Raw genomic sequence first — 57,671 nt, 5'->3', positions numbered from 1 at the left:
TTTAAAGACTGGTTTTATGTCGAATTCATGGTTATTGACTTCTTCCTTGTAACCTGGACTCTGCTCCTGAATTAAAAAAATCTTCTCCCGGGTTTCAGAAAAGGCTTTTATAAAAAAAGAGAACCTTTTACCCGGGCTCTTTTGCTATTGATTTTATTTTTATTTTTATGTGTAAATCCTTTCCACGGTGACATTTCATGCCTGCAGCATTCCAACGTTTCATATACCAGATCAGGCATTTCATAACCGGGATTGAATAAGAAAAAGAACTCACAAAACTGAAATCAAATGACTGAGCCATATTATGGAATTCACAGTGGCTTACCTGTGTAAGCCCACATTACTGAACTAATTTATGTTTTCCACATTGCTGAATTACTTACACTTATCCAATCAAAAACGTAATTCCGGGGACTAATATGAGAATAGCTATACTTAACAAAGACAGGTGCCAGCCCAGAAGGTGCAGCAAGGAGTGCGAAAAGTACTGTCCCAGAGTCAGGACAGGAGATGAGACCATTGTTTTTGAGGCAGACGGAAAGCCGGTCATCTCCGAGGAACTCTGTGTGGGCTGCGGAATATGCGTCAACAAATGTCCTTTCGAAGCCATTATGATCATAGGGCTCCCTGAAGCCCTGCAGGAACCAACTCACAGGTACGGACCAAACGGTTTTGCCCTTTTCGGGCTTCCGGTACCCAGGACAGGAAAAGTAACCGGTATTCTGGGACCTAACGGTATAGGAAAAAGTACCTCGGTCCAGATCCTCTTAGGAGCCCTGGTCCCCAATTTCGGGAAGGGAAAAGGAGACTGGGACACTGTACTCGAGCATTATGCCGGAACTGCGCTTCACGATTATTTCAAGGACGTTGTGGATGGGAGGGTAAAGGTTTCCCAGAAGCCCCAGTATGTTGACCTCATTCCCAGAGCCTTCAAAGGAAAAACCTCTGAGCTGCTTGAGAAAACCGATGAAAGAGGCGTTCTGGACGAGCTTATCGACCATCTTGGCCTGAGAAGTGTTATAGGAAGAAATATTACCGAATTGAGCGGTGGAGAACTGCAGAGGGTTGCTATTGCTGCCTGTGCGGCAAGAGATGCTCAGTTCTATTTCTTTGACGAAATAAGCCCTTATCTTGATATTTACCAGAGGATCAACGCAGCTCGCCTTATCCAGGAAATTTCAAAGGACAGGGCAGTACTTGTGGTCGAGCACGACCTTGCACTTCTTGATATGCTTACAGATGTAATTCACATAGCTTACGGTGAACCCGCAGGCTTTGGTGTGGTTACTCTTCCGAAAAGTGTGCGTGTGGGGATTAACCAGTACCTTAAAGGCTACCTCCCTGAAGAAAACATAAGGATTCGCCCTGAATCCATCAAGTTTGAGATCCATCCTCCAAGGGAAGATGCCCAGTTCAGGTCCATGATTTCCTTTAACGGTTTCTCAAAGAAGTTTGGGGACGGATTCTCCCTCAAAGCCACAGGAGGAAACCTGCGTGAAGGCGAGGTGCTCGGGATAGTTGGTCCTAATGGGATAGGGAAATCAACTTTCGTAAAAGTTCTGGCGGGTGAAATAAAGCCCGACGAAGGAGACCCGGGAATCGAGGTAAAAATCTCCTACAAGCCCCAGTACATCAAAGCCGATATTCCTTTGAGTGTCCAGGACTTCTTAAGGGGCATTTCAAAGCAGTTCGGAAGCAGTTATTATGAGGTTGAGATCTCAAACCCTCTCCAGCTTGAGAAAATTTACGACAGCCTGCTTACAGACCTCAGTGGTGGGGAACTTCAGAGGGTAGCAGTTGCTGCCTGCCTTTCCCAGGAAGCAGACCTCTATATTCTTGACGAGCCGAGCGCCCACCTTGATGTTGAGCAGCGTTCCATGGTCACCAAAGTCATCAACCGTTTTGCCGAAAACAACCAGAAAACCGCCCTGGTGGTTGATCACGATATTTACATGATAGATATGCTCAGCCAGCGTCTCCTTGTTTTTGAAGGAGAACCCTCAGTTTACGGTGAAGCCCACGGTCCTTTCAGCATGGAAGGCGGCATGAACAGGTTCCTGAAAAACCTCGGCATAACCTTCCGAAGGGATGAAGAAACAAGGCGTCCCCGTGTAAACAACCTTGGCTCAAGGCTTGACCGGGAGCAGAAAGAAAGTGGAAACTATTATTATTCTGCTAAGGAGTGACCTCTTAAGAGCCAGTTTGCCAGGGACTGATCCTGCAAAAGCCTGCTGTTCCAGATTATGAAATGCTTTAAGGTTTACTCAATGAAAACCTCAACCTTTTCAGGGGAACAGCTCCGGCATTTGCACTGCGGTTTCAAAATAGTTTTATCTTATGTGTGAGTTTCTGATTTTCAATGAAGATAGAAAGCCTCGACCTGCCCGATGAAATAAAGCGTTTTTACGAAAACTCCGGGATTCTTGAACTTTATCCGCCACAGGCAGAAGCTGTTGAGAAAGGCCTGCTTGAAGGAAAAAACCTGCTTGCTGCAATTCCTACGGCTTCGGGAAAGACTCTTCTTGCCGAGCTTGCGATGTTGAAGTCTGTGCTCAATGGAGGAAAGGCACTCTATATCGTGCCCCTGAGAGCTCTTGCTTCCGAGAAATTCAGGCGGTTTCAGGAATTTTCCGTACTGGGCATGAGGGTCGGGATTTCAACAGGAGACTACGACAGGCGAGACGAAGGGCTCGGCATAAATGATATTATTGTTGCAACCTCTGAAAAAACAGATTCCCTGCTCAGGAACGAGACTGCCTGGATGCAGGAGATCTCTGTTGTTGTGGCAGATGAAGTTCACCTTATTGATTCTCCAGACAGGGGTCCGACGCTTGAAATCACCCTTTCAAAGCTCAGGCGAATGAACCCTTCCTGTCAGGTCCTTGCACTTTCGGCAACAGTAGGAAATGCCGATGAGCTTGCAGCCTGGCTTGATGCCGAACTTGTATTAAGCGAGTGGAGGCCCACCGACCTTATGGAAGGGGTGTTTTATAACGGGATTTTTTACTGCAAGGATAAGGAGAAGCCTGTTGGGCAGCCAACAAAAGATGAGGCAGTAAACCTGGTTCTCGATACTATAAAGGAAGGAGGACAGTGCCTTGTTTTCGAGAGCAGCAGGAAGAACTGCATGGGTTTTGCAAAAAAAGCAGTTTCTGCAGTAAAAAAGACTCTTTCTAATGAAGACCGTGAAACTCTTGCAGGCATTGCTGACGAGATCATTGAAAACAGTGAAACCGATGTTTCATCAGTTCTTGCCACCTGTGTCCGTTCAGGGACAGCATTCCACCACGCAGGCCTTACAACGCCTTTGAGGGAGCTTGTAGAAAACGGCTTTCGTGAAGGGCGTATAAAAATTATTTCAAGCACTCCTACCCTTGCAGCAGGGTTGAACCTTCCTGCCAGGCGTGTGATAATAAGGAGTTACCGGCGTTACTCTTCAGATTCGGGCATGCAGCCAATCCCGGTACTTGAATACAAGCAGATGGCAGGAAGGGCAGGGAGGCCGAGGCTTGACCCTTACGGAGAAGCTGTCCTGCTTGCAAAGTCTTACGAGGAGTTTGTCTTCCTTTTCGAAAAATACATCGAAGCCGGAGCTGAAGATATATGGTCCAAGCTGGGTACGGAAAATGCCCTCAGGACGCATATACTTTCTACGATCTCGAACGGGTTTGCCCGGACAAGGGAAGAACTCATGGATTTCCTCGAGGCAACATTTTTCGCTTTCCAGTACTCAAACTTCGGGCTCTCCGCGGTTGTGGACGAATGCCTGGACTTTTTGAGGCGGGAAGGTATGCTTGAAAAAGACCCCGATGCCCTTGTTTCCACGGTTTTCGGAAAACTCGTATCAAGGCTCTACATCGACCCTCTCTCTGCAGCTCTTATTGCAAAGGGCTTGAGGGAAGCAGGTACCCTTACCGAGCTTACCCTTCTGCACCTGATATGCAGCACTCCGGATATGCGTCTTATGTATATGCGGAGCCAGGACTACCAGGAAGTCAACGACTACGTAATGGCTCATGCAGACGAGTTCTCAAAGGTTCCGAATCCCTTCAATATCGCCGAGTACGAATGGTTCCTTGGTGAGGTAAAGACCTCTCTCCTTCTGATGGACTGGATACATGAGAAGCCCGAAAACGAGATCTGTCTGAAGTTCGGGATAGGGGAAGGAGATATCCATGCAACTGCAGATATTGCCGAATGGATAATGCATGTTACAGCCCAGCTTGCAGGGCTCCTCGACCTTAAAGGTGCAAAAGAAGCCTCAGAACTGGAAAAGAGAATCAGGTACGGAGCAGCCCCGGAACTTATGGACCTGCTTGATATCAGAAGTGTGGGGCGCGTGAGAGCAAGAAAACTTTATGAGGCAGGCTTTAAGTCCACAGCTGAGCTCGCAGCAGCTTCTCCTGAACATATAGCCGTACTTGTAGGACCAAAGATTGCTGAAAGGATTTTCAAGCAGATCGGTCGTAGAGAAGCGGTATCTGAATTTTCTGATATTGAGCCTCTGGAAAAAGGTTCTTCCGATGGGCAGAGGACAATCAGTGATTATTGATTCTGACTAATGATTACCGGTTACTTTGAGATTTCTTTCATGTTTTTTAATTTATTGCTTTTTGGGATTAATTGTTTTCTCTATCCCTGAGTTCCGAGAGAATTTTTAATTTTCGACAGTGTAACATAAGTTATGTAAAATCACAAATCTCAAGAAGTTATTGAGTAGAAAATTCCACATCAGAAGATCAATTTCCCGATAATACACAAAAACTTGACTTCAAATTTACAGCAAATTCGCGACACTGCCTAATTTTCTCTACCTGCCCTGCGCCGGGCCAACAGGATGACAGTCAGCAGATCTAAAAATAGGTTTGAACCGGTGCCGCAATTATATGAAAGAGAATGCTGAAGAAGTACACCCTGGCTTGAAGTAATATTTTTGCTATCTTTCTTTGTTCCCAAAATTGGATTTAAATTTCCAGCTAAATGTAGAAACTCATCAGTTTTTCTGGCGGTTCTTTCCAAAGGAAAAGGAAATAGGCCGCTCTCCTTCGTTGATCGGGACAAGAAAGGTTTAGTAAAGCGAATATGGCTGTACGGGTTATGGTGTTTACAGGTCTTTCTTATTGAATCAGCCCTTTTCTATAAAGCACTGCTTTCTTATTTCTCCGCTTTTTTGCTTGAATCCAGGGTAAAATATTAAATGAGATCAGAGATTTAATGAGAGCAGATTATATCAAATTCTAAATTAGTACCGAATTTATTCAATCCGATCAGGATCAATTATATTCAGTTTTATTGGGTAATCTCAGAGATGATTATAATGTTATTCAAAAAGTTGTCTGATGTTTCGGAAGCTGAAATGCAGAGGTTAATTTCCCGGGGGTCCGGGCTTGCAGATGTTGGAGAAACCGTATCAGCCGTACTTTCTGACGTGCGCATGAAAGGAGATGCTGCCCTCAGGGAGTATACAAAAAAGTTCGATAAAGTTGAACTTGCAAATTTTGAAGTAAGTGAAGAAGAGTTTGAAAAAGCTCTCTCCGAGATCGGGCCTGAACTGCTTGGACACCTTAAAATTGCAGCTGAAAATATTCGGGCTTTCCACAGGGCTCAGATGCCTGAAACTACCTGGTTTATGGAACTCCAGCCAGGGGTTGTCCTCGGGCAGAAGGCAACTCCTCTTGAAAGTGTAGGGGCTTATGCTCCCGGAGGGAGGGCTTCCTATCCATCGACTGTATTGATGACAGTAATCCCTGCCAGGGTTGCAGGAGTTGAGCAGGTTATTGTGTGTACTCCTCCCAGGGCTGACGGTTCCGTACACCCTCTTACCCTTGCTGCTGCAAAGGTTGCAGGTGCGGATAAGGTTTTCAAGCTCGGGGGAGTGCAGGCAATAGGGGCTATGGCTTACGGGACTGAAACCGTTCCCAGGGTGGACAAAATTGTCGGTCCAGGAAATGTTTTTGTGACCTCTGCCAAAATGCAGGTAAGGGATATTGCTGAGATTGATTTTCCGGCAGGTCCGAGTGAGGTCCTTATCATAGCAGACGAGTCTGCAGATGCTGCTATGGCTGCTTCGGATATTATAGCCCAGGCAGAACATGACCCGAATGCGGTTTCCGTGCTTGTGACGACTTCGGAAACTCTTGCAGAAGAAGTGGAGCAGGAAGTGCTCGCCCAGGCCGAAAGTACTGCAAGGAGTGAAATTGTGAAAATTTCTCTTGAAAATGCAGCAGTTCTGATTGCAGACTCTCTTGATCAGTGCATTGACTTTAGCAATAAATTTGCACCTGAGCACCTTGAAATTATGGTGGAAGATTCCGATTTTGTGCTTGACAGAATTAAAAATGCAGGATCGATATTTATAGGGAACTATGCTCCTGTTCCTGTCGGAGACTACGCTTCCGGTACCAATCATGTGCTTCCTACGGCAGGGTATGCGAAGATCTATTCCGGGCTGAACATAAATCACTTCCTCAAGTATTCCAGTATACAGAAAATCAGCAAGAGTGGGCTTGAAAGTTTGAAAGAAACTGTAATCGCATTAGCTGAGGAAGAAGGTTTGAAGGCACATGCTGACTCTATCAGGGCTCGTTTCGGATACAGACCCTCTAAATAATATTTCTGCTAATCGATACGTATATAAAATGTTAATGCGTAAACAAAATTTGATTTTTAAATAAATAAAAATTTAATTCGTAAATAATGAGTGGGGACTATAATATGAAAATCAGAGTGGTTAGTTCACGGGAGGAAATTCCTACCCTTAATCCGAATGAGAAGGTTATCCACCTTGCTTTCAGGCCGTCTAACAAGGATGTATTCATGCTTGCTGAAACATGTCCTAAAATTGAAGCCATACAGCTTCCTAAATCTTACAGGAGGACGGTTTCAAAGTCAATAGAGATGTTTCTGGAGATGCAGAAGATAAATCTCCTGGAGGGGGATGTCTGGGGCCACCGAAAGGATATAAATGAATACTATAATGTCTCTCAGAATGTCCTGGAGAAGATTCAGGAGTTAAAAGCCGATCGGTTTTCAAATGAAATGATTGCCGAGAAGCTGTCAAGAGAAAGCAAGCTGAATTCGGATATGATTCTCTATATCCTCAGCAGAAAAGGCGAACTGTCCTGATGCACGCGTTTTTGCCTTTTCACAGCTTTCAGGGAAAAAGACTTATTCTCTTCTAACCCGTAAAAAATGATTTGCTGAAAGGGCAGGCAACTTTTTAAGACCATGTCTTAAAAAGTTTTTTCTATTTTGGATATTTATTTTCCGGACTATTAACAGGCAAGGTTTCAGGGCTGGTATTTCTATCTTTGACCAGTTTTCTCCAATATTCTCTATGTTTTACTAGTTTTTTCCAATATTCTACATGTTTTATTAGTTTTTTCCAATACTCTCCATGTTTTTTTAACAGCAACAACAGGCCGCTTCCTGAATAAATTGCATAAATAAAGAAGTCCAGAGGATAAACAAATCCAGAGGATAAACAAATCCAGTAAAAATGAAACTCAGAATTTTAGGATAATAAAACGTGAACTATTTCTTCCTGAATTCTTCGTCTGGCGGCTCAGTTTTGAGGGAAATGACTTTTCGTTTTCCAAGTTAAATGCATATCTCTAATTATATGTAGATTAATATAAAATTCGGTTCAAATTAGAAATGCTTATCACACTGTAAACTTCTATGTAATAATTAATGGAGGCAGGCATGAGTAATCCTGTTGATGTTCTGGCCTGTGCAGTTACCTCATTGATTTGTTTTTTCATATTATATGCCGTACTTCAGACGGACATACTTATACTTGGAGTTGTATTGATAGGCTGCATCCTTTTTGGAAAGATGCTTTATTTATTCTAATATTTGGCATGAAAGTTCTCTCAAGTACTTTCATTTTTTTGGCATGTTATTCGAAGAATATCATGTGTGTTTTTTGTGAAATTCTATTCCTGAAAATGCTTCTCTCTGTAAGGACAAATATTTCAGGACAGGTCAGTCCTGTAAGGCATCCGGTAAGTTCCTGATTATAAGATTCGCCTTAATTTTGTGCATATAAACGGACTTATTTATTATTGTTCAATGCCACGTATTATCGTCAGTATTTCTCCCAAATTCAGGATCGGACCCCGAAGCAAGATTATTTAAGGTTTAATATTAATACTTTTAGCTAAAGGGGATAAAAGCCTTAAAAGGCAGAAAAGAACAGGAAACGAAAGAATTTGAAATAAAAGAAGTTCCTGTTTTACTTAATTGTTTTAGAAAATTATTGCTCCGTTTTTCATAATCCTATAGTCCCGCAGTTCTTAAATTATATTTAAGGAATGTGCGGGAGCTGTCGAAGGCAGGGATGTGAAGATTAACTGAAATAAATTATAGAAAAGCACTGAGCAATTATAAACATACAGGAAGTTTGGAGGTTAAGTTTCTGGACTACACACTTCGAGTAGGGGGAGAAGCCGGACAGGGGTTACAGACAATAGGAGGAGCCCTTGCAAAAATCTTTTCCAGAAAAGGGTATCACGTTTTCACGCACCAGGACTATATGTCCAGGATACGCGGCGGACATAACTTCTATCAACTCCGCTTTTCTGACCGGGAAGTAATGGCTTCTAAAGAGCTAGTTGATATTCTTCTGGCTCTCGACCTTAATACGATAGAAATCCATAAGAATAGTGTTAGAGAAGACGGATTTATTCTATATGACTCCGAGAGCATGAAAAAGAAATTTGAAGGTCCTCAGTTTATAGATATCCCTTTCAGAAAAATAGCTCTCGACGTCGGAAAGAAAAGTGTCATGGCAAATACCGTAGCAACGGGGGCAGTGCTGGGACTCCTTGACCTTGGGCTGGATCTTCTGAACGATATTTTGAGGGTGACTTTCGAAGACAAAGGGAAGGAAATTATAGAACAAAACATAGCCTGTGCAGAGGCGGGGTATAATTATGCCCATTCAAACTGCTCCCGTTGTGAAGCTTTCGGAATTCCCGAGCCTGAAGCAAAAAAACTCCTTCTAATAGACGGGGTTCAGGCAATAGGGATGGGAGCCCTCATGTCAGGCTGCACTTTCTACTCGGCATACCCGATGTCACCTTCAACAGGGATTCTGAACTATCTTGCTTCCAGGGCTGAAGAATACGGTCTTGTGATTGAGCAGGCTGAGGACGAAATCGCGGCAATCAACATGACAATAGGGGCTTCCTTTGCAGGCGCCAGAGCTATGACCGGCACTTCCGGAGGAGGTTTTTCCCTCATGTCGGAAGGCATTTCCCTTGCAGGGATTACCGAGACACCTCTCGTGCTCGCAGAAATGCAGCGTCCTGGACCGGCTACCGGGTTGCCCACACGTACAGAACAGGGAGACCTGCTTTTTGTCCTGAATGCAGGGCACGGAGAATTTCCAAGGGTGATCTTTGAGCCGGGAACCCCGGAACAGGCTTTTTACCTTACCAGTAAAGCCTTTGAACTTGCAGAAAAGTACCAGATCCCTGTTTTTATCCTTTCAGACCAGTATCTCGGAGAGTCTGAATGGACTTTTGAAAGCTTTGACCTCAAACGCCTTATATATAATGATTACAGGGTCAGGGAAAAAGATCTGGAGGGGGCAGAGGATTATAAACGCTACGGATACACGGACACTGGAATCTCTCCTCTCGCAGTCCCCGGAGAAGCAGGAAAGCATCTCGTTGTTGCAGATAGTGATGAGCATGACGAAGAAGGGCACATTATAGAGGACGCCGAAACGCGCATAAAAATGGTCCAGAAAAGGCTGCTGAAAAAACTGCCTCTAATAAAGGAAGAAATCGAAGCTCCGTTGCTGTACGGGGATTCCTCTCCGGAAATAGTGCTCGTAGGGCACGGCTCTACTTACGGTGTGATAAAAGAAATAGTGGACATATTTTCAAAGGATAAAAAAATTGCAATGATGCACTTCAGCCAGATTTATCCGTTTCCCGAAAGGGACAGGTTTGATTACATAGAATTCCTTAAGAATGCAAATCTTGTTATTTCTGTTGAAAACAACGCCACAGGGCAATTTGCAAAACTCATGCGAGCCGAAACAGGCTTCGAATTTGCCCGCCAGATCTTGAAATATGACGGAAGACCTTTTACCATAGAAAAACTGAAGGAGGAAATCGATGCCTGCCTCTGAAGATTATGAAGGCCAGGTCCCTGCCTGGTGTCCTGGATGTGGAAATTTCCAGATACTATCAACCATCAAACAGGCACTTGCCGAACTTGGCATCGAGCCCTGGGAAGTCCTGCTGGTCTCGGGAATAGGACAGGCAGGTAAACTGCCCCATTACATAAAGTGCCATACTTTCAACGGGCTGCATGGAAGGACTCTCCCTGTTGCCACTGCTGCAAAGCTTGCTAACCACTCCCTGCATGTAATTGCGGTTGCAGGAGACGGGGACTGTTATGCCGAAGGCGGAAACCACTTCCTTCATGCAATCCGCAGGAACCCGAATATCAGCCTTTTTGTTCACAACAACCAGATATACGGGCTGACCAAAGGGCAGGCATCTCCGACATCAGCTAAAGGGACACATACGCCAGCCCAGCCTTTCGGCTACCTTGCACACCCATTTAATCCGCTTGCCCTGGCAATTTCTCAGGACTGCAGTTTCGTAGCCAGGGGGTTTGCAGGAGACCAGGAGCACCTGAAAGAGCTTATTAAAGCCGCAATTACTCACAGGGGCTTTTCCCTGCTTGATATCCTCCAGCCCTGTGTAACGTTTAATAAAGTGAATACCTTCAAATGGTACCGTGAAAGGGTTTACAGTCTCGAGAGCGATTATGACCCTTACAACCAGACAAAAGCTTTCGAAAAAGCCCTTGAATGGGGAGATAAAATACCCAACGGCATATTTTACAAAAGCGACAAGGAAACCCTTGAAGAAATGATGCCGACACTTCATGAAATGCCTCTCGTGAGGAAAAAGTTCTCACCCGAAGACGTGAAGCACGAGATTGAGAAGTTTTATTGAAAACTTCACTAACTTCCTATTTCTTTTTCTATTTATTTATTTATTTATTTATTTATTTGTCTATTTATTTTGCTTTTAATCTGAAGACCTTTATTATTCTGATAAGGTCCAAAATCCCTGTTTTTCTTCAAAATACTCTGTCTGAAAATAATCTAATCTTTAATCATAACTTCTATAAATTAAATAAGCACTAATATAAAAACTTTATAATTTTCTAGCAAAAGTTAATAAATTAAGAGGGTGTAGTATCTGTTGTAAAATTATAAACCTGTATATGGAGAGTCGGTGATGGGAACCATAAGCATCAGCTCCTGAACATATATTCCCTATAGTAGATCAAAATTGAAAAAATAATATTAGGTGCTGGGGGGAATGGGGCCTTCTGATTTTTCTATATACCTTCATTCAAAAGAAATGATGGAGTGAAAACAGAATGAAAGGGATTTTTAGTATCTTTAGAAAAGACGATCGAGCCTTTACAGGGCTTGAATCCGCAATAGTGCTGACCGCCTTCGTAGTGGTGGCAGCAGTTTTCTCTTATGTCGTGCTCGGGGCTGGTTTTACAACCTCAGATACCGCCAAGAAGACCATTGACGAAGGCGTCAAACAGACTACTTCTTCTGTAGAGCTTGCAGGTGATGTGATTGCAATAGAAGGAAATGAAGACAATGAAACAGCTGACGCAGTAGAGAAAATTCTTGTCACTCTTCAGCTCACAGCAGGGCAATCCGCAGTAGATATAGGAAATACTCAGGACGATGGAATGCTGGTAGTTTCTTATTCAGACAGTTCAAAGTATAGCAATAATTTGACTTGGTCACAGAATTTTATCGGAGCCAATGATGGAGACAGTGTACTAGAACAACATGAGAGAGTGGAACTGACTATTTTCACTCCAGAAAGTTGTTTGATAAATAAGTCTTCACCGGAAAACGCAGAGTTCAGAATTGAAATAAAACCAAAGGTTGGAGCAATACTCCCATTTTCTAGAGTTACACCTCCACAGATTGATCCGGTTATGAACCTGAAGTAACCCCGTAAGTAAGGGGATACTTCCCCTTTTACTGCTATAAAAACGAAAATTTTTATTTTCGTTATCAGGTGGTAAGTATGGAACTTGATAAAAGAGTTGACGAAATAGAAACTGACCTTAAAATCATGAAAGGGGAGATCAAAGAATTACTTATTGACATAAGAGATCTTGTGAATAAAAATGAAAATCCGTTCTGCAGCATCCCATGCCCTGAAACATTAAAAAACCCGGCACCGGCTAAAGATGAAACTGAATGTAACCAGCCAAACGTGGCCGGGAATGAAGACGCAGAATGCAGGCCTTGTGAAGGAGTTTCGGAAACAGAGAATCAAACTATACAGAAGAACGAAGATTCCCTGCAATCAGTCATATCAGACCGGAAAAGTCCTGTACAAAATATCAGGAAACAGGAAGAACACAGACCTGAACCTGAGAGCTTCCGGAAAATCGATACGTTTATGCTTGTCGAACTTATGCGCTGGGTGGACTATGCTGTCAGGACAGTAGGTCACGAGAACCTCGAAGGACTTCTGAACCTCTATGCTCTTACGGGACATCTCCCTGAAGAGACAAAAAAGATTATCGAAAACATTGCAAACCTCTCAATTGAAGAGCCCGCTGAAGAAGACAGGGTCAGTATGAAAGATAACATAACTGTACTTTCGCAGTTGAGTGCAATCCTGAGCCCTGAAGGCTTCAGGAAGAATATCCAGCCATTTTATGAAACTCCGGGCTGGAGAGATAAAGAAAATGAGAAAAAAACAGGGCTTGTCTCAGTTGAATTTAAGCCTCAGAAAGCTGAGAGGTCAAAACGAGCCGCTTCCGGTAAATCTGATACCAGGCGGCGCATTTGACGCAGGTAGATACATCTTCGTAAATCAAATCAAACTTTCATAAACTAAAATCAAATCTTCGTAAATTAAGATTCTATAATTGAGAAATTGTCATCTTTATTAACGGTATCATCTGGCATTGCCCATTTAGCATTGTCCTGTTTGATACAGCTTCAAATCATACATTGGCCAGCCTGATAAACCGGCTGATCAAAATCAAAATCAAAATCAAAATCAATTTCTCCGGTCCAAAGATCGGTAAAGTAAAGCGGGGGTCGAAAATTGGGTGGGGAATCGATAAGCTCTGCAATTCTGACAATAGCATCCGTCATTTGTGCATTCGGGTTTGTTTCAGCTGTCTACCCCTCCGTCATCTCTGCCGGAGACCCTATAATGAGCCGAACGGACTCTATGGGAGACCAGATTATGACAGATATTGAAATCCTGCATGAAGCAAGAGGGGCTGAAGGTACGGAAATTCATGTATGGATAAAAAATGTGGGATGTAAGGAAATACCCTCATACACACTTCCCGATTCAGACCTCTTTTTCGGAGAGGTCGGGAACTTTGAGCATATCCCCTATGACGAAAACGGGAATCTGGCCCCAGGGTGGAGTTATCTTATCGAACAGGGGGGGGACAGTGACTGGGATAAAGGGGAAACTCTATGCGTAAAAATTAAACCTTCAGGTCTGCCTGTAAGCGGGAAAAAATATTTCATTAAGTTCAATACATACAACGGGGTTTCTGAAGAGGCCTATTTCACGGTTTAATAAGGGGTTCGAGTGATGGGGTTCGGGTCAATAATTGCAGCAATGATTTCGGTTGCAACCATCCTTCTAGCCTCTTACGTCTGCTCTAAAGGGGGGTTTTACATGGCAAACGGGCTCTCAAATTCGGTTATTGAAATGCAGGAAAACAGAAATGAAATTCTGAAGACCGAAATAGAGGTTAAAGGTGCTGAAAACGTCTCCACAGATGGAGTGGACATTCTTGTATCCCTGAAAAACACAGGCTCGACAAAAATCGGGGACTTCACTTATATGGACATAATAGTTGCCTATCAAAATGAATCGAACAGCATGGAGACGGTATGGATTCCCTATCAGGAAGAAGTCCTTTGTGAAAACAACTGGACAAAAATGGGAATCATTCCGGATCTCATAAACCCCGGAGTTTTTGACCCGGGAGAGGAGATGGAACTGATTGTCCGGCTGAACGCTTCAGACCTTTCCGGCTATTCCAGCATTAAATGGCTTCTTGTGACTGCCCCGAATGGAGTAAAAGCTTCATGGTATTTCAAAGGATGATCTTTCAAGTCGAGTAAACATTATTCAAATATACTAATATTTAGAGATAGTAATAATCCGAGATATTAATTTCAGAGATAGTAATAATCCGAGACATTAATTTCAGAAATCGTAATTTCAGAGATAGTAATAATCCGAGACATTAATTTCAGAAATCGTAATTTCAGAGATTGTAATTTCAAAGACAGTAATAATCAAAGATAGTAATATTTAGAGATAGTAATATTCTGCGAATAACTCACACAGGCAACAAACCTGTTCCTGTAAAGCTGGCTGTAAAGCCAGATGCGAGAAGCCAAGGGACTTTTAAGGGACCTCAGGGATTGACAGGTCTGAGAAGGGGGGAGAGACATGGAAATAAACAAAGGGGAAGTAGCAGTATTAGGAAAAGAATTTTTTTGTGAAGAGGAACCTGGCTGCCTGATAGAAGAGGAAGAGAAAGAGCTTCTGGAGTTTATATCCTCCGGAAATCTGGAAATAGACAGGAGACTGGAAGGGGGTATTCCTGCGGGTTCACTCTGCCTCCTTGAAGGTGCAAATGACAGTGGCAAATCTATTTTTCTGCAGCAGATAATATGGGGAGCCCTTAACCAGGATAAAACTGTGCTTTTTTTGACAACGGAAAAGACCTCAAAAGAAGTCCTTAACCAGATGGAGAGCTTAAAGCGCGGGATTTCGGACTATTTCATAATAGGGAGGTCAAAGATATTTGAAATCAATGCAGGTTATGTTGAAGAAAACCCGCGTTTAAGTGAGAGCCTGCTGCAGGTGCTTCTCGAATGCATACAGAGATGTGAAGAAGAACTGGTCCTTATAGATTCCCTTACAATTTTTGCAGTTAATGCCTCGGAAAATGCGGTGTTAAACTTCTTTACGGAATGTGTAAAACTTTGTGACAGGGGAAAAACCATTCTCATCAGCGTGCACGGGTACGCTTTTTCGCAGGCGGTACTCTACAGGCTGAGGTCAGTTTGCAGCGCCTGTCTGGAACTCAGGATAGAGCAGGTTGGGGACCAGTGGATAAAAACTATGGAAATCCAGAAACTGAGGGGTGCCAGGAAAACTACGGGAAATCTGCTTAGCTTTGATGTGGACAGTGAATTCGGGCTGAAAATAATTCCTGTTTCAAAGATTAAAGCCTGAAAAAATGAAAAAAGCGTCCGGAGAGATGGTTCCCGGAAAGAAAAACCCGAATGAGGAATCTAGATGGAAGCTCTGCCTTTTAACCCGTTGCCTGCACCGGAGAATGGGGGGCGTTCCAGAAAAGAGGTATATGCAATCCTTTCTCCGGAAATGCAGGAGTTCGTTGGCAGGGAAGAAAATCACCATGTCCTTGATTATATTTGCAGGCTTCCAGCGGAAGAAATAGGATTTCCGGAGTTCTACCCGAGAATTTCCAGGTCCATGAAAAGCATTAAACGCCCCAATCTGATTTATCCTGCCGGAAAAGGGCTTGCTGTTCATATATATCCGGATAAGGAAGATGTAAGGAATTACTACATTCCCATAGAGCCCTGCCTGTTCCAAAAACTGGACAGCATGCTTGAGGAAGTGGAAAAATTACTCATTGACGTGATACATGACCAGGAAATTAATACAAATGACCCTGAGGAAAAAAAGAAACTTCTCGTAAAGGCTCTTGAAAAGACCTGTGATGTAAAAGAGAATTTGAAGGAAAAACCCGGAAAATCAGAAGAAAAAGGCGGACAAAATCAAAAAGATACAGATCAGAAAAAAAATAAGGAAAAAGATTCCCTGAAAGAAGGAAAAAATGACGGAAAAACCGGATTTCTCGGAAACCTTAAGGGAGCCGGTAAATTATTCGGTTCAGGAAAACCGAAGAAAATTTCCGTAACTCCTCAGGAATTCAATGCAATCAAATATCGGATGGTCAGGGATAAGGTGGGGATGGGAGTGCTCGAACCTTTACTGCTTGACTCAAACATAGAAGATATAAGCTGCAGTGGGCTTGGAAGGATCTTTGTTGAGCATAAGGTATTTTCGTCCCTTAAAACAACAATCTCGTTTGAGGAAATTGAAGAACTCAATTCTTTTGTCATACAGATGTCCGAAAAAGTAGGAAAGCCGATCACCTACAGGGACCCTATAGTAGATACGGCTCTTCCGGACGGGTCAAGGATTAATATCGTATTCGGAGAAGATGTATCAAAACGTGGGAGCAATTTTACCATAAGGAAATTCATGGGAGTCCCAATTTCAATCCTCGAACTTGTAGAGTTCGGTACAATTGACTATACGATGGCTGCATACATGTGGATGATGCTCAGGGCAGGGATGAACTGCTTTGTTTCGGGAGAAACAGCTTCCGGGAAGACCACAATGATGAACGCTGTGACTACTTTCCTTTCCCCGGATTCAAAAATAGTCTCTATAGAAGACACACCGGAATTGCAGGTTCCCCACAAGAACTGGACCCGTGAGGTTACAAGGACTACGAGGGACGACAGCGGGTCTGATGTTTCCATGTTTGACCTCCTGAAGGCAGCCCTGCGACAGCGCCCGAATGAGATTATGATAGGAGAGATCCGCGGGGTTGAGGGAAGTATAGCATTTCAGGCGATGCAGACAGGGCACCCGGTAATGTCAACGTTCCATGCAGCATCGGTTGAAAAACTGATCCAGAGGCTTACCGGAGACCCCATAAATGTGCCCAAAAATTATGTGGATAACCTGAATGTGGTTATTATCCAGAGTGCTGTAAACGTCCCCGGGAAAGGGCTTGGGAGAAGGGTACTGAGCATAAACGAGATAGTTGGCTATGATGCTGTGAACCAGGCTTTTAATTTTATGGATATTTTCAAATGGGACCCTTCGACAGACACGTTCAAATTCACGGGAAAAAACAACTCCTACCTTCTGGAACATAAAATTGCCCCGCGAATGGGGATTCCCGAAACTCAGGTCAGGAAGATATACTCTGAGCTTGACAGGAGGTCAAAAATCCTGAGAAAAATCCACCAGGCAAATATTACGAATTTCTATGACCTGTTTACTACCCTGATCCAGCTTGAGGAAGCGGGGGTAATATCATGAATTATGCAGAGATGGCCCCGTACTTAAAAATAAATTCTGCAAAACAGGGAGTTGAAGGGTATTTCAGCCTTGCCCGAAAACTGAAGAGCACAAAAGTCGTTGAAAGGGTCAATGATGATATGTTCTTCCTGCTGACGTATATGGCAGCTATCTCAACCGCGGATATCGAAAGGGACAGGATATTTGATTATGCAGGGAGACAGAAGGAGTATGAAGCTTCAAAATATTTCTGGCAGATACATATCCTTGCTTCAAAATGGGGATATGAGTATGCAAAAGCATGCAAGTACATTTCCCAGAAATTAAAGGATGCTTATCTTTCAAAACTGTTCGGCAGGATGGCAAACATCCTTTCGTCAGGAGAGCCTGAGAAAAATTTCCTCAAACAGGAAAAGATCACAAGGGAAGAGATCTATTCCAACGCATACGAAAGGAGCATAGAATCCCTGAAAAAATGGACTGACGGGTATACTGCCCTGATGGTTTCAGTAACTCTTGTTGTCACCATAATCCTTGTTTCGGTCATGATCTACAATATAGAGAACATAGAAACCATTGCGTTCCTTATTGTATTGCTGACTCTCTTCATATGCGGGCTTGCCCTTTACATAATATATAAGGCGGCTCCGGCAGAAAAGAAATTACATGCCCTCAGCCGTAAGTCCAGGGAACAGGAACGGATAAAGCTTCTGAGCCGGGTCCTGCTTCCTCTGGGTGCATTTTCTCTTACTGTCCTGATTCTGCTCGGAACCAGAAAAGAGTATATCCTGCTTGGAGTTCCGTTCTTTACTCTTCCGATAGGCGTCCTTGCGGTGGCTGATGACAGAAAAATAGATGAAAGGGACAGCAGTTTTCCTGCATTTATAAAAACTCTGGGAACCCTTGCCGGGACAACAGGAATCACTATAAGGAGTGCTATGGAAAACCTCGACCGGGAAACTATAGGCTGTCTCAAGCCAGGAGTCGAAGAACTTCACAAAGGCCTTTCCATGGGGTTTAAGTCCAGGCTCTGCTGGGAAAAATTCATAGGCGAAACAGGATCAGAGCTGATAAACAGGTCCTCAAGGATCTTTAACGATGCGGTCGAGCTGGGAGGCGATCCCGCTGAAATAGGGAATATAGTTTCAGCTTCAAGCCTGGCAATCGTCCTGCTCAGGATGAAGAGGCAGCTTGTAAGTTCCGGATTCAAGGGTCTTGCCTTAACCCTTCATGCTGTTATGGTCGGGCTTCTTATTTTTGTAATGGAAATAATTTCAAGGTTTAGCGGGCTTGTCTCAAAGATGAGCGAGGCTTATATGTCCGCAGAAGGGAGTATGAACGGGATGTCCGGAATGGGCATGAGCATGTTTAATGTGGCAGAAAGCGTGCCCCTGCTTTACAAATTCACTTTTTCCGTGATAATTATCCTGACAATTTCAAATACGCTCGTGGTGAAGATTGTAGAAGGAGGAGGAAATTACAAACTTTTATTCTATGGGGGGCTGATGTCCGGAATTTCAGGGCTCTGCATGATCCTTATCCCTCCGGTAGTATCCAGGGTGTTCACATTCCAGATATGAACGGAGTTTTATTCAGAAAAATAAAAATGTGCCTGAAAAAAGTAGTTTATAAAAAAAGTAGTTTATGAAAAGGGAATTTATGAAAAAAAGTTTATGAAAAAAGAGTTTATGAAAAAAGGAGTTATGAAAAAAGGAGTTATGAAAAAGGAGTTTAAAGAGAATTAAAGAAAGCGGCAGAAAAGATTTTTGAAATCGGGATTAATCAGAATTGTTGGGGGGTAAAGAAATGGAAAGTTTAAAAAATATAAGCATAGGCGGGTTAAGGGAACTGAAGGAAAACGGATTCAAGGGGCTGAAAATCGGCGGCTTAAAGAATTTAATAGTTAAGCCGGAAAAGCCCGGAACTGAATGCACAGGCATTGCAGATCTTGAGGATCTGGTAAAAAAGAGAGAAGATATTAAAAAAGAAATAGAAAAACTGAACCGGGAGAAAAAGGGAATAGAAACCCGGATTCATCTTATCCGGAAAACAGGAAAAGAGAAATGTGAAGAAATAACAGAATATCCCTGGAGAGAAGAAATATTTCCCCCTCTTCCGAGAAAAGAATATGTAAAAATACCTGAAACAATAGCCGAAACTCCTGAAGTTCAGGGAGATTCTGCACCTGGGGAAGGTTTTGAAATTTCAGAGGCAAAAGACAAAGGGATGAAAATAAAAGCCGAAGAGGCAAATAAAAAATCTGAAGATAATATATCTGAAAATGATGCATCTGAAGATAATGTATCTGAAATTAACACACCTGAAGATAATGTATCTGAAATTAACACACCTGAGGATAAGACACCTGAAAGCAGTACACCTGAAGAAAAGGTCTCACAAGATATGGCATCTGATATTATCCAGGCTGTGACTGTAGATATTGAGGGAAAAGGAGACAGGATAAACGTAATCGGGAAAAAAGACGAAGATACGGTTTTTCCGCAGAAAGAAGATAAATCAAAAACCGTGTCCTCTTTCTCAGCAGTGAAATTAAGTGAAAATAAGATCCCGGATAGAGATTCCAGCACCAGTCCAGCTGAAATGAAAAATACTGAAAGTAAGAACAACCCTGCAGCATGCCTGCTTGGAGAAAATCTGATTGAAGAGCTATTGAGCAGTGATGACCTGTGCCCTGAAGAAGAGCAGGGTTTTGTTAAATACCTGCAGGAACCGGAAATAGGAGAGCTGGTTAAAGAGCTAAAGGACATAAAGTCTCTTCTAACCAGGGAAAAAATTGCATGTTAAACCCGGTGAAGAGCCGAAATTAATAAAAAAACAAAAGAGAAAAGATGACGGGAACAAACCCGGCACATAAATTTTAAAAATATGTTCTTTGCAGGTATTTAAATATCAAAGTTATTTGTGTTCATGGAGATGGAAAAGCCCTTCCCTTGCCTTGCCAAGGAGTTTGTTTGCTTCCTCCATTTTGTTAGCAGCCTCAAGAATTTCTTCTGAAGCTTCAAGAAAACCATCTTTTTTGGCTTTCTGGGCCCATTCTCTAAAACTCTGTATATGGCTGTCGTTATGTTCAATCCAGTGTTCAATCAAATGGGAAAGGTTATCGTGACTAAGTTCTTCAGTTATTGTTATTCCCTCCTGTTTAGAAATATGGAATTCATGGTATAAATTTTATCTGGATTTAAGATGAATTTTCATACTGTTACCACGGAAGAAAAAAGGAAATATAAATATAGAGTGGAAAAGCCGTTGATTTGTTTCTTATTTTTTTGGAGAACTTCCGGGCTAGCTGGTAAAATCCCTGGATATGGTAATCAAACCCGGATCTGAGACAAAAACCGGTTTCAGGAAGAATCGAGAGGGCAGCCGTGAAGACTGCCTTTCAGATTTTTCTTCTCTTAGATTTTTTCTTCTCTTAGATTTTTCTTCTCTTAGATTTTTTCTTCTCTTAGATTTTTTCTTCTCTTAGATTTTTTCTTCTCTTAGATCTTTTCTTCTTTTAGATCTTCCTCGGGTCAGTGATTTCGCCTGTAAGTGCAGAAGCTGCTGCGGTTGCGGGAGACGCAAGATAGATAAAGCCGTCTTTTCCCATCCTGCCTTTGAAGTTTCTGTTTGCGGTTGAAACACAGACTTCGCCTTCCCCGAGAACGCCCTGATGAGCGCCAAGGCAGGGCCCGCAGCCAGGGGTTGCAGGGGTCACACCGGCTTTCAGCAGGATTTCCATTGTCCCGTTCTCGATTGCTGCAAGTAGGGTTGAGCGGGATGCAGGGATTATGATTGTCCTGACTGCAACCTTTTTTCCTTTCAGGACTGATGCTGCTACTTCGAGGTCTTCAAGCCTTCCGTTGGTGCATGTCCCTATAAAGACCTGGTCCACGTGAGTCCCTTCAACCTCCCCTACTGGCTTTACGTTATCCACCTGGTGCGGGCAGGCGACCTGGGGTTCTATGTCTCCGGCATCATAAACAAACTCTTTAAGATAAGAAGCATCAGGGTCTGAATACACAGGTTCATAAGGAGCAACTGCCCTGTTTTTCAGGAAATCAAAGGTCTTTTCGTCGGGAGGGACTATTCCGGTCTTTGCTCCCATCTCGATTGCCATGTTGCAGAGCGTCATCCTGCCGGCAACAGAAAGTTCGCTGATTGCCTGCCCGTAAAACTCAACTGCTTTATAGGTTGCACCTGCAATCCCGGTTTTTCCTATCAGGTAAAGGGTGAGGTCTTTTGCGTAAACGTGTTTGTTAAGGCTTCCTTCAACTGTCATCCTGAAGCTTTCCGGCACCTTGAACCAGAGCTTTCCCGTAGCAAAGATTTCAGCCATATCGGTTGCCCCGACTCCAGTTGCAAAAGCCCCGAAAGCCCCGTATGTGCAGGAATGCGAGTCAGCCCCGACGAGCAGTTTTCCAGGAAGTGCAAAGCCGTTTTCAGGAAGAACCTGATGGCAGATCCCTTCTCCTATTTCATAGAAATTGGGTATGCTCTGTTCCCTTACCCATTCCCTTATCTCTTTTTGCAATGTAGCTGAGGTCTCGGTGTTTGCAGGTGCTATGTGGTCAAAGGGGATCACAATCTTTGAAGGATCCCAGACCTTTTCCATCTCCATTTCCTTAAAAGCATTTACCGCAAGTATTGATGTGCCGTCGTGCGCCATTGCGTAGTCCACATCTGCCAGCACAAAATCATTAGCCTTTGCCTCTTTTCCTGCTGCCCGGGAAAAGATTTTTTCGCTGATTGTTCCCAGAAGTAAGCCTCCTTTCCAATATTGAATGATAATTTACGATAGTGAAATGATAATTTACGATAGTGAAATGATAATTTACGATAGTGAAATGATAATTTACGATAGTGAAATGATAATTTACGATAGTGAAATGATAATTTACGATAGTGAAATGATAATTTCAGATAATCAAATAATAATGAATGGTATAGTGAAGAAATTAAGGCTTTAGAACTCATTATAACGAAATATATATACTTAATGGATTTGGGGATTTAGACGCTTCAAAAGAAATTTAAGTTATATTTCTCTTAATCTGCCCTGCGAAGTGTTCTGAGCGCCGGGATACTGTGGAGTAAAAAGTTTTATGCCTGCTCAAAACACTTATTATTGCAGCCTGGAGATTAGTAAGTCTCTTTTAATGGGGATCTTCTCGTGATAGTAATTCGGAAGCGGTCTGCTAATTGAAGTCCTCAAAAAGAGCACTGAAACAGGTTGTGAGAGGAGGTTTAATATGACGTCAAAATTGATGGACTACTTTAACAAACAGCCCAGAATTGGGGTTCTAAGCACATCGACTAAAGACGGAAAGGTAGATTCGGCTGTTTTCGGCTCACCCCATATGATTGATGAAAATACCGTTGTAATTGCAACAGGCAAGAACAGGACATTCTCAAACCTTCAGGAAAATCCTTACGCAATGTTCCTCATCATGGAACCAGGAGCTGAGATTATGGATTGGAAAGGGATCAGGGTTTATATGAAGATGAAGGAATCTGCGACTTCCGGAGAGATGCTTGACATGATCAAAGGTCAGATCGCAAAAATAGCCGGAGAAGAGGCGGCAAAGATAATATACGCAACTGCCACCTTCGAAATTATTGAGCTGAGGCCTCTCGTTGATATGGGGCAGGGCTGGGAGAACTCTATCTAAGTTTTCAAAAATTATATAGATAAAAATAACAAATCAAAGTTGTTGTGGCGCGCCCGGCTGCAAGTAACGGGTATCATGCGACCGTTCTGGTTATAGTGGCTATTAAAAATCAAGAATTTTTATATCCGATATTTTTCTTTTTTTCAATCCCTATCTTTTCCAAATATACAAGTTCAACTTTGCTGCCCAGCAGCTCCCGCCTGAACTCCTGTTACCCCAGTTTATGATGGAGGTGAAGATTTCTGATCTATTCGATCCTGTGAAGAGTTTAAATCGAGCTATATCCCGATAAATAAGTTCAACCTCTGTCATCAAATGCGTGCCTATCCCTTGATTCTGCCATTTCGGGTGCATAATGAGCCTTCCTATGTGGCAGGTATCACCCATAATACGAGTTCTTACACATCCTATGATTAAGTGCTCGCTGACGGCTTTGAGGAACAGATGAGTTTTGAACCCCTCTGGATCTCTTCTACGGTTTGAAGTAAAGGTGGAATGGTCCAATCATTATATATTTGAGCCTCACTCTGATATGCCAGTTTCTGAAGGTCTAAGATTTCGATAGCGTCTTAAAATGTCACCTGAAAAATTTTGATCTTTTCCAACATGGATCTCACTCCAAACTTTAAGGTTAACAAATTTAACGCAGATCTTAATATGCTATAAACCTGGGAAATAGTATAGTTGAATTATCTACAGGTTACATTTTTGCAGAAAAACAAAGTAAACTCAAAAATATACGGAGTGCAGAGAAAAAGCGGCACTTTTACTTTTCGTATTCAAATTCTCCCAGTTGCATACCCGGTGCCTCTCCCGGACGGACTGTAAAGCCGTGCTTCTCATAAAATTCGGCTTTTCCGGGTGCTGCAAACAACCAGACCCTTTTTATATTTGCTTCCTGACACTTTTTAGCCAGCTGTCTTAAGATTATACTTCCTACTCCTTTATTTTGATGGTCTGGCATTACAATTATATCGCAGACAAAAGCATACAGGACTCCGTCTGAAAGCAAACGACCACAGCCAACAATATTCTCATTTTGATATGCTGTTATCCAGTACCAGGTATTATCAAACACTTTTTTCAATTCATCTTCAGAAACTCTCAGAATTGGCATCCAGCCTGTGCTTGAGAATAATTGAAAATACTCCTCAAAGGTAGGAGGACTCGTTTTGTATTCAATACCTTTCATTCTTTACTCCTGCAACATTTACTTTAACAACTGGAACCACAATCAACATAAAAGAAATATATTCTTTTTGTCCATATTTGTAAATTTGTTTTTATTGAACGACTTTATCTTATCCTTCATGGATTTTGATCATATTTTCATCAATAGATCATCGAAGTCCTTCCTGGTATACAGATTAGCAGAGTAAAAAGTTTTAAGCATACTTAAGACGATTATTATTGCAGCCTGCAGATTAATTATGGTCCTTTTCATGACAATATTTTGTGACCAGACAGCTTCACAAACTCAACTCTTAAAGGAAAAAGAGCTAAAACAGGCTATTAGAAGAGGTTTAGATATGACATCAAAATTGATGGATTATTTTAATAAGCAGCCAAGAATTGGAGTTCTCAGTACAGCGAGTAAAGACGGAAAGGTAGATTCAGCTATTTTCGGCTCACCCAATATGATCGATGAAAAGACCGTTGTAGTTGCAACAGGTAAGAATCGCACGTTTTCAAACCTTCAGGAAAACCCTTACGCGATATACCTGATAATGGAACAAGATACGGAATGGAAAGGGATCAGGGTTTATATGAAGATGAAGGAATCTGCAACGTCAGGGGAAATGCTTGATACGATTAAAAGCCAGATCGCAAAAATGGCCGGGGAGGAGGCTGCACAGATGATGAATGCAACGGTTACCTTCGAGGTCATTGAGCTAAGGCCTCTCGTTGATATGGGACAGGGCTGGGAGAACTCGATCTGAGTTTTCAAAAGTGATGTGAATCAAAATAAAAGATTAAAAAATCGGAATAAAAAAATCGAAATAAAAAAAGTGACCGGTTCAACTTTAAATCAGGTTTTTAGATTATACCGGCCTTTTCAAGAAAACCTTCCAGAGGCACGGAATGAGTCTGGAAACCGCATACTTTGTAGGGGTCTGCTCCCATTGAGAGGGCTACGAACTGGGCAATATTCATGTGGACCATATCGTATTTTACCCCAAATTCTTTTTCAATCACAGGCTGGTAGCGGTCGTACTGGATATGGCAGTTCGGGCACATATGGAGCATTAATTCCACACCTGCTCTCTGGAGGCTGTCCAGTTTTGCTTTGGTAACCTGCAATGAGGTGTTTTTGTTAAGGTGGATCTGCGAAAAACCCATCCCGCAGGTAAGGGAGCGGTCTTCGTACCACCTGACAGGGGATGCCCCACAGGCGGCAGCCACTGTATCAATAAGCTGGGGGTTTTCCGGATTTCCGATCACATCAAGATATTTGACCTTATAGTAGTGGCAGGCGTGGTGGGCAGCTGTTTTAACCCCTGAGAAGTCGACTTTCTTTTCTTCCTTAATCTGACCAGCTTTACTCAGGAGGACCTCAACGGCATGATAGAAGTTAGCCCGCGGGTCCATATCGCCTTTTTCGTAAATAAGGTCGTCAAAGCCTTTTTCTTTAAATATGGAATTGACCTTATCCCGGACCTCGGCATTGTTGTTAAGGAGTTCACATGCTTCCTTGTTTACTGCATAACAGGTTGAACAGAGGCAGGTAATGTTCGGATAACCGCACTTCCTGGCGACTGCGAAGTTTCGGGCTGCAATTGCTGCTGTTGTGAGCCCTTCAAATACATCTGTGTAGTGCCCTATACCTGTGCAGCAGGACTGCTCGTCGTTTATGCAGTAATCCACCCCAAGCCTGTCAAACACGTAAGCTGTAGCGGTTTCTATTCCGGGATATTCCTGTCCGACCATGCAGCTTTTAAACAGTAATAGCTTCCTGTCCGGTATACTCTCTATCGCTTTCAAAGCAAAAGTCTCCGTTCTTTTTTTCTTTATCACTGCAGTCTGCCTTCAGGAACCCGTGAAGTTTTTTTTCCTGTATCCCTGCTTTAATCCACTTTTCCCTTTCAAAATAACCTGTGCTCTCAAGAATAGTCTGAACCTCTCCATGCGTGTCCCTAACATCCCTGGGGCTGAGCCCTAGCTCGGAACGGATTGGCTCAAGGTTTCTTTTAATCCCAATCCAGCGCTCTCCAAGGTCTCTTTCCATATTCTTTATGCCTGCACCCGGGACTTTGCTGGCTCCATTTTCTCCAAGGCATTCTCCTATCTCAAGGAAATAGGCAAGCTTCTCAATTCCGATACCCTCGTTGATGGCCATCTGGCGCAGTACCTGCACGATTGTGACAGGGCTGTTGTTCCTCGGGCAGCGCATATTGCAGGAATAGCAGTAAAAGCAGGACCAGATCATCTCTGATTCAAGTACACTGCGATCGTTTTCCAGCACTTTTTTTACTATTTGCCTCGGGCTGTAATCCGTAAACCGGGCTGCAGGGCAGGAGGCTGTGCAGGCTCCGCACTGGATACAGCGGTCAAGTCCCAGAGATTCAGGGGTTCTGATGCTCTTTTTTGCTGTCTCTGCAAGAGTACTGCAGTTAGGAGTATCATATTCGTTTACATATGGAATCATTTTATCATCTCTCCTTCCCGGGCAAGGCTGGTAAAAGTTCCTGCAAGCCCTTTGATATTCGGAACATACGCTTTTTTGAAATGGATCCTCTTTCCTGAATCTCCAAGTTCTTCTTTGAGTTTTTCGAAATGGCTGACAGTAAGAGGATATATCACTTCAGCTCTCGGGCTGTCAGGCGGGTCTTCCACAAAAAGAACAGAAGACGCCCCATGCCTGAATGCATGCAGCACCAGGTCTCTGTCAACTACCAGGCAGGTAGGAACCTTGATCAATTTAACACTTGAAGGATATGTGAGCACACTGTTGCCGATATTGTCACAGGTAAGGGAAGATATCCCGCTGTTCACAAAGCCAAGTACGTCCCCTTCTTCAAGAACGCCTTCTAGCTCGGCCTTTAGCTGGGATTTCGTAAAACCTGCAATCTGGACAGCCCCCTCCCTGCAGAGTTCGGTACAGTACCCGCAGCCTGTGCATATAAGCGGGTCAAGAACAACCCTTCCGTTTTCATTTATAGAAAGGGCATCAAACGGGCACTTAACACATTCCCCGCACCGGGTGCAGAGCAGCTGGTTTATGGTTGCAATTTCGTTATCCAGCACCTTCGGGCTGTCTGTAATGAAAGCCCTTGCTCTTACGGCTGCAAGTCCTGCCTGCGCAATTGTGTCAGTAACATCCTTGGGGCTCTGAGCAGTGCCGCAGACAAAAATCCCGTCAAGAGAACAGTCCACTGGCTTTAGTTTGGAGTGCCTCTCTTTGATGAACCCGCTTTCGTCCTGGCTGAGGTTCAATACACTGGCAATCTTCTTTGTCCCCGGAGATGGTACCATAGCTGCGGAAAGTACTACCATGTCAGCAGGGATTTCCTTTATTTTCTGGCTAAGGGTGTCTTCAACCCTTACAACAAGGCTCTTATCCGGTTTTTCAATGACTTCTGCAGGCCTTCCCCTCACAAAGTTAACCCCGGTCTCCTGGACTGCACGGTAGTAGTTTTCGTAAAAGCCAAAAGCCCTCATGTCAATATAGCAGATCGTGATTTCCGTTTTCGGATACCTTTTCTTTATCAGGCTTGCATGCTTCAGGGCTGCCATACAGCAGTACCTTGAGCAGTAGCGGTTTCCTCCTTCTTTTTCGTCCCTTGAACCAACACACTGGATCATGACTATCCTTTCTGGGGTTTCAACCTCAAAGGGGTGGTCAGACGAGCTTTCGCACCTTGAATCACATGTTGAAGGAGCAGGGTCGCTGGAAGCTTTGCTGAAATCGGAGATCCTGAGAAGTTCCCCTTTTGTAGGTCCATTGATGCCCAGGACTCTTGCAAGTTCCATCTGGGTAAGAACATTTTCAAAAATTCCATACCCGTACTGGGGTTTCTGGGAAACGTCATACTCTTCAAAGCCTGTTGCAACGATAACTGCACCCACATTCAGTTCTATGATTTCTTCTTTCTGGGAGAAATCGATCGCTCCTGTTTTGCAGGCTTCTGCACACTTTCCGCAGTTTTCCCCTTTTAACCGCAGGCAGCTGTCAGGGTCAATGAAGTAAACCTTTGGGACTGACTGAGAGAAACGAAGAGAAATTGCCTTTTTGTCCATATAGCCGCAGTTGAACTCGTCTTCAACAGAGACAGGACAGACCCTGCTGCACTTCCCACATGCTATACAGTTGTCTTTCACATATCTCGGTTTCTTTTTTAGCCTGACAGTAAAGTTTCCTGCACTTCCGCTAAGCTTTTCTACTTCCGTCCAGGTCAAAAGAGTAATCCTTGGGTGGGCTGCAACCTCATTCATAAGGGGGCTGAGCGAGCACATCGCACACTCTTCCGCAAGCTTATCAGGAGAAAAGATTTTCCCGATTTTAGCCATCTGCCCGCCTATGCTTGAGTCTTTCTCCACAAGGAAAGTGGGAACCCCGTTATCTGCAAGGTTAAGAGCAGCCGTGATCCCTGCAATCCCTCCGCCGATAACAAGAACCTGCTGGGCAATGTCTACTTTTATATCTTCCAGCGGCTCTATGTTTTCCAGGCGCTTCAGCTTGGCTTTAAGGAGGGAGAGAGCTTTTTCAGTAGCTCCTTCTCTGTCAGGGTGCACCCAGGCACACTGTTCCCTCAGGTTTGCAATCTCAAGCCCTGCCCTGTTCAATCCGGTTTCCTGTATGCACTTTTTGAAAAGAGTGCCGTGTTTGGAAGGAGTACATGAACCTATTACCACCCTGTCCACATGCCCTTCCGAAATTTTCTTTTTAATCAGAGCCTGTCCCTGGCTTGAACACAGGTATTCATAATCATAAACTGAAAAACCTTCTGCCTTTAGGGTCTTTTTCACTGTATTGATATCAACGTGTTCCGAGATATTCCCGCTGCAGTGGCAGATAAATACAGCAGCTTTGTTCAACCCGTCAGTAGTCCCGTCAGTCATTATACTAAATCTTTCAGGGATTTGTATATAAGACTTGCCAGAAAAGGTATACTGAATGTCTCAAAAAGGACAATTTTTTGATAGTTGTTGCAGAAACAGGGCAGTTTTGGCAAGAAAAGAGGAATTTTGATGTTTATGTACAGTGTTAATCTCAGGTCAACTTTCTTAATAAACATCTTAATTGAACAGCTATCCCGGGAAATATCTTAACCGGATAAGTATAAGATATTTGTTTTAATCCTATATATACCTGAACAAAGAACTGAAAAAGGTTCCGCTTAAAACCATTATTAATGACTATTCCTTAACCAGTTGATTACTAAAGCTTTTAAATTAATTTAGTGTTTCCCATTGTCAAAAAGTTATTATATACATATTATTATATATAGGGAGAGAGTATTATAATTATTTAAACCAACTGAGATGCCAGGTTTTTCAGGCACTGTCTCAGATTTTAAATTTAAAAATAGAAATATATTAAGCACAGAAACAAAAATAGTCATTTGAATTGCCGTTAAAAAATCACTGGCAATTTTTAAATGTCCGGTAAACCATAAAATTATTCGTTTAAAATAATATATTTCTATTTATCTGATGATACTGGATAAGATAAGATACCGGAATAGACTCAAGGAAATTACCGGTATAAACGGCAGATGATAGTTGTGGCAGATAATGGGCTAACATTAGAAGGCAATGATTTTAAAATGGGAGAGGTAGAGTACGAAATGGTCGAGCTTCTAAGGAGGCTCAATATAAACAGGCCTGTCGCCCTGACCCTTGCATGTCTCTCAAAAGGGGAAGAAATTTCTTCCCAGTGTATAGAAATGGTATCAGGTCTAAGGCAACCTGAAGTCAGCATTGCAATGCGTTACCTTCGTGAGAACGACTGGGTAGACATGAGGGAAGAAAAAAAGAACCACGGCAAAGGCAGACCTGTAAAGCTCTACAGGCTGACGGTCCAGATGGAAACGATTATCAACACAATTGAAGAAAGCGTCATTGCTGAGAGCAAAACTATTCTCCAGAACATAGAACGTCTCAAGCATCTATCCTGAAAAATCGGCGAAAAAGACAGGTTAAAGCAGTTTTTTCTTTAAAATCACATATGCAAAAAGTATATTCTTAAATCAAAAATACGATTATATCAATGGGAAATTCCTCTCCACACCCGAGAGGTTAATTAAAACCTTCTTATTCTTTTTTACCATCTCTTTTTTACTTCTGTGCTGTTTTGAGATACCAGAAAAATATTTGTCAACCACCCGGAGTTCCAGTAATCACCTGTGTTTTATTCCATTTTTATATATTTTTGATTTATTCCATTTTATACATTTTTTATCCATTCCATTTTATACATTTTTTATCCCGTTAAAACAGTTTAACGTTTCATTTACTCAAACCAGCTATTTAATAAAGTTTTTTCATTCAGTTGTCTATCTGCCATCTGTTTGTCTACCATTATGACTTCATTGTTAACATCATTAACTTCTTATCACTACTTCCAGGCCATATCAATAGCGCTAACTTCATAATCAATATTATTGCATTACTTCGGGATCACAAGTATTTAATCAAAAAAGTTTATGGTTTTCATCCACATTTTCATCTTTTAGAAGTTTCTTCAGAAAATTTATTTCTATGAAAGGTTCTGAAAATTCAGTTTTATTTTTATTTAATGTATTTAAAAGCAGCTTTTTAGAAAAACAGAGAAAAATATTCTTAAATGCAATTTTTAGTGAACTAAAACTGTTTTTTAAGGCAAATAAAGCTTTTTAATTACGCAAAAATATAAATTTTACGCATAGATATTTTCATATATGACTAAATTATATTAATAAGAATTAGGTTGAGGCACTTAAGTATATTTATTAAGAAGAATGCCCTGGAAAGGTTAACCTCTGTTAATTGAATAAAACATGATGAATAGCCTTATTCAAAGTAATGTTAACCGGAGTAACAGTATAAGATATAATTATAATTTAGAATATATTAAATTTAAAACATAAGTAGATATTTATATTAATTCACTCTATAATGGTTCTTCGGGTGATTTTAATGGTAGATGAAAGTGGTTCAGCTATAGAAACTACTGACATGACAAATGAAACCCCTATATGTATGGGGTCAAGCGAATACGAAATGATTGAATTGTTCAGAAAGATTAATGTCAGCAGGCCAATTGCTCTTACCCTAGTGTCTTAGCAACTTAATTATGGTGCATAATGCTTGGACATTTTCTCATCAGCAACTTTTCTCGTAAACTTCCAGTTGATCTTACTTTCATGTTCATTTCTTCTCTTTGTCCATGCACCCACTTCGTGGGTAAGTGTCTGCATATCTCCGATCCTTCTGTCTGTACATTCAATATCCATTACATTGATCTCTATTTCTGCAGCATTAAGCCAACTTGCATGTTTTGGTGTGTAATGGAATTCTATCTTGTCCAGAATCTTTTTTGCTTCCTCTTCGCTGAATGTTTCGTAGAATGACTTTTCTTTATGGATATTGAGATTATCCGTAACCAGTCGGATGACTTCAGCTTCAGAATATTTTTCAGTAAGGAGAATTTTCACGAATTGTGCAAAATCCTTCATAGTTCTTCTTTCGGTGACTTGAGTCACCCTTTTTCCTGCTTTAAATTCTACTGCCACGAATACATTTGCGGTTCCATTCCTGACATATTCGTAATCATATTTTTCTGGACTTCCAGGTTTCATTGGGATAGCTTTCCTCTTATCTCCAAGAAGTTGTTTTGGTTTCTCGTCAAGGCATATGAGAGGTTTTTTCGGGTCATATTTTTCTTCATAGAGGTTGAGAATGTTGTACATTCTTTCTCTATACTCGGCATTTATCTTTTGAATGCACCACATCCGTCTTAACCAAGGTTTAGTTTTGCTTTTTTTAGAATAAGCCGGATGCTCTCCTTGTTTATTGTTTCAAACCCTTCTCTCATCTTCAGTTCTTCAGTAAGCAGTACAAGTGTCCACTTTTTTCTTCCATCAGGAGGTTTGGTACATGCTTGCGCTATGATTTCAGCCGTGTGCTTTTCGGTGTATTTTATAGGCTGGCCAGTTCTTGTTTTATCTTCAAGAGCGCTTTGGAGACCTTCATCCAAGTACCTTTTCTTGATTCGCCCAACAGTATTCCTACTAACATTCAATATCTCTACGATCTCGGTGTTCTTTTTATTCTTGTTGGCAAGTAACAGGATTCGTGCTCTTGTTAGTTCTCGTGCACTTTTCTGTCCCTTTTTAACAAAGTCTATGAGGTACTGCACCTCATCTTCTTCAAGTTTTATTTTTGCCATGAATGAAGATACAGATGGGATTCAAAGTTTATAATAATGACTCAAAATTAAGTTGCCATGACACTAGCCTGTCTTGCAAAGGGAAGGGAAATCTCTTCCCAGAGCATTGAAATGGTGTCTGGCCTGAGACAGCCGGAAGTCAGTGTTGCAATGCGCTACCTCCGCGAAAACAACTGGATTGATATCCGGGAAGAAAAGAAATCAAAAGGTAAGGGCAGACCGATCAAGCTGTATAGACTTACAGTCCCTATGGACCGCATTGTCAGCAAGATCGAAGAAGAAATCATAGCCGAAAGCAAACTTGTGCTGAGGAACATAGAACGCCTGAAGCACATAGCCTGAAATTTATGAAAGGGAACGGAATGGGGTCAGAGTCGGGTGCAAGCTCCCATACAGCAAATTGCGTTAACCACTTTATCTGAAAGCCATTCTGAATTAAGGGGACTACCCCTACCCTAACTTTTTTATTAAGGGCAATTTTCTTGCAACAACTTTTCTTCATAATGTTTCTACATCAATCGTTTTTCACAACGTTTCTACATCAATTTTCTCAGTAACTTTTCTACATTAGTTTCTATATTGCCAAGGTTATTGATTCAAAATTATGGCCAGCAATAGATTTTCAATCCCGATACTTTCTGAGTCAAAGCCAGCAGAAGGGTATTCTAAAATACCTGTAATGATGCAAAAGAAAATAATAAATTTACAGGATCAGGATAACAAATTTAGACCAGGGTAGAAAATTTAGACCAGGATAGAAAATTTAGACCAGGATAGAAAATTTAGACCAGGATAGAAAATTTAGACCAGGATAGAAAATTTACAGGGAATCGGGATTAAATATAGTAAAAAAGTATATGGGCCCGCTGCGATTCGAACGCAGGACCTCACGGTTATCAGCCGTGCGCTCCACCAGGCTAAGCTACGGGCCCGAAAGGAATACATATATAATTTAATACCCTGAACTCTCCGAAAAGAGGTCATTGAATTGTGGTGGGCCCGCTGCGATTCGAACGCAGGACCTCACGGTTATCAGCCGTGCGCTCCACCAGGCTAAGCTACGGGCCCAGATGTCAGGTTATTTCGAATTATCAGAGTTGAAAGGCTTTTTTAGGGAAAGCGTCCCAATCCGACAACACTTCTAATACTCGATTTACTACTTATAACTTTTGCTCGAATATTTGGGATTCTGCATATCCTAAATTTTATTTACAGGAAGCTGAGCCCCTATGGCGACAGTTTTATATACGATATTGAGTGTATGAGGAGTGCTGACAAAGCAAAAGCACAACATGGGCCGGTAGATCAGGGGAAGATCGCTACCTTGGCATGGTAGAGGCCTCGGGTTCAATTCCCGACCGGTCCACTTAAAAATATTTATATTCGATTTCTCTTTTTAAATTGTTATTAAAATTTGATCTCTCTTTTTAAATTGTTATTAAAATTCGATTTCTTTTTTGAATTATTATTAAAATTGACTCAGTTCCAAAATCTAGTGATTTTTGATTTTTATGGTTATCACTAGATTTTGGCATTGTGTCTTAAAATTCGTTTTTAGATTATTATTAAAGATTATCTCCCTGGGAATTGTTTTACTATAGTTTGCAGTGATTACAGAATGATTCACTTTATAGCTGTCAATTCCGGAAGAATACCTTTTTTAACAAAAAAGTATGAAAAATGAAACGCAGTGAAACGTTTCATTTTACTTTTCGCCTTATCATTTTGGAATCGTTTTATAAATCAATATACATATCAGGCTTAATAAGAGAATGCCTGCTATGCTGTATACAGGAGAAGCATCAGGGAATTTCATTTTTTCTTTCTGTCCCGAATTCAGCCCGGCATTCGGTCCCGCAGTTCCATCATCTTCTCCCTGCAGAGCCCGCGTTTCCAGCCCGTTTTCCTCTCTGGAAATATTCCCTGCACTACCTGCCGCCTCACCTGTTATCACAAAAAAGGAGAAGCCAGGGACATGGGCTATGAAATACAGAAATTTATCATCTTCCTCTGAGAGTTTAGCTTCAAGTTTCGACCATTTTTTATCGCTGTACCTGTTCAGTACAATCGAGTCCGGGTCAATGTTTTTATCCCGAATCCAGGATTTTTCAACTTTGAAACAGATAACCGGATTTTCAATATTCTTTGAGCTTGCAAACCCGCTGTTTCCCACCCACACGTTAAATGATTTGTAAGTCTCTCCTCCAGGTATTTTAGAAACAAGTGTGGATTTGCTTTTTAATTCTTCTACGATTGTTGTGGTCTTTCCTGCATTCTTCTTGGGGTCAAATCCCACATATACTACACAAGTAGCATTCTTTGTGAAATCAAACTTTACAGCCTTGCCGTTTTGAATGAAAGTCTGTGAAATTTCTTTTGTTTTAACGTTTCTTGCGGGTTCGGGAGATCCACCACCACCGCCTCCGCCACTGCTGCTTCCGCTGCTGCTCCCTCCACTGCTGCTCCCTCCACTGCTGCTCCCACTACTGCTGCTTCCTCCACTACTGCTTCCTCCCTCATTGCTCCCATCGTTGCTGCTTCCTCCTGAATTGGTCGCTTCCAGCACAATTATTGTAGCAGTCTTTGAAGCTGTCCCATTGGAATTGCTTACTGTCAGATTCGAGGTGTAAGTTCCTGCAGTATTATACACATAAACAAAACTTGCTTCACCTGAGTCTTTTATTCCGTCACCGTTAGCGTCCCAGCTTCTTGAAGCTGCATTTTGTGAAAGGTCTGTGAATAAAACAGACAGGGGAGGATAACCGGTGGTGGTATTGGCGTTGAAATTTGCTGCAGGGAGGATAGGAGCTTCTTTTTTCAGCACGGTTATTACAGCGGTTTTTGTAGAAGTCCCGTTTTCATTGATTACTGTCAGGTTGACAGTAAAGTCTGCGGGGTATCCATACACAAAAACCGGATTCTGTTCTACAGAGTCATATTTCCCATTGTCGTTAAAGTCCCATCTCCAGGAAACCGCATTTTTCGAAAGGTCTGTAAACGCGACAGTAAGAGGGACACTCCCATACGTTGTATTTGCCCTGAAATCTGCTTCAGGAAGTACAGGCTCAGTCTCCGTCCCTGGGGTTACCAGGGGCAGATAATCAATCTCTTTTTCATCAATATAATATGGTTGCTCGGCTATGCCATCTCCATTTAAATCGTAATGCGTCTGGGAAAAGCCTTTGCCATCAGGTTTTGCCCAGTAATTTCCTGCAATATAAGGGCCACCTACAATATTATTCTCTGCGGTTCTGGTAGTATTCCACATGTCTGGAAAATCATGATACTCCCCGAAAATTATATTGTTAGAGTTATAAAAATTATTATTGTAAATCGTACTACCACCGTGTCCGTTATGGAAAATTCCAGACTCTTTATTGGACGTGATAGTGTTCCCCACAATTGTGGCACCGCCTTCGTACATCAGGGCTATACCCTGACCATTTTCCGCAATTATATTGCTCTCAATTTGTGGATACCCTAAATCTCCCACAGTGATGCCTGTGCCACATTTTGAAACCCTGTTGTTGTTGATAATAGCGTTGAAATAACATTCGCCGACATAAATTCCAGTCCCACAACTTGAGATATCATTATCATTTATTGTAAAGGTGGAATATATATTCGTGTCAATGCCGGTGCCGTGGTCCAGTATTATATTATTTTCAATTATACTGTCAGCGTATTCTTCAAGTGCTATGGCGTAAGAACTGCCAGTGCCCTTCAGAGTGAAACCTTTAATGGCTATTCTCTGTGCGTTTTGCGTAAGATAAAAGCCATTTCCCTGAATTACCGTGTCCTCAGGATTTTCTGATTGAGACTGAATTCTTAAACTGGATGTATCGAGGGTAATATCCCCCTCGTAAGTACCGGGATTTACAATTATAGTATCCCCGTTAACTGCGGCGTTTACCGCAGACTGGATAGTCGTATAGTTTCCTGTTCCGTCGTCATCAACATAAAGCGTCATAGCTGCCGTACTGCCAGTAATAACCTGAAATGCAAGAACCAGCGTGAATAAGATAGATAATTCTCTTTTCATCTTCCACACGAGAAAAACCCCTGAAAACTTCTTAGCACATGAACTGCAGTGGTAACTCAAATCCCATTTCCAGCCGAATAAGTACCAGCATGGTTACGATTTTTAATTTGAAGGGTAAAAATACCTGAAACATACTTTTTAAGTTTCAGAAATAATTTATTTTACGAAATTGGCAATAAGATATAAAATTAACTAATTTTATCTGTGTGACCGGAAAATTAAGGTAAGGAGCTCTTCCGGCTTGATGTGCAGCACAGAATTACCAGTCATGGCAGCCATCCTGTGAGAGCTGCCGGATTTGAAGCACGCTACATTTTAAATATTTAAAAAATATAACTGGCATATATGCGGAAAGTTACTGCAGCGATAATAGGACTGGTTCTTTTTTCTTTTATTCTTTCAATCTATTTTTATCCTCACGTCCCTGACCAGATGGCTACTCACTGGGACTCTCAGGGAGAGGTAAACGGCTATATGTCAAAGTTCTGGGGGTCCTTTTTCATGCCCCTCCTGATTACGGGGCTTGTAATTTTGTTCCTGGTAATTCCGAAAATTGACCCGAGAAAAGAAAACATAGAAATGTTCAGGAAACACTATGAAGGATTCAGGCTAGTACTGATCATTTTCCTGGTCCTGGTCCATCTCCATATACTTCTCTGGAACACAGGAACTCAGATAAGTCCCAATGCCGTGATTCCGCTCGGTATGGGGCTTCTATTCTATTATGCAGGGGTTCTTACGGAAAATGCAGAGCAAAACTGGTTTATAGGCATCAGGACGCCCTGGACTCTTAGCAGTGAGAATGTATGGAAAAGGACAAACTGTCTTGGAGGGAAATTATTCAGGATAGCAGGAATAACCGCATTCTCAGGAGTTTTTTTCCCTGAATATGCAATCTACTTCATCCTTGTTCCTGCAGTCATTGTAGTCGTGATTACTGTTGTTTACTCATATCTCGAATATAAAAAAGAACTTAAAGAAAAATAAGCAGAGTTAAAAAACAGCCAGTAGAGAAGATGGATAAGAATCCAAATCCTGAGCCGAACTCCATAAAGTACGATTTAAAGATTTCCGTAATTTTTATTTACTGAAGTCCTATTTTAACCGTTTTCCAGCGCCTCTTTTATCAGTACGTTTATGTAACATGCTTTCGTTTTGTCATATTGATTGTTATGACTGAGGATATAATTGAAAATTCGAATAAAGTAGTCGAAAAAGGAGATGCTGTATCCGTCCATTATGTAGGTAAACTTGATGACGGAACGGTATTCGACACATCGGAAAAAGAAGAAGCCATGGAGGCAGGCATATACAACGAAATGAGGGACTATGAACCTCTGAAATTCACCGTCGGAGCCGGACAGATGATCAAAGGCTTTGACGAAGGTGTGGTCGGAATGAAAGCGGGGGAAGAAAAAATCCTTAAAATCCCTCCAGAGGAAGCATATGGGGAATACGTGGAAGAATATGCAAGGGAACTTCCGCGTGATGCTGTGGATTTCGTTCCGGAAGTAGGGATGCAGCTGGCTACGGAAACCGGGCTCAGAGGCACTGTGACAGAAGTAGGCGAGGAAAATTTTGTTATTGATTTCAACCATGCACTTGCAGGCAAGACCCTTACATTCAAAGTAAAGGTCATTTCAGTGGAGGCATGAAAAAAATGAGGGTCGGGAAGAGCACAATATATTTCCTGACAATACTGCTTCTGGCAAGTATGGTTTTAGGGAGCGGATGCACGGATAACGGCAGCGGAGACGGTAGGGCTGTAAAAGCAGGAGATACGGTCCAGGTAGATTATGTGGGAAAATTTGAGAACGGCACCGTTTTTGATACTTCTATAGAAGAAGAAGCACAGGAAGCAGGCATATACAATGCACAGAGAGAGTATGTACCCCTGAACCTTACTGCTGGTTCCGGCCAGGTAATTGAGGGCTTTGATGAAGGGCTGATAGGAATGAAGGAGGGCGAAGAGAAAACCCTGACTATTCCTCCTGAGAAAGCCTATGGGGAATACAATGAAAGCTGGGTTCAGGCAGTTCCTCTTGAAGAGCTCAATATGTCAGAAAAGCCTGAAGTAGGGCAGGTATACAGCAGCATATACGGAGGCCAGTTCAAAGTCATTGCCGTAAATGAGACGCACGTTACTTTTGACCCTAACCATGAACTCGCAGGCGAGACTCTTGTTTTCGATGTAAAGCTCGTATCAATCGAGTGAAGTTAAGTTAATTGAACCGGTCCAGAACCGGTTTATATTTCTTTAATTAGATTCATCTGTCCGGCATTCCGGAATTTTTCATGGCTGCCGGAAAAGCTTCAGAGAAAAAAAATAACAGGAGAAGGGAGAATGGAGAACCCCCGGACTGTAAAAAAGGGAGATTATGTCCTTATTGATTACACTGGAAAATTTGAAAATGGAACGGTATTTGACACCACTCTAAAAGAGAAAGCTCTTGAGGCTGGGATATATGGTGAAGAAAAGGACTACAGGCCTTTCTTTTTCAGGACAGATACCCGGCAGGTGATAAAAGGCATTGATGAAGGCGTCCTTGGGATGCGGGAAGGAGAAGAAAAAACCCTTAAAATACCTCCCGCAGAAGCCTACGGAGAACATAAAGATTATCTCGTCCAGAAAATCCCTCTTCTCCGGCTTGAACTGAAGGAGCCTCCGGAGCCGGGAAAGACAATCATAACCCCCGGAGGACGGATAGTTAAGGTGCTTAACTCCACGGAAACTTACGCAATCCTTGACTTTAACCATGAGCTTGCAGGCAAAACCCTGATCCTTGAAATAAAGCTCGTCTCCATCGTGAACAGGCCTGAAATGTGAGCCGATCCCTGAATAAAACGTAAAGCGGTTCCGGGATACAGAGTCCGAAATGTATAACCTGCATGAAATATAAAGATGCGAAATTCTACTCATCCTGAGGTCTAATCTGGTTCTTGAAATAGATTTATCTTCATTAAAATTCAATATAAGTTAATTCAGGAACCAAGACTGGACAGTGATGAAAGATGGAAAAGGAAGAGAAAGTCGTGGTGGTGCTGCTTATTATGGCACTGTCGTCTCTTTCGACAGCATACGTATTTTTCGGTTCGGAACTTGCAGGTGCGGGACAATCAGAAGGAAGAGCCCTTCAATACACCCACGAATCAGGTGTTGGGGAAAAAGTAACTCTTGACGCTGAGGTTTTAAGCAAGAGGTTTACATACACCGGAGAGCACCTCCTTTTAGATGTGGATTTCGACTCGGAAGTCCTGAGCGTTTTTATCCCGAAGAACGCAGGAGCTGAAGCCCTGAACAGCATGATCCATGAAGGGGACCTAATAAGCATAACAGGTACTGTCTCAGAATATAAGGGGAAAAAAGAGATAAATGTGGAAAAGAAAGAAGATATCACGCTGAAGTAATACCTTGCTATGAAAACCGACATTTTATCATTAAATTTTACGGTATCACCCTCTCTCTGGAATAACCGTTATCAATAAACTTTAAAATAGAACAATATATCGTTAACAATATATCCATAGAACAACATTGGGAAAAATATGAAAGCATGTATCATGTGCGGAGGTGCAGGGACAAGGCTCAGACCACTGACCTTCAAACACCCTAAACCCAGCATACCGATTCTCAATAAACCGTCAGTAAGGCACCTGATAGAGCACCTTTCAAGAGAAGGGTTCAATGAAATAGTTATGACCCTGGGATATATGGGAGAGCGCATAGAAGAACAGCTCGGGGACGGGCACATATTCGGGGTACATATTGATTATGTGTATGAAAAGGAGAAGATGGGCACTGCAGGCGGGGTTAAAAATGCAGAGGAGTATCTGAAAAATGAGCCTTTTATCGTGCTTGGGGGCGACCACGTACTTAACCTTGACCTGAGGGAGATGTACCGTTTTCACGAGACCAATGACGCAATAGTGACCATAGGGCTACTTTCAATTGATGACCCGAGAGAATTCGGGATTGCGGATATGGATATAAATAACAGGATCCACCGCTTCCTCGAAAAACCCAAGTCCGGGCAAATTTTTAGCAACCTTGCAAGTACAGGCATTTACATCTGTGACCCTGAAATCTTCGACTGGATACCCGAAAATAAAAAGTATGATTTTGCAAAAGACCTTTTCCCTTCCCTGCTTGCAGCAGATGAAAAAATTAACGGCATGCTTGTCCGGGGGAAATGGACTGATGTAGGGAGTTCGGCAGCTTACAGGCAGGCCCAGCGCTGGATGCTTGACGCTCTTCCCGGGACCACTATAGAAGGAAACTTTACGACAAGAAACGCAAGAATACGCGGGCCTTTATCCATAGGAAACAACGTTTGCATAGGTTCGAATTCTTCCCTTGTAGGACCGATTGTTATAGGGGAAAACACTGTAATAGGTGACAACGTCCTTGTGGGGCCTTACAGCGTAATAGGCTCGAACTGCACTATTGACGACAATGCAAAAATTCTTTCATCCTATCTTTTTGATTATGTCTCTATAGGAAAAGGCTCCAATATCTCAGGGTCAGTGGTTGCCGATGAAACAGCTGTAGGGGAAAAATGCAGCCTTGAAAACGGGACAGTGATCGGGCACAGAGTGACCATAGGAGATAACTCCACCATATATTCGGGAGTTAAAATATGGCCTGAAGTGATAATTGATAATGGTTCCAGTATAGAGGAAACAATTGTTAACCTCAATTATGATACCTCACAGGAAGGGTCGTGAACAGGGCTTAAGAGCCGGGTGTCCAGGATCAGGTGCATATTTCCGGTAAAATGTGTTTTCATAGTTGTTTCGGGTTTAAAAAGGAGAACTTTTAATAAATGTTTTAATAAAAATATAATAAAGGGATTTTATCCTGAAGCAGTTCCGTCCTGTTATTCTTCATCCAGGACGGGCTATGATCATTTCCTTATTTTTTTCCTGTGTTACTGTTTCAGGAAGGTCTATGATCGTTTTCTTATTTTTTCCTGTGTCCCTGTTTCAGGAAGGTCTATGATCGTTTTCTTATTTTTTCCTGTATCCCTGTGTCGTTCAGTATATATTGTAAAAAGTAGTTTCTATTGTAAAAAGTAGTTTCCTTATACAGGATTATAGCTACTAAAAAATAATATAAGAGATTTCAATGGGCAGGTATAAAAAATGGTTTATAGGGTCGCTGCTTATCAGCGCAATATCAATTGCCCTGGTTACGTGCCTGACTTATAATTCGGAAACAATAGAAGCTCTGAGAGAGATTAGGCTGGAATATATCCTCGGAGCCGTGCTCCTCCATGCCTTCTCTTACCTTATATGGGGGCTTCGGATCCGGGCTCTGTGCAAAGCCCTTGGGCACAGGATAGGCATCCTCAAAGTTACTGAAATAGTTATTTCGAGCACCTTTGTGGCTGGAATTACTCCTTCTTCCGCAGGCGGAGAGTTCCTCAGAGTCCACAGTCTGAACAGGAACAGAATTCCCACTGGCAGAGCTACAGCAATCGTCGTAGGGGAACGTCTCCTTGATGCGATTTTCATCTTTTCCAGTCTGCCTTTTGCGTTTTACATTTTTGGAGACGTCCTTTCGGATTATAAGTTCGATGCAGTTTTCTTAACAGCAAACCTGCTTGTGTTCATAATTTTTGTACTGGTTATTTACGGCGTCTGGAAACCCCAGAAAATGAAGCATATAACTCGCAGGATATCAGGGAAACTTGCCCCTTTTTTCGGGAAAAAAACCGATACAGCCATTTCACACCTTATGGAGCAGATAGACAGGGAAATAGATCATTTTCATGACAGTGTCAGAATCTTTTTCTCGGAAGGAAAAAAAGGGCTTCTCTGGGGAATTTTCTATACTTTTATCTTCTGGACCCTGGAGTTTACACTGCTCGTCCTGGTTCTCATGGGCCTTTCAAATACTCCTTCAATTCTAACCGCCTTTGCAGCCCAGGTTCTTCTGGCAATCATAATGATAATACCTGCAACCCCAGGGGCAAGTGGAGTTGCCGAACTGGGAGCGGCTTCTATCTTTTCTGTTTTTGTGGATTCATCAGTGCTGGGGATTACGGTACTCGCATGGAGAGCCCTGACATACCACATGAACCTTTTTATCGGAGGGATAATTAGCCTGAAAATGATTAAAGACGCTGACCTGATAAGTAAAATAAATGGAGACTGCCTGACCCGGAACAGTGAATAAGAGAACATATCCGTATTGCATAGAAACCGTTGTCAGCAGAGAGAACTCCTGCATCCAGACCAGTACAAATTTATATTTTATTCTCACAAAATTTATGTTATGCTGTCCAGAGAACTCGTCTTTGAAATTCTGAGAAAAAGTGTTCATCTGGTCTCCATTTTTATAGTCCTTATTTACGAGTTTTTGGGGAAAGACGCAATTCTCTGGGTGCTGATGGTCTTTCTTGTAACTGTCCTTTTCCTTGAATATCTCCGCCTTGAAAAAGGCATGAGGATTCCTTTTTTTTATATGATGTACAGGGAAGAGGAAGCAAACCGCCCTGGGGGTCACATCTATTTTGCCCTGGGAGCAATTGCAGTGATATCCCTCTTCAGCAGGGAAATTGCCTATGCCGCAGTCCTTATGACTACATTCGGAGACCTTGTTGCAGCCCTTATAGGAAAGTCTTACGGAAAAAGAAGGATTTTCAGAGAAACTTTTAAAAACGACAAATCCCTTGAAGGCTCAGTTTCCGAGTTTATCACAGATCTGCTGGTCGGGCTCGTTATAACTGGAAACCCAATTGTATCTCTTGTTATGGCTTTTATTGCAACCCTAACGGAAACCGCAGTAAACAGGATAGACGATAACCTTGTAATTCCAGTATTCTCCGGTTTTTCAGGGCAGATGATCCTGTTTCTGCTGGCGTATTTATAACTCAAATGTAGTGAAAAACAGCTCTTCTGGCTTGCCCACAGCCCGTTTTTTAAAAGAAGAATGAAACAGAAGAAAACAGGTTAAAAAAAAGTAAAGTAATAAAAAACACACATGATATTCTTCGAATAACATGCCCAAAAAATGAAAGTACTTGAGAGCATTTTCATGCCAAATGAAAGTACTTGAGAGCACTTTCATGCCAAAGTAAGGGGAGAAGGAGGGGTTATGCTGCTTTTTCCTCCGTTCCTTCTCCCTGTGCCTGCGTAAGCCTTCTCATTTCCTTTATGCGCCTGGCTATTACTTCTGAAAGGTAAAGGATGAGAGCTGCAAGAAGCACGTGCATTTTCAGGCTAACCGGCTCATTTGACTCTTTTTGCGAGTTCTGCCTCGCGTCTTTCAGAAGAGAGGCTCTTGCTTCCTTTTCAGTATAGATCTTGCCCCCTGTTGCAACAATATAGGATTCAATATCCTTATTGTGCCCGACCTCGAGGTACTCAAGAGCATAATTTACTGCAAGGGGGTAGCCGGAGATGTCATGAATACCGATATTTACAGGGTTGACACTTGTTTCATATGTATTCCTGCCTGTGAGGGCGAGGTCAAGCTGGGCTCCGTTCAGTTTGAGCTGCGGGATTCCCTCATCGTACATAATAAGGGTAAGGTCGGAAGGGGTGCCGAGCCAGGTATCAGGGGCATCGACAACAGCGCCCACTTCTGCCTGTGGGTTTCCTATGGCCCAGTTAGCCGTGCCTGAAATAAGTTTGCTGTTTGACCCGTTGTACAGAACCGAAGACCATCGAACACCTCCTCCTTCCCCGTTATCCGTGGTAAAGGCTGCAACGCGCCCGAGCCCGAAACGCCATGTTGTAAGCACAGGCTGCCCTGTAACCGTGATAACAAGGCGTTCAGCTCCGGCTTTAGGGGTAACCTGGTTATATCCTGTAATACTCGCATTGGTGAGGTTCACACTTCTGGTAATAAAGTGGTCAGGGGAATATTCAAGAAGTGGATAGGTCCCGTTATATTCGGGTTCCTCTTCCTCAGTTTCGTCAGGAGCTTCTGCAGGCTCTTCAAATACGATGTTTGCCCTCTCGCCCATCTCTATATGTTGATAATTGCCTTCAAGCCCGATTTTCTGCATCAACATTTCAGCATAGTAGTTCCGGGTCCTGTCAGCCTGTGATGGAGCAGAAGAGCGGATATGGATAAAATAAAGATTCACACCCATGTCCTTGAGCTCCTGTGCAATCTGAACGCTCTGGCCATAGGACTCCTCAATTCCTCCGTCAGAGATCACAATAGCATCAAGCTCGCCATCTTCACTTTCAAACATCTGTTTTGCAATGCCAAGCCCCTGGTCAAGAGAGGTCTGGGTTTCGTTAGTTGGAGTCAGCTTCGAGACTTTCTCTTTCAGAATTGCAACGTTATGAGGCAGCCCCATAAACACAAATCCGCCGGAAACATCATAAGCTGCATTGCCGAATGCTATAACTGCAACATTTGCATCCTTCAGGTTGTCTTCCTCAAGGATCCTGACAGCATTTGAAAGAATATCTCCCTGAGTCTTGTGGGCAACTGTACTTGGAGATACATCAAGGAGAAGGATAAGATTTCTACCTCCCTTAAACTCGGAAGGCTTTGAAATCACAGGCAGGACTTCTTCAAGGGAAGAGTTAAGGTAGTTTCCATAGTTGTAAGCCCGGTCTCCTCCGACGATGATAAGTCCGCCTCCGTTGCTGACGTAATTTTTGATCTCCTTTATCTCAGCGTCGGAAAAAGAGTTTATATACTGGTTATCAAGAACCAGAACCTTACTATCTGTAATATTCCCTGCTCCGGGATAGCCGTTTGCAACCGAGACTTCATAAAGATTGCTCAGGACTTTAGCCAGGGGGGAACCTGTCTCATTTGTGACAAGAGTGATTTCAGGTTTTGGTATCACATAAATGGACTTGAAGAATTCATTATTAATTTCTTTTAAATCCCCTCCGGATATATCACTGATCTTTACACTCATATTATGGGCGCCAAGAGTGGTAAAAGCCTGGTTAATCGGGATGGTATTATTCCTTGTATCCTGAGTGAATTGTCTGCTCTGGGAAATCTTTCCATCCACAAAAACTTCAAGGAAATAACTGACACTCTGTTCTGAAGCCTGGCGGACAACTATCTCAAACTCGTTCTGGTTGTCCACAACCACTTTCTTATCCCCGAGTATCTCAACACTGAGGTCATTTGTTTCAAGCTCGGGCTGGACAAGGTAAACCGTGGTATTGGTGTCTTTTGCAAACTCCAGGGCTTCGGTCAGGTCCTTTCCTGAGTTGCTGTTCCCGTCGGTAACAAGAACTATCTGGTTTCCAAGGCCGGAATACTGGGTCACAGCATCCCCGAGAGTGGTCTTTTCCCCGGTAAGCTGCACAAGAGCGGTTGGGGTTTTTGCCGTCAGGGATTCATACAGGTCAGTACCTGCTCCTTCAGGGAAAATCCCCATGCTTGCAGTCTGGTCCTGAACAAGCACAATCGAAGGATCTTCTTCACTGACAGTCCTGGTAACCGTTGTATAGGGCGAAGCCAGGGCAAGGATAAGGAGAAGGGAAACAAGTACTCTCCATTCCACAAGTTTTGTTTTCGTTTTCCGCAGTAGATAAAAGCCTGCAATAATGACCGGAATTATAAGCAGAAGCATCTCAGGGCTTTCAAGGGCTATGTTCACAGTTCACCCCTCCCGCGGACGATAAGGATTTCAAGCAACATAAGCAGGAACAGGATTCCTATAAGATAATTGGTAATCTCGTTTCTTGCAGTATAGGTCTCGGACTTCATGGTTTTGGGCTCATCATTTTCAAGTGAACGGCTGATAAGTTCCGAGGAGTCCACTGTGGTATTTGATTCCCTGTCATCATACATATTGACTGCAATCCTCTTGCCTGATACTTCGTATATCCCCACTTCGTCGTAAAGCAAACTGTTTGCTGTCAGGGTTTTTGAGGGAGTACGGATTTCCTCGGTTTTTGAAAGGGAAGTGACCGTACCTGCTTCAAGGTTGTACTCTGAGATGTCACCAATTCCTCCGAGCCATTCAACAAGCTTTATCCAGAAAACCGGGTATTCAGGCAGGTTATGGAAGTTGTTCCAGGCACCGTCTCCGAGCTCGTCATTGAGACCCATATAAAATACGGTCCCCTTACCTGTCTGCCAGTAGCTCAGTAGAGGTATGCCGCTTTCCGTGGCTACGAGGGTTGTGGAACCTGTCCTTTCCGTTGCGTTCATATATCTGCGTACTGAGATTTCTTCACTTTTCATATCTTCCGTGATGCTGCTTTTGAGAGTTTCTTTAACTTTAAGCCCGTTTTCTGCTTCTTCTACTCCAAGAGGCTTTACAGGCAGGAGTTTAACAAGGCCGACCTCGGTTTTCTCAGGGGAAAGGGCTTCGCTTGCAATAAAGACCGCATTTCCTCCGTTCCTCACGTAAGTTTCTATTTTATCCACAGAGCTGTTGGCAATGGGGTTCTGTTTCTGGGCAAGCACAACAAGTGTATAGCTGTCAAGGGCAGAAGGCAGAGACTTCCGAATTTCAAGATCAATATTCGGGACCAGGGAAAGTGCTGTTTTTGAAGGCAGCTTCCCATTATCCGTGACATAGAGGATATGCTGTCCGGAAGTGTCCGGAATGGAGATATAGGCTTTGTTGTCAACGTCCAGGCTATCATCAACATTCAGGCTGATTGTGGTGGTGCCGGGACCCAGGTTTGCAAGTTTGAACTGGTTTGTGCCGCCTGCAGGGACGTCAAGGGTAAAGGACTTTGAAGCATTTCCAGAAGTCCCTCTTCCGGTCATGATTTCAACGGTTTTACTTTCGCTCCTGTAGTTTTTAACTACGCCCGTATAACCGTATTCTCCGTCAACGGCTTCAATCCACCCATTAATGATCCCTATATTTTCCGCGGGCTTTCCGACCTTTATGAAATTAACCTTAAGTCCGTAGGACTCAGCCAGGTTTTTGGAGGCTACAGGGTCATCCCCTACCCAGTTAGTAAAGTCTGAAATGACAATAATCCTGCCCCCTTCTTCAGAGAGGAGGCGCATACCTGTAGTAACGGCTGCAGACAAATCGGCAGTACCGGCTCCGGGTTTGACCTTATTGAAAATGTCTTCAGCAGCTGAAGCGCTTCCGCCTTCAAGGGCAAGCTGGGGGATGTTGGAAGCAAGGATTATGCTGTTTTTTTTGCTAACATAGCCGTCGGCAATTCGAACAGCATCTTCAAAACGGGAATCTACCTGCATGCTTGCCGAAGTGTCAAGTACAAGTACGGTATGCTCTCCGCTAAGAGGCTCTTCTGAAGTATAATAGTAACCAGCCGCTCCAATGGAAAGTAGGATCAGCATAAGGAGCTGGATCAGGAAAAGTGGGTCACGAACGACTTTTGTAAGAGAAGCATAAACCCGTTTTCGTTCCCTATCAAGCTTGAGGACAAACATCAACGAGGGAATAGAAAGCACTGCTGGCTTTGGGCGGAGCATGTAAATAATTATAAGCGGGATGACACTCAGGAGAGCGGCAAGAGCAAGGGGGTTTTGAAAAGGCATTTTTAGCGTCTCCTTCTCCTGATAGTATTGTAGAAAGCATTAAAAACAGGAGTGTCGGTTGTAAAGGTATAGAACTCGGCTCCGACCTTCATGCAGGTCTTTTTTATTCTTGCACTGTGGTCGTCAAGCTTTCTGGTGTAGCGTTCCTTGAAATTATCACTGATATAAGTCCTTATTTCCTCTCCGGTCTCAAGGTCTACAAGCTTGCTGTTTCCCTGAAGAGGGAGCACTTTTTCCGTGGGGTCAAGAACCTGGATAACGATAAGGTCGTGGTCGGAAAGCCTGTGAAGAGCTGTTTCTATTGCCTCAGGTTCCTGCATGAAGTCCGAGATAAGGATCACAAGCGACCTGGACTTGATTTCCCGGCTGTACTTTGTAACTGCTTCCCCGATAGAAGTCATTCCGGACAGTTCAAGTTCGCTCAGTCGGTCAATTGCCCGCATAAGGTTTTTTCTGCCCCTGCTGGGTTTATTTATCTCAATCTCATCCGTAAAAGTGGATATGGCAAACCTGTCATTGTATTTGGTCACCATATAAGCAAAACCCGCAGCAAGCATGGCAGAATATTCAAATTTTGAAGTCCCCTTCTCAGGATAGTCCATACTTTTGCTGGCGTCCAGAAGGATATGGGTTGTAAGGGTTTTTTCTTCCTCAAACTGCCTTACATAGAGCTTCTCAGTCCTCGCATAAGCCTTCCAGTCTATATCTTTCAAAGCGTCGCTTGAGTCGTATTCCCTGAACCCGATAGTATCTATGCCGTGTCCGCTTCGGGTTGACGGACGGTTTCCGGCATAGACCGTGGATACCCTCTTCCGCACCGAAAAGGTAAAGCGGTCAAGCTGCTTGAAAAAGTCCGTTTCGATTTTTTGTTTTGTGCGAGTCATTCTGGATCGTCAGCCGAAAAGCCCGGTTCTGCCGGACCTGGAAAACCTTTCTGGTTTTTATTTTTTTCCTGCATCCTGTACGGTTGTATTTTAAGAACCTGCTCAATTACAGTCCTCTCAGACTCCGATATCCCGGAAAATTCCATTCATCTAATTTCTTTGCCTGTTTTATTTAACCTTCTTAATAATTTCTTCGATAGCCTGGTCAGGTGTCATCCCGCTTCTTTCTGCTTCAAAAGTCAGGATCAGCCTGTGGCGGAGGACAGGGTAAGCCATGTAGTCAATATCCTCTTTGCTCACGAAGTTCCTGCCCTGTATAAGGGCTCTTGCTTTTGCTGCAAGAATGAGTCCAATGGATGCACGCGGAGAAGCCCCGTACTCAATGTGTTCCTTATCTTTGCGGGTCATTGACACAATAGAAAGGACGCGCTGCTTGAGTTCTTCTGAAATGGGGACCTGCCGGGTAAGTTTTTGCAAATCGAGAAGTGTGGATTTGTCAAGGCCCTTGGTGATCTTCGGGGTTTCGGATTTCGTATATCGGTTTATGATCTCCATTTCTTCTTCAAAGGATGGATAGTCTACAAGGATCTTCAAGAGGAAACGGTCTAACTGGGCTTCGGGAAGGGGATAGGTCCCCTCCATTTCTATGGGGTTCTGGGTAGCAAGGATAAAGAAGGGGCGGTCAAGCAGGAATGTATCGTTTCCGACAGTTACCTGTTTTTCCTGCATGGCTTCAAGAAGGGCAGACTGAGTTTTGGGAGAAGCACGGTTAATCTCGTCTGCAAGCACGATATTTGCAAAGACAGGCCCGGGTTCAAACCTGAACTCCTTTTTATTATCTGTCTCCTGAATCATGTTGGTACCTGTAATGTCAGAAGGCATCAGGTCAGGGGTACACTGGATCCTGCTGAATTTCAGGTTCATTGCTTTTGAGATGGTGGAAATCATCAGGGTTTTTCCAAGCCCCGGGTTGCTTTCTACCAGGGCATGCCCTTCACAGAGGATGGAGATTATGATCTCTTCCACAACCCTGTTCTGACCCACTATTACATTTCCTATCTCTTCAAAAAAACTTTTAAAAATCCTGCCTGCGTTCTGGTAGGTCGTAGCGGCCTGCCCCGAATCGGTATTAATCTCATTCATGTCTGCTTCACCCTTAGAGTTGCTGTTTTTGCGGGACCCGAGCCCGCTCCTGCTGAACCTTATCCGTTAACGTAACAAAATACTTTCAAAAACAGTCTGACTGTTACTCCAGATACAGCTGTTAATTTATACAGTTTGTTATTCAAAAACTGTTTTCCGATAATTTTCGATTAAATTGAGGGGTAAGTCTGTCTTCAGTTAAGTTCAACTTCAACCAAGTCCGGATTCAATTATAACCAGCTTGGGACGATTTTTATATCATTCTTCTGCTAGTTGTTCAAAATAACTCTGGATAACACTTCTGTACCCTTCGGGAAGGTTCTCATAATAAGACTGAGAAGCGATGGCTTCAGGGTTATAGATATCCGACTGGATGAATGATTCGTTATTCTGTTCTCCTTCCTCCTGGCTAGTGAAGCCCTGACCTGCACCAGGAGGGATCTTCAGGTCTACATCCTTGCCCTCGACCACGATAACAGCCGGCTCTCCAAAAAGTTCACTGTTGTCCTGCGGGTCCGAGGAGGTCCCGCCGTTTTCCTCCACAGAAACCAGATCCGAATTCGATCCCGAGAAAGGAAGATTTTCAATCACTTCACTGAAGTCGGTAGGGCTGAAAGTTGTCTGGTATCCTGTCTGGGCAACATATGCCAGAACCACAACAGCAAATACGGTTACCAGAACATCCTTTGCAAGTTTTTTTCTGTTGAGGAAGACAGAGGAGTTCACAGGCCTGGAATCAATTATGACGCCGCCTATAAGGTCACGGACAATGATGTTATCTGTATTCCGGTTATCATAGGCTGTCCTCATTCTCTCTTTAAGTACAGGATATTTTTCTTCGATAAAGGAAATCGCGTCTTTCTTTTCAGCCCTGAGATGCCTGATTGCTGTCAGTATGAGGGAAAGGATAAAGCCGGTAATAATCAGCCCCAGAGTCTCAAAGACAATTTCGGAACCAAGGATGCTGTATTTTGCACCTGTATAGGGTTCGAAGGTGGGGAACATTAAGAAAATATCCCTCATGTTAAGGAGCACAAAAAGGGCGTAGAGAACCAGAAACGTTGCAAGAAGGTCTGCGAAAACATAGAGTCCTCTATATTTTTTCAGAGCCGATTCATGTTTGTTTACAATTTTTTCAATCTCCAGAGCCATTTTGCTCCCTTCTGCAACCGGATATTCCGGTATTATTACACTTAAAAGTGTTATCTATAATTAGATAGAGACATACAAAGATACTATTGAAAGATATTAAGGAAAGATACTATATAAAGGTACTATATAAAGATAAGGTACGCTTTTCAGACGCAGATCCCTTCCGTGATTGTCTTCCGTACTGTATCAATATTAGATTTCTTTTCGGATATGAAACCTTTGCGCAACCGACTGCTCTTTTATAATGTCGAGGGATTTTGATTATTCAGAATTCCTGAAAGCCGGATAGGATCCGAGCACTTTTAACGTACTGGATTTTGTGCCGGCTTTTGATTTTATATCTTCCAGGGCATCTTTTATAATTGCATCGCCCGTATTACCTTCAAAATCTATGTAAAAATAATAATCCCCCAGCTCTTTTTTCGAAGGTCTTGATTCTATTTTTGTAAGGTTGATCCCTCTTTTTGCAAAAAATCCCAGAAGCTCGTATAAAGCACCTGGCCTGTCTTTTTCCAGATATACTATAAGAGATGTTTTGAATGCAGAAGAACTGGAATTTTCTGTTCCGCTTTCCGTTTCAGAACCTAACTTATGCTCTGCATTCCTGCCGAGAACTGTGTTCAATTTTTCACCGGAATCTGCTTTTCCCTTAATTTTCCCGGATAAAACTTTTTCTCCGCCCCTGACTACAATAAAACGTGTATGGTTTTCTTTCCTGTCCTGAACATTTGAGAGCAGGATTTTGAGCCCGTAACGTTCCGCAGCTTCAGGAGAGGCAATTGCTGCCATTTCCTCAAACTCTCCTGCCAGCCGGGCTGCGTGGGAAGTGCTGCCCGTACTCCTGAGTTCAGCTTCAGGAAAATGTTTCTTCAGGAAATGCCTGCACTGGGCAAGCCCCTGGGGGTGGGAAAGAATAACCCTGATCTTCTCAGGCTCGCCTTTAGAAAGGAGGCAGTGTTCGATTTTGACGACTATTTCTCCAATAATGACAGCCTCGCTTTCAAGAAGGAGGTCAAGAGTGACTCCTACGGAACCTTCGATGGAGTTTTCTACAGGGACTACTGAGACATCTGTTTTCCCTCCCACTGCAGCCAGAAAAGCATCTTCTATATCTGCGAAGTAGTGAAACTCTGAGCCCCTCAGCCCATTTTTCCGAGCCCATAATTTTGCAGCCCTTTCCGAATAAGAGCCTTCCGGCCCCATGACGCCTATATTCATCCGAAGGTTAATTGGGGGGATGGTAATAATAATTTTTGATAGCACCCGAATTGCGCCTCGGGAGTATGCGGTCCGTTTCACTCGCTTCGCTCGCTCAAGCAGACTAATTGATGGGTTATGAAAGTGAGCTTAGCTCAAAAGGACGAATTTGTGAGTAATTAAAGTTAATTTTTCCCCGGATTCTGTTTATCTTCCAGTTCTTCCTGAAGGTCAAGTTTCTTGCCGGCGTTCCAGAGAAGTTCGAACTCTTCTTTCAGGTTTTTTGCAAGACCGCTGTCCCGGACTTTTACGACTGAAAGTACCCTGTCACGGTCTGTGGGATGGGGCTGGAAAAGAACAACTATGCTATCGTCAACGATTCCGAAGCAGGAATTGGAGTTCTGGACCAGCCTGATATCAAGGCCTTTTTTCAATTTTTCGAGAATCTCTCCCTCCTGATGGGAAAGCATGGAGGCAAGGGCCATAAAACGCGGGGAAATCATCAATTTGATCTGGACTCCCCTGTCAATAGCCTTTGTGATTTCCGGAAGCAGGTAGAAGACGATGGAAATTCCGAAAACGGGAGGGAGGACACAGACCGATTTTTTTACTTCACTGTAAATAGAAACGGCAAATTTTTTAATTTCGGACTCGGTGATAGCTGTTGTCCAGAAGAATTCATCTTTTCTTTTTTGAGTGGGGACAGCTTTCAGAGCTTCTTTTGCCTCTTCTACAGAGTTTTTTAATAATGCCATTTCTCTTTCGACTTCGGCTTTTTTCCTCTCAAAAAAAGTATCAAGAGCAAGTTCAGGGTCTACAGCCCTGAACTTTTTGGGCCTTGAAGCCTGAACTTCCACAAAGCCTTTGCCGACCAGGGACTCAAGCACAGAGTAGATTTTTCCGTAGGGCACCTCAGAATCCCTGTAGATGTCACTTGCTTCGGAAACACCTAGCTTCAACAGAGAAAGGTAGGCAGCCGCTTCATAAGCATTAAGACCAACTTCCTGCAGGAGCTGTTCATTCTGCATATTGGAATCTGGGATTTAATATCTTAAAACAGTTTCGAAAAAAGATACGCATAAGATGCAGAAATGCTGATTCTTATGCAAAAAACGTTTTTTCGGTCGGAAATTTCCGGAAAAATGTTCAGGTCTGAAGCGGCTTTAGTTTATGCTTTTAGTTTTATTCCTATTTTATTTGAGTAATTTCAATGCGTCTCTGCAGGCAGCTACGGCAGGGGCTCCCGAGGTTATGAATATAACATCCATAACTTCCATTATTTCCTCTTTGGTAGCACCGTTCTTGAGGGCGCTCTGCATCTGTACAACGGTACATCTTTCACACTGCTTGGATGCAACTACTGCAAGCGCTATTAGAATCTTGACTTTTGCGGGCAGGGCGCCATCTGACAGCAGTTTTTTGTTGCATCTGTTATATTTTTTCAGGGAATCGCTGTCAAGGCATCCAAGTATCTCAAGAATGTGCGGAGTAAAACCCAGTTTCTCACTCATACTTTCCAGTAATTCTTCATGTTCAAGGTCTCTGTGCTCTTCCATATTTGTTAACCCCCAGTTTGATGTTACATTAAAATCTATATGCTTATTATTTATCTATTCCTGAAGCTCTGAAATTAGAACTTACAAAAAAGCAGGCAGCAGGAGAATAAACATAACCGGATATCCGAAAGAAGCCGGGTTTCAAATTACTGGAAAATGGTGGGGAAAATATGAGGCCAACAGACGATCTGAGAGAAGAACACAGGGCTGTCGAACTGATGCTGGAAATACTTGACAGCGTATGCACGAATATAAAGTCAGGAAAAAGTGTTGAACAGGAGCATCTTGAGAAACTCGTGGAGTTCATGAGAATATTCGTTGATAAATGCCATCACACAAAGGAAGAGGCTCATCTTTTTCCTGAAATGGTAAAGAGAGAAATTCCAGGTACAGGAGAATTAATTGATTCCCTTTTGAAGGAACATAACCAGGCAAGGGAATATGTCGGCAGGATAGAAAAAGCGGTTTCCGGAAAGGAATGGAATAAAAAAGGCTCTGGAATAGTTGAGAACTCAAGGGCATATATTCAACTTCTGGCGCAGCATATCGAGAAAGAGAATAATGGCCTTTTCCCAAAAGCTGCCGCATACCTTGATTCGGGAGTGCAGAAAGAGTTACTTGACTCTTTTGAACGTGTAGAGGATGAAGAAATAGGTGCAGGCAAGCATGAAGAATTCCACCTGCTCCTGCACGAGCTCAAAGATATATATTTAAAGTCCGCGTGAAATCTCGCCCGATTCCCGTCTCGCCCGATTCTCGTCTCGCCCGATTCTCGTCTCGCCCGATTCCCGTCTCGGGAGTACGGTGTCCTTTTCGCTCGCTTTGCTCGCTCAAGAGGACTAATTGAAATATTTATGAATCAGCCGTGAATCAAACGTGGAAGGCAACGAGTACAAACCCATATGCTCTCCATCCCGAGTTCCTTCTCGGGAGTACGGTGTCCTTTTCGCTCGCTTTGCTCGCTCAAGAGGACTAATTTTGAAAGATGCTTAACCGATCAGCCGTGAATCAAACGTGGAAGGCATCGAGTACAAACCCATATGCTCTCCATATTGTGTCTGAGGGGCATGAGGTAATGGGTATCTTCTCCTGCGCCGCACTGGAAGCAGCGGATTGAGAGGTCCTGTTTTTTTGGCTGGGACTCGGCTTTTTCCCTGTTAAATTCGACTGTATGTCTTTCTTCGATAGAAAGGGCTCCTTCGGGACAGATGCCGATGCAGTAGCCCATACCATCGCAGAGTTCTTCGGATACGACTTTTGCTTTTCCGTTGATTATCTGGATAGCGCCTTCTGCACAGGGTGCAACGCATTTTCCGCATCCTGTGCATTTTTCCTCATCAATTTTAATAATCATTCGTTTTACCATGAAAATTAACCCCCTTGGTGTTTATGCATTTAAGGAAAAATTATTTGAGAATGGAGCAGTTCAGGTATATGTCATCAGGCGTCTGTTAGGAATAGCTGCCGTTTGAAATCCGGCAAATAGCCTTCCCTGTACAGGACATTTTTGTAATCGTCTATTAATTTGCTCATTTTACAGGTATATTTTATGAAGTCTGCGCCCACATCTCCTTTGAACAATATTCTTTCTGCTTTCTCCAGAAGCTCCGGATAAATGAATACCAGTTCTTCTTTAGTGTGCAAAAAGAGGGCAGAAAAATCCCTGTGAATGCCCATGCTCCTTTTTAAGAGTTCTGTATTTAATATATCTTCTGAAATATAGTGCTTAAATTTCAGATACGCATTAAAGTTAGCTATATTCTGATTTAGAGAGTTCAGGATCAAATATAGCATGCTGTCGGTTTTAGGAAGGGGAAGGTCCTGGAGTTCGGGGTCTGTGCCTTCATAGATTTCTTCTTCTCCCGAATTGCTGCCCCTATCCTGTGATGTATTATTGTCCATTTTATCACCCGGTATACACTTAACTCGGATTCTTGTCCTGAAACTTGCATTTTCAGTTTATTGTCCCAAATATTATTTTTGAAAAAAATAACTTTGAATATTATTTTTTCAATCAGAAAGCGGTTTTTGCCGGTCAGAACTGATTTTTCAGGCAGTTTTTTGATAATGACATTTTTAGTGGTGCATTCCTTTTAATGGTGCATTCCTTTTAATGGTGAGTTCCTTCAACCACTTTTATGCCTGCATCCTGAATTGTCTTTCTGATGGTATCTATATTTGGACATCTGGGATAGCTATCCTCCATTAACATGCAGGAACTCAGGTGCACCACATCAGGGTTATGTTTTTTTAGAGCTTTTAGAAGGCGGTAAACCCTCCTGCCAGAGCAGCCTCCACATGTGAAGAAAGCAATCATCTGAGCTTTTTCGTCATATTCCTTGAAGTATGACTTTTTCTCATTGAAGGCTTTGAAGCATCCCACTCCGGGGCAGGCTTCCGAGACGATATCACAGCGTATGACTGCGATTTTTATTGGCTTTGTCTCCTCAGTCACTTTTTGACAGCCCTTTGATGAACTTAAATCTCGAATTTCATAGCAGGCGAGTGGACTCAGTTTGCCTCGGTGCTTTTACCACAAGTACCCTGAAGATTCCGTCCCCGGGGTTCAGGAGGCGGTGGGGAATTTTTGCAGGGCTTTCAATCAGCATGTCTCTGCTTACTTCTTCCTGTTCATCCCCTATCTCAACCACGCCTTTTCCTTCGAGAATATAGAAGAAAACATCGACTGGTGTGATATGCTTTTTTAAGGCTTCCCCTGGCTTGAGTTCGATATGTACTGCCTGGGCATTTTCCCTATCATAGAGCATCCTTACGCTCACATTGTGAGGATTGGGTTTTTCCGGCGAAGATTTCATCTCAATAACATTCATATGACTCTCCCCTTGACCATTTATGTTTGTTTTTCTGCTGTATTTTTCAGAGTGCCCTTATTTTTTAGCCGGGCACCGATTTATCCAGTATATACATACTGGCATCCGTTTCATATATGCCTGACCACTACAAACTTGTTGAACAGGTCTGCAGACCGGATTTTTCATTGGAATTCAGCTCTGGCAGGAGACCTGAGGATTTTGACCTCAAGCCCCGTTTTCTTTTAGGGGCTTGAGATTATGGAGGAAACAAATTACACAGTTGCCAGCGGCCAAACAATGATATCAGAGCCCTGCACTCCACTTCAAATCAAATGATTTGCCAGTAAGTTACAGCCCAACCTGCTTTTTGAACTCGTCCAGACCCATATCTTCAATAAACCTTCCAAGCCTCTTTTTTGTGCCGGAATTTTTATAGAAATTAAGGATCCTGTCCACGATTTCAAGGGCATCGTCTTCGGAAAGGTCTTTTGCTACGACCTGGGCAAGCCTGGGGACTGCAGCAGCAGAGCCGCCCACCATCAGGTTGTATCCCTTCGCAGTGCCCATCAACCCTATGTCCTTAATAGCAGGTTCTGCGCATGAGTTCGGACAACCGCTAACGCCTATTTTCAATTTTGAAGGCATGGACATCCCGTGATATTTCTCGTCCAGTTTGAGTCCCAGGCCTACAGCATCCTGTTTAGCCTGCTTGCAGAAAGTTGTTCCGGGACAGAATTTAATGCTTCTTACACAGAGTCCTATGGCTGCACCGGGTTTTATTCCAAGGTCAGCCCAGGCATTATCCAGGTCCTCTTCTTTCAGGCCCACTATTGCAATCCTCTGTGCAGAGGTCGCTTTCAGGGCAGCTGCCCCGTACTTTTTCGCAACTTCACCGATTTTGATAAGAGTATCGGGGTCTACGATTCCTCCCGGGAGGTGGGGAGCTATTGTGTATGTCTCACGGTCTCTCTGAACGATTGCGCCTTTTTCCGGTAAATTGTCTTTCACGGTTGATCCTTTCTCCTTGGATGTATAATGAAGTTTTACAGTGTGCTGACCTGCCAGGCAGCTTACAATAAATCAGGCAGGTCTCCAGGCTTTCGCTCAATAATTCGTAAATGCAGCCAGATATTATTATAAGAGCAAGCCCGGACTGTGTGCTTAATAGGTCATGACAGTTTAAAGGATT

At 42.9% G+C, this 57,671-nt stretch carries 49 protein-coding genes, 3 tRNA genes and 2 pseudogenes (1 of these 54 only partly in view); 30 read left to right on the top strand and 24 right to left on the bottom strand.

Annotated elements, in window-relative coordinates; genetic code table 11:
• The 15 genes from M886_RS16785 to M886_RS16715 all read left to right on the top strand — a co-directional run.
• Positions 1 to 75 carry the 3' end of an EMC6-like membrane protein gene (locus tag M886_RS16785; RefSeq protein ID WP_048038149.1) on the top strand. It extends 339 nt beyond the left edge of the window, so 75 of the gene's 414 nt are visible here — the last part of the coding sequence; its start codon lies off the left edge, out of view; it ends in the stop codon at positions 73 to 75.
• Between the two features lie 344 nt (positions 76 to 419).
• Positions 420 to 2,186, top strand: a complete 1,767-nt coding sequence (locus M886_RS16780; RefSeq protein WP_048051560.1) for a ribosome biogenesis/translation initiation ATPase RLI — start codon at positions 420 to 422, stop codon at positions 2,184 to 2,186.
• 173 nt (positions 2,187 to 2,359) lie between these two features.
• On the top strand, positions 2,360 to 4,552 hold the full coding sequence (locus tag M886_RS16775) for an ATP-dependent DNA helicase (protein ID WP_048051559.1): 2,193 nt from the start codon (positions 2,360 to 2,362) through the stop codon (positions 4,550 to 4,552).
• Positions 4,553 to 5,308: 756 nt separating this feature from the next.
• Positions 5,309 to 6,610: a histidinol dehydrogenase gene (hisD, locus tag M886_RS16770; protein WP_048051558.1), complete on the top strand. Its 1,302-nt coding sequence runs from the start codon at positions 5,309 to 5,311 to the stop codon at positions 6,608 to 6,610.
• Between the two features lie 104 nt (positions 6,611 to 6,714).
• Entirely contained in the window at positions 6,715 to 7,125 is a 411-nt protein-coding gene (locus M886_RS16765; RefSeq protein ID WP_048039974.1) for a DUF1699 family protein, read from the top strand.
• A 1,279-nt stretch (positions 7,126 to 8,404) separates the two neighbouring features.
• A complete protein-coding gene (locus M886_RS16760) occupies positions 8,405 to 10,144 on the top strand; it encodes a 2-oxoacid:acceptor oxidoreductase subunit alpha (protein ID WP_048051557.1) in 1,740 nt (579 codons plus the stop codon).
• A complete protein-coding gene (locus M886_RS16755; RefSeq protein WP_048051556.1) occupies positions 10,131 to 10,982 on the top strand; it encodes a 2-oxoacid:ferredoxin oxidoreductase subunit beta in 852 nt (283 codons plus the stop codon). The genes M886_RS16760 and M886_RS16755 overlap by 14 nt, the downstream gene beginning before the upstream one ends.
• A gap of 433 nt (positions 10,983 to 11,415) precedes the next feature.
• Positions 11,416 to 12,015, top strand: coding sequence for an archaellin/type IV pilin N-terminal domain-containing protein (locus M886_RS16750; RefSeq protein ID WP_048051555.1), 600 nt, complete (start codon positions 11,416 to 11,418; stop codon positions 12,013 to 12,015).
• A gap of 77 nt (positions 12,016 to 12,092) precedes the next feature.
• Positions 12,093 to 12,869, top strand: a complete 777-nt coding sequence (locus M886_RS16745; protein ID WP_048051554.1) for a hypothetical protein — start codon at positions 12,093 to 12,095, stop codon at positions 12,867 to 12,869.
• 261 nt (positions 12,870 to 13,130) lie between these two features.
• Positions 13,131 to 13,622, top strand: coding sequence for a hypothetical protein (locus M886_RS16740; protein ID WP_048051553.1), 492 nt, complete (start codon positions 13,131 to 13,133; stop codon positions 13,620 to 13,622).
• Positions 13,623 to 13,637: 15 nt separating this feature from the next.
• A complete protein-coding gene (locus M886_RS16735) occupies positions 13,638 to 14,159 on the top strand; it encodes a hypothetical protein (protein ID WP_048051552.1) in 522 nt (173 codons plus the stop codon).
• 351 nt (positions 14,160 to 14,510) lie between these two features.
• A complete protein-coding gene (locus M886_RS16730) occupies positions 14,511 to 15,302 on the top strand; it encodes an ATPase domain-containing protein (RefSeq protein WP_048051551.1) in 792 nt (263 codons plus the stop codon).
• Between the two features lie 63 nt (positions 15,303 to 15,365).
• Positions 15,366 to 17,213, top strand: a complete 1,848-nt coding sequence (locus tag M886_RS16725; RefSeq protein ID WP_015411080.1) for a type II/IV secretion system ATPase subunit — start codon at positions 15,366 to 15,368, stop codon at positions 17,211 to 17,213.
• The gene (gene flaJ / locus M886_RS16720) at positions 17,210 to 18,772 is read left to right on the top strand and encodes an archaellar assembly protein FlaJ (RefSeq protein ID WP_048051550.1); all 1,563 of its coding nucleotides are present in this window, start codon (positions 17,210 to 17,212) and stop codon (positions 18,770 to 18,772) included. The genes M886_RS16725 and flaJ overlap by 4 nt, the downstream gene beginning before the upstream one ends.
• Positions 18,773 to 18,998: 226 nt before the next feature.
• On the top strand, positions 18,999 to 19,997 hold the full coding sequence (locus tag M886_RS16715) for a hypothetical protein (RefSeq protein ID WP_048051549.1): 999 nt from the start codon (positions 18,999 to 19,001) through the stop codon (positions 19,995 to 19,997).
• A gap of 111 nt (positions 19,998 to 20,108) precedes the next feature.
• Here the strand turns inward: M886_RS16715 and M886_RS16710 are convergent, their stop codons facing one another.
• Complete coding sequence (locus M886_RS16710) at positions 20,109 to 20,300, bottom strand: hypothetical protein (RefSeq protein WP_011032363.1); 192 nt, start codon at positions 20,298 to 20,300, stop codon at positions 20,109 to 20,111.
• A gap of 409 nt (positions 20,301 to 20,709) precedes the next feature.
• A complete protein-coding gene (hacA, locus tag M886_RS16705; RefSeq protein ID WP_394296569.1) occupies positions 20,710 to 21,942 on the bottom strand; it encodes a homoaconitase large subunit in 1,233 nt (410 codons plus the stop codon).
• A 502-nt stretch (positions 21,943 to 22,444) separates the two neighbouring features.
• Between hacA and M886_RS16695 the strand changes: the two genes are divergently transcribed.
• Positions 22,445 to 22,864, top strand: a complete 420-nt coding sequence (locus tag M886_RS16695) for a pyridoxamine 5'-phosphate oxidase family protein (protein ID WP_048051546.1) — start codon at positions 22,445 to 22,447, stop codon at positions 22,862 to 22,864.
• A gap of 150 nt (positions 22,865 to 23,014) precedes the next feature.
• Here the strand turns inward: M886_RS16695 and M886_RS19565 are convergent, their stop codons facing one another.
• Together M886_RS19565 and M886_RS16690 are read right to left on the bottom strand one after the other, a co-directional pair.
• Complete coding sequence (locus tag M886_RS19565; protein WP_084685114.1) at positions 23,015 to 23,368, bottom strand: GNAT family N-acetyltransferase; 354 nt, start codon at positions 23,366 to 23,368, stop codon at positions 23,015 to 23,017.
• 262 nt (positions 23,369 to 23,630) lie between these two features.
• On the bottom strand, positions 23,631 to 24,056 hold the full coding sequence (locus M886_RS16690) for a GNAT family N-acetyltransferase (RefSeq protein ID WP_048037803.1): 426 nt from the start codon (positions 24,054 to 24,056) through the stop codon (positions 23,631 to 23,633).
• A gap of 337 nt (positions 24,057 to 24,393) precedes the next feature.
• On the opposite strand from M886_RS16690, the gene M886_RS16685 reads away from it, so the two are divergent.
• The gene (locus M886_RS16685; RefSeq protein ID WP_048037806.1) at positions 24,394 to 24,804 is read left to right on the top strand and encodes a pyridoxamine 5'-phosphate oxidase family protein; all 411 of its coding nucleotides are present in this window, start codon (positions 24,394 to 24,396) and stop codon (positions 24,802 to 24,804) included.
• 97 nt (positions 24,805 to 24,901) lie between these two features.
• Here M886_RS16685 and hdrB read toward each other — a convergent pair whose 3' ends face one another.
• The 3 genes from hdrB to hdrA are packed head-to-tail and all read right to left on the bottom strand — an operon-like array spanning position 24,902 to position 28,924.
• Positions 24,902 to 25,846 carry a ferredoxin:CoB-CoM heterodisulfide reductase subunit HdrB gene (gene hdrB, locus M886_RS16680; RefSeq protein ID WP_048051545.1) on the bottom strand — a complete coding sequence of 315 codons (945 nt, stop codon included), beginning with the start codon at positions 25,844 to 25,846 and terminating at the stop codon, positions 24,902 to 24,904.
• Positions 25,800 to 26,510 carry a ferredoxin:CoB-CoM heterodisulfide reductase subunit HdrC gene (hdrC, locus tag M886_RS16675; protein WP_048051544.1) on the bottom strand — a complete coding sequence of 237 codons (711 nt, stop codon included), beginning with the start codon at positions 26,508 to 26,510 and terminating at the stop codon, positions 25,800 to 25,802. The genes hdrB and hdrC overlap by 47 nt, the downstream gene beginning before the upstream one ends.
• Positions 26,507 to 28,924 (bottom strand): ferredoxin:CoB-CoM heterodisulfide reductase subunit HdrA, encoded by a 2,418-nt coding sequence (gene hdrA / locus M886_RS16670; RefSeq protein ID WP_048051543.1) that lies wholly within the window; start codon positions 28,922 to 28,924, stop codon positions 26,507 to 26,509. Before hdrA ends, hdrC begins: the two co-directional genes overlap by 4 nt.
• A 656-nt stretch (positions 28,925 to 29,580) precedes the next feature.
• Between hdrA and M886_RS16665 the strand changes: the two genes are divergently transcribed.
• Together M886_RS16665 and M886_RS18470 are read left to right on the top strand one after the other, a co-directional pair.
• Complete coding sequence (locus M886_RS16665) at positions 29,581 to 29,982, top strand: transcriptional regulator (protein ID WP_011032340.1); 402 nt, start codon at positions 29,581 to 29,583, stop codon at positions 29,980 to 29,982.
• Between the two features lie 979 nt (positions 29,983 to 30,961).
• Positions 30,962 to 31,129: a hypothetical protein gene (locus M886_RS18470; RefSeq protein ID WP_235203998.1), complete on the top strand. Its 168-nt coding sequence runs from the start codon at positions 30,962 to 30,964 to the stop codon at positions 31,127 to 31,129.
• A gap of 8 nt (positions 31,130 to 31,137) precedes the next feature.
• On the opposite strand, the pseudogene M886_RS18130 reads toward M886_RS18470, so the two are convergent.
• Positions 31,138 to 32,234: pseudogene (locus M886_RS18130) on the bottom strand (IS630-like element ISMma8 family transposase).
• Between the two features lie 51 nt (positions 32,235 to 32,285).
• On the opposite strand from M886_RS18130, the pseudogene M886_RS16650 reads away from it, so the two are divergent.
• Positions 32,286 to 32,576, top strand: a pseudogene (locus tag M886_RS16650) (transcriptional regulator); the annotation flags it as partial.
• Positions 32,577 to 33,092: 516 nt separating this feature from the next.
• On the opposite strand, the gene M886_RS16645 reads toward M886_RS16650, so the two are convergent.
• Positions 33,093 to 33,166: transfer RNA gene (locus M886_RS16645), tRNA-Ile, on the bottom strand.
• 59 nt (positions 33,167 to 33,225) lie between these two features.
• A tRNA-Ile gene (locus tag M886_RS16640) sits at positions 33,226 to 33,302 on the bottom strand.
• 226 nt (positions 33,303 to 33,528) lie between these two features.
• Here M886_RS16640 and M886_RS16635 point away from each other — a divergent pair.
• Positions 33,529 to 33,600: transfer RNA gene (locus M886_RS16635), tRNA-Ala, on the top strand.
• Positions 33,601 to 33,954: 354 nt separating this feature from the next.
• Here the strand turns inward: M886_RS16635 and M886_RS16630 are convergent.
• Positions 33,955 to 36,276: a PGF-pre-PGF domain-containing protein gene (locus M886_RS16630; protein ID WP_048051542.1), complete on the bottom strand. Its 2,322-nt coding sequence runs from the start codon at positions 36,274 to 36,276 to the stop codon at positions 33,955 to 33,957.
• 345 nt (positions 36,277 to 36,621) lie between these two features.
• Here M886_RS16630 and M886_RS16625 point away from each other — a divergent pair, with 345 nt between their 5' ends.
• The 8 genes from M886_RS16625 to M886_RS16585 all read left to right on the top strand — a co-directional run bounded on the left by M886_RS16625 (position 36,622) and on the right by M886_RS16585 (position 43,150).
• The gene (locus M886_RS16625; RefSeq protein WP_048051541.1) at positions 36,622 to 37,263 is read left to right on the top strand and encodes an SdpI family protein; all 642 of its coding nucleotides are present in this window, start codon (positions 36,622 to 36,624) and stop codon (positions 37,261 to 37,263) included.
• A gap of 185 nt (positions 37,264 to 37,448) precedes the next feature.
• Positions 37,449 to 37,931 carry an FKBP-type peptidyl-prolyl cis-trans isomerase gene (locus M886_RS16620; protein ID WP_048051540.1) on the top strand — a complete coding sequence of 161 codons (483 nt, stop codon included), beginning with the start codon at positions 37,449 to 37,451 and terminating at the stop codon, positions 37,929 to 37,931.
• 5 nt (positions 37,932 to 37,936) lie between these two features.
• Complete coding sequence (locus M886_RS16615) at positions 37,937 to 38,491, top strand: FKBP-type peptidyl-prolyl cis-trans isomerase (protein ID WP_015411054.1); 555 nt, start codon at positions 37,937 to 37,939, stop codon at positions 38,489 to 38,491.
• Between the two features lie 129 nt (positions 38,492 to 38,620).
• The gene (locus M886_RS16610) at positions 38,621 to 39,103 is read left to right on the top strand and encodes an FKBP-type peptidyl-prolyl cis-trans isomerase (RefSeq protein WP_011032334.1); all 483 of its coding nucleotides are present in this window, start codon (positions 38,621 to 38,623) and stop codon (positions 39,101 to 39,103) included.
• A 185-nt stretch (positions 39,104 to 39,288) separates the two neighbouring features.
• Positions 39,289 to 39,684 (top strand): OB-fold nucleic acid binding domain-containing protein, encoded by a 396-nt coding sequence (locus tag M886_RS16605; RefSeq protein WP_048038474.1) that lies wholly within the window; start codon positions 39,289 to 39,291, stop codon positions 39,682 to 39,684.
• Between the two features lie 138 nt (positions 39,685 to 39,822).
• The gene (locus M886_RS16600; RefSeq protein ID WP_048051539.1) at positions 39,823 to 41,001 is read left to right on the top strand and encodes a sugar phosphate nucleotidyltransferase; all 1,179 of its coding nucleotides are present in this window, start codon (positions 39,823 to 39,825) and stop codon (positions 40,999 to 41,001) included.
• 400 nt (positions 41,002 to 41,401) lie between these two features.
• Positions 41,402 to 42,454 (top strand): lysylphosphatidylglycerol synthase transmembrane domain-containing protein, encoded by a 1,053-nt coding sequence (locus M886_RS16590; RefSeq protein ID WP_048051537.1) that lies wholly within the window; start codon positions 41,402 to 41,404, stop codon positions 42,452 to 42,454.
• A gap of 99 nt (positions 42,455 to 42,553) precedes the next feature.
• Positions 42,554 to 43,150, top strand: a complete 597-nt coding sequence (locus M886_RS16585; protein WP_048051788.1) for a diacylglycerol/polyprenol kinase family protein — start codon at positions 42,554 to 42,556, stop codon at positions 43,148 to 43,150.
• A 223-nt stretch (positions 43,151 to 43,373) separates the two neighbouring features.
• Here M886_RS16585 and M886_RS16580 read toward each other — a convergent pair whose 3' ends face one another.
• The 8 genes from M886_RS16580 to M886_RS16545 form a co-directional block, all read right to left on the bottom strand.
• Entirely contained in the window at positions 43,374 to 45,863 is a 2,490-nt protein-coding gene (locus tag M886_RS16580; protein ID WP_048051536.1) for a vWA domain-containing protein, read from the bottom strand.
• Complete coding sequence (locus tag M886_RS16575; RefSeq protein WP_048051535.1) at positions 45,860 to 47,737, bottom strand: vWA domain-containing protein; 1,878 nt, start codon at positions 47,735 to 47,737, stop codon at positions 45,860 to 45,862. Before M886_RS16575 ends, M886_RS16580 begins: the two co-directional genes overlap by 4 nt.
• A gap of 2 nt (positions 47,738 to 47,739) precedes the next feature.
• Positions 47,740 to 48,621, bottom strand: a complete 882-nt coding sequence (locus tag M886_RS16570) for a DUF58 domain-containing protein (RefSeq protein WP_011032327.1) — start codon at positions 48,619 to 48,621, stop codon at positions 47,740 to 47,742.
• A 168-nt stretch (positions 48,622 to 48,789) separates the two neighbouring features.
• Positions 48,790 to 49,764: an AAA family ATPase gene (locus tag M886_RS16565; protein ID WP_011032326.1), complete on the bottom strand. Its 975-nt coding sequence runs from the start codon at positions 49,762 to 49,764 to the stop codon at positions 48,790 to 48,792.
• 258 nt (positions 49,765 to 50,022) lie between these two features.
• On the bottom strand, positions 50,023 to 50,916 hold the full coding sequence (locus tag M886_RS16560) for a DUF7502 family protein (protein WP_048051534.1): 894 nt from the start codon (positions 50,914 to 50,916) through the stop codon (positions 50,023 to 50,025).
• 261 nt (positions 50,917 to 51,177) lie between these two features.
• Entirely contained in the window at positions 51,178 to 52,134 is a 957-nt protein-coding gene (gene pheA / locus M886_RS16555) for a prephenate dehydratase (protein ID WP_048039062.1), read from the bottom strand.
• Positions 52,135 to 52,298: 164 nt separating this feature from the next.
• Positions 52,299 to 53,141 (bottom strand): TrmB family transcriptional regulator, encoded by an 843-nt coding sequence (locus M886_RS16550; protein WP_048051533.1) that lies wholly within the window; start codon positions 53,139 to 53,141, stop codon positions 52,299 to 52,301.
• A 165-nt stretch (positions 53,142 to 53,306) separates the two neighbouring features.
• Positions 53,307 to 53,669, bottom strand: coding sequence for a carboxymuconolactone decarboxylase family protein (locus M886_RS16545; RefSeq protein WP_048036903.1), 363 nt, complete (start codon positions 53,667 to 53,669; stop codon positions 53,307 to 53,309).
• A 170-nt stretch (positions 53,670 to 53,839) separates the two neighbouring features.
• Between M886_RS16545 and M886_RS16540 the strand changes: the two genes are divergently transcribed.
• Entirely contained in the window at positions 53,840 to 54,394 is a 555-nt protein-coding gene (locus M886_RS16540; RefSeq protein ID WP_048051532.1) for a hemerythrin domain-containing protein, read from the top strand.
• A gap of 272 nt (positions 54,395 to 54,666) precedes the next feature.
• On the opposite strand, the gene M886_RS16535 is transcribed toward M886_RS16540, so the two are convergent.
• The 5 genes from M886_RS16535 to M886_RS16515 all read right to left on the bottom strand — a co-directional run bounded on the left by M886_RS16535 (position 54,667) and on the right by M886_RS16515 (position 57,490).
• Complete coding sequence (locus M886_RS16535) at positions 54,667 to 55,035, bottom strand: ATP-binding protein (protein WP_048051531.1); 369 nt, start codon at positions 55,033 to 55,035, stop codon at positions 54,667 to 54,669.
• A 74-nt stretch (positions 55,036 to 55,109) separates the two neighbouring features.
• Positions 55,110 to 55,571, bottom strand: a complete 462-nt coding sequence (locus tag M886_RS16530; protein ID WP_048051530.1) for a hypothetical protein — start codon at positions 55,569 to 55,571, stop codon at positions 55,110 to 55,112.
• Between the two features lie 208 nt (positions 55,572 to 55,779).
• The gene (locus M886_RS16525) at positions 55,780 to 56,124 is read right to left on the bottom strand and encodes a CGGC domain-containing protein (RefSeq protein WP_015411045.1); all 345 of its coding nucleotides are present in this window, start codon (positions 56,122 to 56,124) and stop codon (positions 55,780 to 55,782) included.
• 37 nt (positions 56,125 to 56,161) lie between these two features.
• Positions 56,162 to 56,500 carry a cupin domain-containing protein gene (locus M886_RS16520; protein WP_011032317.1) on the bottom strand — a complete coding sequence of 113 codons (339 nt, stop codon included), beginning with the start codon at positions 56,498 to 56,500 and terminating at the stop codon, positions 56,162 to 56,164.
• Positions 56,501 to 56,830: 330 nt separating this feature from the next.
• On the bottom strand, positions 56,831 to 57,490 hold the full coding sequence (locus M886_RS16515; RefSeq protein ID WP_011032316.1) for an NAD(P)/FAD-dependent oxidoreductase: 660 nt from the start codon (positions 57,488 to 57,490) through the stop codon (positions 56,831 to 56,833).
• Positions 57,491 to 57,671 lie beyond the last annotated feature (181 nt).

This window comes from Methanosarcina soligelidi (assembly GCF_000744315.1).
GTDB classification, from domain to species: domain Archaea; phylum Halobacteriota; class Methanosarcinia; order Methanosarcinales; family Methanosarcinaceae; genus Methanosarcina; species Methanosarcina mazei.
The sequence above is the reverse complement of the archived record's forward strand: the minus strand, read 5'-3'. Positions and strand labels throughout refer to the sequence as shown.

Bases quoted from the DNA above. Each gene is read 5' to 3' on its own strand.
- M886_RS16780 (WP_048051560.1), top strand. From the start codon at position 420: ATGAGAATAGCTATACTTAACAAAGACAGGTGCCAGCCCAGAAGGTGC.
- M886_RS16775 (WP_048051559.1), top strand. From the start codon at position 2,360: ATGAAGATAGAAAGCCTCGACCTGCCCGATGAAATAAAGCGTTTTTAC.
- hisD (WP_048051558.1), top strand. From the start codon at position 5,309: ATGATTATAATGTTATTCAAAAAGTTGTCTGATGTTTCGGAAGCTGAA.
- M886_RS16765 (WP_048039974.1), top strand. From the start codon at position 6,715: ATGAAAATCAGAGTGGTTAGTTCACGGGAGGAAATTCCTACCCTTAAT.
- M886_RS16755 (WP_048051556.1), top strand. From the start codon at position 10,131: ATGCCTGCCTCTGAAGATTATGAAGGCCAGGTCCCTGCCTGGTGTCCT.
- M886_RS16750 (WP_048051555.1), top strand. From the start codon at position 11,416: ATGAAAGGGATTTTTAGTATCTTTAGAAAAGACGATCGAGCCTTTACA.
- M886_RS16745 (WP_048051554.1), top strand. From the start codon at position 12,093: ATGGAACTTGATAAAAGAGTTGACGAAATAGAAACTGACCTTAAAATC.
- M886_RS16735 (WP_048051552.1), top strand. From the start codon at position 13,638: ATGGGGTTCGGGTCAATAATTGCAGCAATGATTTCGGTTGCAACCATC.
- M886_RS16730 (WP_048051551.1), top strand. From the start codon at position 14,511: ATGGAAATAAACAAAGGGGAAGTAGCAGTATTAGGAAAAGAATTTTTT.
- M886_RS16725 (WP_015411080.1), top strand. From the start codon at position 15,366: ATGGAAGCTCTGCCTTTTAACCCGTTGCCTGCACCGGAGAATGGGGGG.
- flaJ (WP_048051550.1), top strand. From the start codon at position 17,210: ATGAATTATGCAGAGATGGCCCCGTACTTAAAAATAAATTCTGCAAAA.
- M886_RS16715 (WP_048051549.1), top strand. From the start codon at position 18,999: ATGGAAAGTTTAAAAAATATAAGCATAGGCGGGTTAAGGGAACTGAAG.
- M886_RS16695 (WP_048051546.1), top strand. From the start codon at position 22,445: ATGACGTCAAAATTGATGGACTACTTTAACAAACAGCCCAGAATTGGG.
- M886_RS16690 (WP_048037803.1), bottom strand. From the start codon at position 24,056: ATGAAAGGTATTGAATACAAAACGAGTCCTCCTACCTTTGAGGAGTAT.
- M886_RS16685 (WP_048037806.1), top strand. From the start codon at position 24,394: ATGACATCAAAATTGATGGATTATTTTAATAAGCAGCCAAGAATTGGA.
- hdrC (WP_048051544.1), bottom strand. From the start codon at position 26,510: ATGATTCCATATGTAAACGAATATGATACTCCTAACTGCAGTACTCTT.
- hdrA (WP_048051543.1), bottom strand. From the start codon at position 28,924: ATGACTGACGGGACTACTGACGGGTTGAACAAAGCTGCTGTATTTATC.
- M886_RS16665 (WP_011032340.1), top strand. From the start codon at position 29,581: ATGATAGTTGTGGCAGATAATGGGCTAACATTAGAAGGCAATGATTTT.
- M886_RS18470 (WP_235203998.1), top strand. From the start codon at position 30,962: ATGGTTCTTCGGGTGATTTTAATGGTAGATGAAAGTGGTTCAGCTATA.
- M886_RS16630 (WP_048051542.1), bottom strand. From the start codon at position 36,276: ATGAAAAGAGAATTATCTATCTTATTCACGCTGGTTCTTGCATTTCAG.
- M886_RS16625 (WP_048051541.1), top strand. From the start codon at position 36,622: ATGCGGAAAGTTACTGCAGCGATAATAGGACTGGTTCTTTTTTCTTTT.
- M886_RS16620 (WP_048051540.1), top strand. From the start codon at position 37,449: ATGACTGAGGATATAATTGAAAATTCGAATAAAGTAGTCGAAAAAGGA.
- M886_RS16615 (WP_015411054.1), top strand. From the start codon at position 37,937: ATGAGGGTCGGGAAGAGCACAATATATTTCCTGACAATACTGCTTCTG.
- M886_RS16610 (WP_011032334.1), top strand. From the start codon at position 38,621: ATGGAGAACCCCCGGACTGTAAAAAAGGGAGATTATGTCCTTATTGAT.
- M886_RS16605 (WP_048038474.1), top strand. From the start codon at position 39,289: ATGGAAAAGGAAGAGAAAGTCGTGGTGGTGCTGCTTATTATGGCACTG.
- M886_RS16600 (WP_048051539.1), top strand. From the start codon at position 39,823: ATGAAAGCATGTATCATGTGCGGAGGTGCAGGGACAAGGCTCAGACCA.
- M886_RS16590 (WP_048051537.1), top strand. From the start codon at position 41,402: ATGGGCAGGTATAAAAAATGGTTTATAGGGTCGCTGCTTATCAGCGCA.
- M886_RS16585 (WP_048051788.1), top strand. From the start codon at position 42,554: ATGCTGTCCAGAGAACTCGTCTTTGAAATTCTGAGAAAAAGTGTTCAT.
- M886_RS16575 (WP_048051535.1), bottom strand. From the start codon at position 47,737: ATGCCTTTTCAAAACCCCCTTGCTCTTGCCGCTCTCCTGAGTGTCATC.
- M886_RS16570 (WP_011032327.1), bottom strand. From the start codon at position 48,621: ATGACTCGCACAAAACAAAAAATCGAAACGGACTTTTTCAAGCAGCTT.
- M886_RS16565 (WP_011032326.1), bottom strand. From the start codon at position 49,764: ATGAATGAGATTAATACCGATTCGGGGCAGGCCGCTACGACCTACCAG.
- M886_RS16560 (WP_048051534.1), bottom strand. From the start codon at position 50,916: ATGGCTCTGGAGATTGAAAAAATTGTAAACAAACATGAATCGGCTCTG.
- pheA (WP_048039062.1), bottom strand. From the start codon at position 52,134: ATGAATATAGGCGTCATGGGGCCGGAAGGCTCTTATTCGGAAAGGGCT.
- M886_RS16550 (WP_048051533.1), bottom strand. From the start codon at position 53,141: ATGCAGAATGAACAGCTCCTGCAGGAAGTTGGTCTTAATGCTTATGAA.
- M886_RS16545 (WP_048036903.1), bottom strand. From the start codon at position 53,669: ATGGAAGAGCACAGAGACCTTGAACATGAAGAATTACTGGAAAGTATG.
- M886_RS16540 (WP_048051532.1), top strand. From the start codon at position 53,840: ATGAGGCCAACAGACGATCTGAGAGAAGAACACAGGGCTGTCGAACTG.
- M886_RS16535 (WP_048051531.1), bottom strand. From the start codon at position 55,035: ATGGTAAAACGAATGATTATTAAAATTGATGAGGAAAAATGCACAGGA.
- M886_RS16530 (WP_048051530.1), bottom strand. From the start codon at position 55,571: ATGGACAATAATACATCACAGGATAGGGGCAGCAATTCGGGAGAAGAA.
- M886_RS16520 (WP_011032317.1), bottom strand. From the start codon at position 56,500: ATGAATGTTATTGAGATGAAATCTTCGCCGGAAAAACCCAATCCTCAC.